This window comes from Paenibacillus mangrovi, from assembly GCF_022898935.1.
Taxonomy (GTDB): domain Bacteria; phylum Bacillota; class Bacilli; order Paenibacillales; family Paenibacillaceae; genus Paenibacillus_AQ; species Paenibacillus_AQ mangrovi.
In genome coordinates this window covers 461,374-519,044 of record NZ_JALIRP010000003.1, presented here as the reverse complement: position 1 = coordinate 519,044, position 57,671 = coordinate 461,374, and the positions used below count along the sequence as shown (strand labels likewise).

Sequence of the window (57,671 nt, the reverse complement as noted above, 5' to 3'; positions counted from 1 at the left end):
CCGCAAAAATCAAAGCCACTATGGATGGGATTGGGGCCCTCGGCTGCTGTGTGCGGGAATTTGGAAGGAAGTCCGGCTTGAGAAGAGTCGCCATGCCAAGCTGGAGCATGTATATGCCCGGACTGCGGAAATCGGTACGGATCAGGCACTTGTCGACGTTTCTTTGGAGATCAAGGCTTGGGACTGCAAGAAAACCTACACCGCCTTTGTGGAGCTCATCGATGAGGAGAAAGGGGAAGCTGTGGCATCCGCGGAATTCAAGGTCGATTTGAGCCAAGGCTTCATGATGGACGGAGCTTCGATTGGAACCCGGATGACAGGCAGTACAAGGCTTGAAGTGGCTCAGCCCAAGCTTTGGTGGACTCATGATCTCGGGACGCCTTTTTTATACAAGCTGCAAATTACGGTGTCTGCTGACGGAGAGGCAATTGACAGCAGAAGTCAGATGTTCGGTGTCAGAAGTCTTGAGCTGAAGCTGCGGGATGATTCGGGCAACCCTACGTTTACTTTTGTGCTGAACGATGTCCCTGTATTCGCTAAAGGAGCCAATTGGATTCCGATTGACAGCTTTATTGCGGCTGTTCCGGACAGCAGATATTCACGGTTGATTCGCATGGCCCAGGGTGGCAACATGAATATGCTAAGAGTATGGGGCGGCGGGATCTATGAAAGAGATATTTTCTATGATGAATGCGACCGTCTGGGGATATTGGTATGGCAGGACTTTATGTTTGCCTGCGCGCTGTATCCGGACTATAACCGCAACTTTATGGACAATGTCCGCCGCGAGATCGAGCATGTAACCAAACGACTTCGCAGCCGGACCTGCTTGGCGCTGTGGTGCGGTAACAATGAGAACGATTGGCTGTACGAAGCGCTTCATTCCAGCGGTCAAATTCCGCATCCGTTTTACGGGGAGAAAATTTACCATGAAATGATGCCGGCTCTGCTGGAGAAGCTGGATCCGTCACGTACGTTCTGGCCGAGCTCGCCTTTTGGAGGGAATGACCACAACTCCCGCGATGAAGGTGATACGCATAATTGGCAGGTCTGGCACGGCAATATCGAACCTCGCGTCTTTGGCGAGCCTCAGCTTCAGGATTACAGCATAGAGGGATTGTCCTTTAAAAAATTTAAAGAAGACCATACGAAATTTGCCAGCGAGTTCGGCATGCACGCCTCATCAACCTTGTATACTCTCAAGCGGAATATCCCTGAATCGGAGCTCGTATGGGGCAGTACCGAAATGATGAACCGGAACAAGGATATCAACCACCTGAAGGGCATTATGCTGATGGAGGGCTATTCAGGGATTCCAAGCAATCTGGAGGAATACGTGAATTTCTCGATGCTTACCCAGGCTGAAGGGTTGAAATACGGCATCGAGCATTACCGCAGAAACAAACCGGAGACGAGCGGAGCGTTGTTCTGGCAGTTCAATGATTGCTGGCCTGGAACGAGCTGGTCGGTCATCGACTACTATGGCCTTCCGAAGGCGGCCTACCATTATGCGCGGAAGTTCTTTCATCCCGTGCTTCTGACAGCGGAGTATACGCCTGGAGACTCCCGTCTGATTCTGTGGGGGCTCAATGATACCCGGCAGACGGCTAAGCGGACTGCGGAAATCAAAGTATATGGCATAGACGGCCGCTGTGTGTATCATCGCTCCTATCCTGTCACCATCGATGCGGTGGGCAAGCAGCGCATCGCAGATATCACTTTGGAGGAACTGCTGCAAGACCTTGATCCGTCTCAGGCGGTATGCGTTATCCGGTGGGAATATGGAACAGGGGAGGACAATTTCTATTACTTCCTGGACCATAAAGATATGAACTTTGAACCAACTCGTCTAAATGTGCAGGTGAATCCGCAGGATAGCACGGTGACGGTTTCAGCGGCAGGTCATTTGGCACGAATGGTTAAGCTCGAGCTGGATGCGGAGTGGATCGAGTGGGAGGATAATTATTTTGATCTGCTTCCTGGGCAAAGCCGCACGTTGCACGTTAAACAGTTGGAGGGTAAGGATATTCCATGGTACACGCTACGTGTATCGGCGTTGAACGGGACCGCCAACTAATAACTAATGCGGAATACAGGAACAGCTTAGTTTTGATTGGATCATGGAGAAAAGGAGAGAGATCAATGAGAGCGGCAGTATTACAGGAACAAGAACAAATGGCATGTAAGGAACTTTCCACCCCGCTGCCCGGACCCGGTGAAGTCGTCATTCGTGTGCGCAACTGCGGTATTTGCGGTACGGACCAACATATCTATCACGGACATCCGGGTTCGGCGGAGGTTCATCCTCCAATTGTGCTTGGTCATGAATTAGCCGGTGAAGTAACCGGTCTTGGTGAAGGTGTCGATACGTTAGCGATTGGGGACCGTGTCACGATCGATCCCAATATTTATTGTGGAAGCTGCGAGTATTGCCGCAGCGGCAGACTTCATCTATGTGACAATCTGCAAGCGGTAGGTGTTACCCGAGATGGGGGCATGGGCGAATTCTGCGCCGTTCCGGCGGAGAATTGCTACCCTATTCCAGATACAATGAGCTTTGAAGAAGCGGCTTTGATTGAACCGCTGGGCTGTGTGCTGCACGGCTTCCGCAAGCTGAAGATCCGGCCTCAGGATCACGTATTGATCGTCGGCGGCGGATTTATCGGCCAGATCTTTTTGCAGCTGGTAAGAGCGGAAGCTGTTTCCCGGATTACGGTAAGCGATCCTGCCGTATTTAAGCATGATACTCTGCGGAAGCTGGGAGCGGACGAAGTGGTTTCTCCTTTGGACCCAGGTACCGTGGATGCGCTGGCTTCAAGTGCAGATGTTGTCATCGAATGCGTAGGGCGGAAGGATTCAGTCGAAATGGCGGTCCGCGCCGCTCGTAAGGGTGGACAGATTCTGCTATTCGGCGTGGCTGCGCCGGATGCGGAAGTTAGCATTCGTCCTTTTGATATTTTCTCCAAAGAGCTCAGCATCATGGGATCCTTCATCAATCCGTTTACTCATGCGGAAGCGATCGCTTTGGTCTCCCAAGGCAGAATTCAATTGGAGCCACTGGTCAGCCACCGCTTCACACTGGACGATTTGCCTCAGGCCATGCGCGATTATCCGAAGCTTGGCGTCAGCAAAGGGATGATCCAATTATAACTTTTAGAGGGCGCTGTTCGCTGTACAAGGACACTGACATGATATGTCGGTGTCTTTTTTTGTCCAATCATGCCAAAAGGGTCTGATTCGGTTTTCAGGACAAACGGCATTTATACTTTTGACGAATGGGAACACAGGCATGGACGGCGTATGGCTTACGTTGGTTGTCTTATTTACCGAGGTATTGTCACAGGACGGCAAAGTCGTGTACACGGATGATGACGAATACTGGGTGAACGGCTTCACTTACCATAATCCGAATGACAAAAGAATTTTTGTGCCGAAACGTGTCGGAATCGGAGATACGGTCAATACAGCGACCTTGGGTGGAAAAATGATCATATGTGGCACTGTTTTTATCGTGGCGGTGATCGTGATCGGGGTTTCCTTTATGCTGATCCGTTCCGAGCTGACGTCGCCCGAGCTTAAGGTACCTTTGACCATAAAATCGAGATCAAATACCCGATGTATTCCTACGATTTTAGCATAGACGACTTCAAGAATTAACGTTGGTTGATAGCGTACCCCGTGTTACTAAAACGAATGGGGAAGCCACAGGCCAGTACGCTCGAGGACATTTTCGCTTGAAGGAATTAGGCAAGTCCAGATTGTATATTTTTAAAAACCCTCCTTACATCCGGATGAAATTAGACGATGTGTATATTTTCTATAATGAAAAGGATCCGCTGCAGACGAAGCAGGTTTTTGAGCAGCTGCAAAAGCAAATGGGGAAATAACAGCTTTTTGCGAAAGGGAAATTCATATTTTCGATGCAAAAATAGTTCCAATCTACTAATATTCGGTAATTGACAACCATAGGTGGTTGGTATATATTGGGTTATATCGATAGTTCCTATATACTACTTGTGGCTATTAACTTATATCAGATATTTAACAAGTGTATCTACCATTAACGACAATTTCATATATTTGGCACACTAATCGAAAGGTTAGGTCGCAAAGCCTAGGAGTCTAACAGTCTTATGACTTATGATCGTCCGGTTGCAATTAACATCGTTAATGCAATCGGGCGTTTTTGCGTTCCGGGGAGGAGCTCATCTGGCCCAATCCTGGAGCAGTCAATCTGACAAAGACGGCTGATCCTGCAGGGCCAGGTCGATGGAAAGTAACGTTGACTGTTGAAGGCAAGAACATCAAGACTACTTCAAAAGGGTATAACTTAGTTTGGATAAAATAATCTAGGGAGGAATAGATTTCCAAATGAACAAACTTTTCGTCGCAAAAATGCTAACAGCATCATCTCTCCTATTGGGTACGATGACCCCATCCGTACTCGCTGCATCCAATGCATTTACTGACATCGACGGCTCCTACGCAAAGGATGCAATCAATAACTTAAAGGAAAAGGGTATCATTGAAGGTATTGATGCAGCTCATTTTAGTCCAAAGTCCGAATTGACTCGCGCTCAATATGTAACAATATTGGTACGGGCTTTGGGGCTTGAAGGAAAAGCGCCAACATCTCATCACTTTACTGACGTGCCTGATTGGGCATCCCAGTACGTGGATCTCGCTTTTGAAGCAGGGATTGTAACGGGCGTAAACGATACGCTGTTTGATCCAAATGGAAAAGTGACTCGTGAAATGGCAGCTACCATGTTAGTACGGGCACTTATGTATGAAGGAATCATTAGCAAAGACGAGGTCGCTACCCTTAACTTTAAGGATGCTGATAGCATTTCTAGTTGGGCGAAACCTTATATTGCATTGGCTCAAAAGTACGAATTGATTTCTGGCTTCCCGGACGGATCGTTCAATCCAAAAGGTATTTCCACACGCGAAATGTCGGCAATTATGGCTGATAATTTATTGAAATTTATCGAAAAGAGTACACCTCCTACTTCCGAGCCGAAACCTGAACCTAAGCCAGAACCAAAACCTGAACCAACTCCTCCAAGCACTAGTGGTGGCGGTGGCGGTGGCGGTTGGACACCACCTACAGATCCATCGGTATCAGTTAAAGGTGTATCCTTGAATAAAACTACATTGAATCTTGTTGAAGGTGGAAACACAGAAACACTAACTGCAACGATCACCCCATCGAATGCAACAAATAAAAATGTAGTCTGGTCTTCCAGCGATACTGCAATTGCAACTGTAGTCAATGGTGTTGTTACTCCTGTTAAAGAAGGAACAGCAACAATTACAGTGAAAACGGTTGACGGAAATTACACTGCAACTTGTCAGGTAGTCGTCAGTGCTAAAACTGTTGCTCCTGTAGAGATTAGCAATGTACATATTTCTTCTAACAACGCCGATCCGAAAATCGCTAAGGTTGGCGACACCATTACGCTGACATTTGAAACAAAAGAATGTGTCGAGAAGTTGAATAACTTCAAAATCAATGGTAGCAACATTGTTTCATTCTCTTCTAATGCTGTTGATCAGAATGGAGACAAATATATTAACGTTGCTACTTATGTTGTTGACGAATCTGATCCTGAAGGTATTGTTACATTCCAAATTAACGTCAAGAATGGAAATGGAATTTACTCGATTACTACTGAAGCCACAACAGACGGTAGTTCCGTTACTGTTGTAAAAGAACCTGTCGTTAATCAACCTGTAGAGATTAGTAACGTGCGCATCTCTTCTAACAATAGCGATCCATCAGTGGCAAAAGTCGGTGACACCGTTACACTGACATTTGACACTAAGGAACACGTTGAAAAACTTAATAACTTCAAGATCAATGGCAGTAACCCAACCACTTTCGATTCTGTGGTAAGTACAGTAAGTAACGATGTGTACGTTAACACTGCTGCTTATGTAATTGAAGAGTCTGACCCAGAAGGTCCTGTGACGTTCCAGATCAATGTTAAGAATGACGCTGGTTACTACTCGATTACTACCGAAGCAACAACTGATGGCAGCTCCGTTACGGTGGTAAAAGAACCGGTAATTGAACAGCCAGTCGAAATCAATAACGTAATTATCAAATCAAGTAACGCTGATGCGACTAAGGCTGTAGTTGGAGACACTATTACGTTGACATTTACAACAAAAGAAGAAGTATTCAAATTGGGTAATTTCAAAATCCATGGAAACAACCCAGATATCTTCTTCTCTACTGACAACGGCAATGAGTGGATTAACACTGCTACTTATGTTGTGCAAGACTCCGATCAAGAAGGATCTGTAAACTTCCAGATCAATGTTAAGAACGCGGCGGGAATTTATTCGATTACTACTGAAGCAACTAGCGATAATAGCTCGGTCACTATTGTAAAAGAGCCTGTAGTTGAAAACCCTGTGGAGATCAGTGACGTAAGTATTGTTTCTAGCAACGACGACCCTTCATTGGCTAAAGTAGGCGACACTATCACGCTCACCTTTACAACCAAAGAAGAAGTGTTCAAACTTGGAAACTTTAAAATCAACGGCAGTAATCCAACTGACTTCACTTCAGTCGATGACGGTAATGGCGGATGGAAGAACGCGGCAACATACGTAGTGGAAGAGTCCGATCCAGAGGGTAAGGTTAACTTCCAGATCAATGTTAAAAATGACGCAGGAATTTACTCTGTCACAACAGAGTCCACAACAGATGGAAGCTCTGTAACTGTAGTTAAAACAGCTCCTGTTATTAGCAAAGTAAGTATTAAGTCAAGTAATAAAAATTCATCCTTCGCTATGACTGGTGACTTGATTACATTAACTTTTAAGTCTAACCAAGAAGTATCTAAGCTTAGCAACTTCAAGATCAATGGCAGCAACCCAAAAGCATTCCAATCTGTTAAGTATGATGGAGATAAGTTGTGGTCAAACACTGCTACTTATGTCGTTGACGAGTCCGACAAAGAAGGATTGGTTAACTTCCAGATTAACGTTAAAAATAAAGCAGGTCTGTACTCGATCACAACTGAAGCCACATCTGATAATAGTTCCGTTACAGTGGTTAATCCAATAAAATCACAAGATTTTGCTTATTGGGTCGATGCCACTCCTGAAAGTGCAGGTTATAATGTAGGATTCCAAATTAACCTGAACATGCTACCGTATGAAAATATCTACAAGATCGAAGTATCTCTAGAAGATGCTAACGAAAATACAATTGCGAAGCGTACTGCTACTGGTTCTCAGATTTACAAACTGAAATCAGATGATGAAACCTATGGCGATCTTGATGGTCAATTGAGTGCATCGTTTATTAAACGCAGTGAAGCATCTTCAAATGAATATTGGGATAGTTCAGCATACGACTTTTCTACCCCTGCAAAAGCAGTAATCACAATAACAGACAATAAAGGTCGCGTATACAAAAACGAGAATAACAATCTATCTGGAACGTCTGGTGAAGTCTCTAATCCCCAAGACTTTTTGCAAGCTCAAGATTTTGCATATTGGTTTGACGCTACTTCCAGTGGTGCAGGGTACAACGTAGGATTTAAGATCGATCTTAACAAGCTTCCATACGATAAGATCAAACAAATCCAAGTTTCACTCGAAGACGGTAGCGGAAACATACTTGCAACACGTACAGCTACTGGAGATAAAATTGTAAAGCTGCAAGCAGACGATGCGCTTTATGGTGAAGGCGAAAATAAACTTGATGGTCAACTGAGCGCGGCATTCATCTATCGTAATAGTGAAGCTTCAAATGAATATTGGGACAGTTCAGCTTATGATTTCACTACTCCTTCGAAAGCAGTAATTACTATCATGGATGACACGAACCGCATTTATAAAGTTGTTAATAATAACTTGACTGGTGAAGTATCAGGAGAAGTTCCTAATCCACTGGACTACGTACAACCACAAGACTTTGGATTTTGGCCTGGCGCTGACCCAGAATTAGGTAATGCATACAATGTAGGCTTTAAAATTGTTGATCTTACCAATCTTCCATATGAAATGATTAAGAGCATTGAAGTGTCTCTATTGGACGAAATCGGAAATGTAATAGCTACAAACACAGCTACTACTAATGTTACCGTTGGTGATGCTACTTATAATCAAATCGAAGAGTTGCAGAAGATAGATGATGAGTATGGCGGTGTAGATGGACAACTTAGTACCCCATTTTTCAACCGTGATAGTGTTGTAAATAGCAAGATGTGGACTTTTGGTGAGTATGATATCACAAAAACCCCTGCAAAAGTAGTAATCACGATAACTGACAAATCAAACCGCGTCTTTAAGGTTGAAAAAATCAACCTTGTACGTTAAATCTCTAACTCGAGTCCGGTAATTTGGACTTAAATAAAACAAAACCGCCAGCCTATACAGGTACTGGCGGTTCTTTATTTTTGTGAGACTATATACACAAAAAGATATTGTATTTTGGAAAATAAGCTGTGATTGCAGTTCCTCATAACCGGTATTTTTGCTAGAAAAAAATAATATATTTAGTTCCAGTGATGCAAACTCGTTCGATTTAAAACAGGCCATCTGTAGGAAATTACAATCATGTCCATCCGAAAAGGAGCTGATTAACGAAATGAATGCAAGATCATGGACCGCGCAGTGGATCTGGGGAGGCGACGAGGAAAGTCCCCGTAATGAATGGCGCTGCTTCCGGAAAGCTTTTGAACTACCTGCGGAAGCGTTAGAGGTGGCTTGGCTGCACTTGGCCGCGGATTCCCGCTATATTCTCTACGTTAACGGAGAACGGGTTGGCCGGGGGCCGGTACGCTCTTGGGGCGAAGAACTGTTTTACGACTCTTATGAAGTAGGACATCTCCTGCGTGCAGGAGAACAGAATGTCATCGCGGTTCATGTGCTGCATTTCGGTTTAACGAACTTCTATTATATTCGGGGCAGAGGCGGGCTGTTGGCTGAGCTCGAATGCTTCTATCAATCAGGCGCTGCGGCTGCTCCAGTAGACAAAGCAATGCTAATCTGCAGCGACGATACATGGTCAACCTCGAGGCTCCTTGCGCAGGGTCCCTACTCACCGCGCATGTCCTGTCAGCAGGGCTTTGCCGAAATATATGATGCAAGAGCATGGGATGAGCGATGGGTGCCGATCGATTATCAGGAAGAAGGACCGGATTCAACATGGGAAAAGGCCAAATGCATCGGGCCGGCAGGTATGGATCCTTGGAAGCGGCTTAAGCCAAGAGACATTCCCTTTTTGACAGAGGAGAAAATATATCCTTCCCGCCTTGTGTCGCTTCGCCGTGTAAAGGCTCCGTCCTGGACGGCAGCGATGGATCTGAGGGCAGCTATGATGCCAGACAGTATAGAGCATGCCAATCCGGTAAGCTATGTCGGCTATCTGGCAGGGGAGCTTATCTTGAAGCAATCCGGCAAGGTAACCCTGGGATTTCCGGGCGGCTGGCGGACAGAGAAGGTGTGGGTGAACGGCAAGCTATGCACGGATTGGTTTGGGGACACGCCCGAACGATATTGTTCTTTGGATCTGGATGCGGGAGAATATTTCGTGCTGATCGACGTTACGTCATGGGATCACGGAGGAAGCTTTCATCTCGCTGTGGATGCGGGTGTACCACTGCAATGGAAGAAATCTGCAGAGAAAATGGAAGAGCCAGAGACGCCGTTTGTGCTGATTGGACCTTTTGATACCGCGGTTCATATCGATCATCAGGACCCACAGCAGCTGAGGCTGGATCATCCGGAATATTTGAAAGCTGCCGGAGCCGCTAATAGGAAGGAGCTTCAGGATCTGAGCAGATGGATACATCCATTGCCGGGTGCCCTGTACTGTGAAGATGATGTGTTTGGTGCCAGCGTATGGACGGTAGAGGCGCAGCTCTACAGTATACCGTCCCAGCTGGAGCGTGCGATTATGCCAACGCCGGAGCCTGCGGTCATTCCCTGGGTGGAAAATAGTACGGATGATTATGAAATCGTTATTGATGTAGGCCGGGAAACGACGGGGTTCATCGGCTTCGAGGTTGAGGCTGGGGCAGGCACGGTCATAGATATTTGTGGTATTGAGTATATACGCGACGAATTCAGGCAGCACACCTACGGATTGGACAATACGATCCGGTATGTATGCCGCGCGGGCAGGCAGCGCTATTTGTCACCGATCCGCCGAGGTTTCCGTTATATGGTGCTGACGGTGCGAGACGCTGCTGCACCTGTGAAGCTGTATGAGGTGTATGTCCACCAAAGTACGTATCCGGTGACGAATGCAGGGGCTTTTCAATGCTCTGACCCGCTGCTCAATGAAATATGGAATATCAGCCGCCACACGACCAGGTTGTGCATGGAGGATACGTTCGTGGATTGCCCTTCGTATGAGCAGGTATTTTGGGTGGGAGACAGCCGGAATGAGGCCCTGGTCAACTATTATGTTTTTGGCTCGCTGGATATCGTGAAAAGATGCCTTCATCTCGTTCCGGGCTCCAAAGATATGTCCCCGCTCTATATCGATCAGGTGCCAAGCGGTTGGAGCAGCGTCATTCCGAACTGGACGTTTTTCTGGTCTATCGCCTGTTTGGAGTATGTAGAGCATTCCAATGATGTTGGTTTTGCCGTAGATATTTGGCCAGCTGTACGATATACACTGGAGCATTACCTGCAGAAGCTGAATGCGGAAGGGCTGCTCGATATGCGGGGATGGAACCTGCTGGACTGGGCCCCGATCGATCAACCGAATGAAGGAGTTGTGACACATCAAAATTTGCTGCTTGTACTCGCGCTGAGGAAGGCTGCTGAGCTTGCACGGATCGCAGGCAAAGATGCAGAAGCTGCAGAGCTATTTCTTCAAGCGGCAGATAAACTGTCATCGGCAATTAATGCCCATCTGTGGGAAAAACAGCAGCAGGCGTATCTAGACTGCATCCATTCGGATGGAAGACGTTCGGATATCTTCAGTATGCAGACGCAGGTGCTGGCTTACCTTACCGGAGTGGCATCCGGTAGACGCAAAGAGATTATCGGTTCGTATCTGCTTAATCCTCCTACGGCTTTCGTCCAGATCGGTAGTCCTTTCATGTCTTTCTTTTATTATGAGGCGCTGGCTGAAGCCGGGCGGTATGAGCAGATGCTAAGCGATATTCGGTCCAATTATGGACAGATGCTGCGCTATGATGCCACGACCTGCTGGGAGATGTACCCGAATTTTTCGGAAAACCGGGCAAGCAAGGATCTCTTGACCCGAAGCCACTGCCACGCCTGGTCGGCGGCACCCGGATATTTTCTGGGTCAGAGCATTCTAGGCGTGAAGCGTGCCGATCCTGGTTGGACCCGCATCCTCATTGAGCCTCAGCCATGCGATCTTACCTGGGCTAGAGGCAGCGTGCCTTTGCCGCAGGGCGGCAGGATTGATGTAAGCTGGGGCGTGGATGGCGACACGATGGACATCAGCGTATCTGCGCCTGGCAGTGTAGAGGTAGAGGTACGCGTACCACAAGGAATGCAGAAGCAAATAAGAATGGTGGAAAGCAAATAAGGATACCGCTGAGTGATTACCGTACCGCTTCAAGTGTATATATGTTCTCCATACCGTCAGTGCACTGGCGGTATTTTTTTATTTTTCCAGAGTTTTTAAATGCATTTCTTTTTTTGAAGTTTTGGTATTTTTCCTATTGCAATATACAGTTAAACTATATATAGTATAACTATACAGTTACACGATATAAAGCAACACTGAACAGAAGGGGGAATTTATTTTGAAAAGAGACAAAAATCTACCGCTGACCGAAACGGTTTATTATATACTCCTCGCTTTGCTTGAACCTGCGCATGGATACTTGATTATGCAAAAGGTAGAGGAGCTCAGCGCGGGCCAGGTACACATGGCTGCCGGCACGCTTTACGGGGCGGTGGATAATCTGCTCAAGCAGAAATTGATCCAGCCCGTTCAAAGTGAGGACAGCCGCCGCAAGGTATACGTCATCACAGACAGAGGACGGGAGATCCTGCGCCAGGATTATGGCCGCATGCACCACATGATTGAAATGACGAATAAGATAATGGGATAAGGGATGGGGACCGTCATGAAGAAAATGAAATTTTTTACGAATTTTGACCGTGAAGAACAGTGGCTGAATGAGATGGCCCGGCAGGGTAATGTATTGATCAGAAGAAAACCATTCGGTTACGAATTTGCACAGGTTCCACCGGAGAACGCGAACTTCCGGATGGATTACCGCACCTTTAAAAGCCGGCAGGATTTTGAAGATTACAAAGCATTGTTCGAGGATAGCGGCTGGACTCATGTTGCCGGAACCAAGAGCTCGGGTTCGCAATATTTCAAGCAAACCAGAGCCGAGGGAAGCGAGGATATCTTTTCCGATGTGGATTCCAAGGCTGCACGGTATAAACGGTTTTCCGATATGTGGTTTTCGCTGGCCTGCTGCTTTGTACCGCTGTTTGCGGCGCTCATCGCAACGGATGCGATTAAGCTATCGGCTTTTCTGAATCCTAAAGAGCTGTATTATACGCCTGGATTATGGGATATGAGCGGTGGAGAGTTTTGGAGAGCCCTTCTTTTTGAAACGCCGTTTGCGTTTTTCCGGGGCTTTAGCTGGCTGGTCATCCCGGTGATGATTGTGGCATATAGCGTATTTGCGTACAAGGCCAAAAAGCAGTATGCAAAGACGCAGCAGGGCCGGTAACAGTGATTTTTCAATAAAAACAGCGGGATGCAGCTTAGACTGCGGCCGCTGTTTTTTTGTGATGATATCATAAGAAATGGAAAAAAAGTTCGTTATAACGATTGACGATAAAGCGTTTTCATAATAATATGAGATCAGTTTTCCCAATGACTAACTTGGCAACTGCACAGCGGAGAAAGGAGGAGGGCATTTCTGTTTGTGCAAACGTTTGCTCATCTGTGATAAAACTCGAAGTTCATTTTTGAGGAGGCCTTATATGAGTTCTGTGAAGAAAAAGCAGCTTCGCATGTATTCCCTGTTTACGGCCATTCTTATGACGGTACAGCTCATTGCAGGTTCGTTCAGTCCTATTTTTGCTGATACTGCAACTGAAGGGGCGGACAGAGTGATACCGGTCCTGGAGCCTGACACGCAGCCTAAGGCGGCGGCCAATGAAGCGGCGAACGGTGCTGCTGGACTTAAGCCTGATGAACTTATCGAGCAGCCAGGAGGCACTTCCAAATGGTACGTGGCCGGCAGTTTCCAAGGCTGGAACAATACTTCCGAAGATACAAGGCTAAAGCATCTGACTGGTGATTTCTATGAATATTCCGCCGTGCTGGAAGCGGGCCATCATGAATTCAAGATCGTTAAGAACGGAACCTGGGACGGATTTTCCAATAACGGGAACAATTTCGCCTTCGATCTTGGCGAGGCTGCGAGAGTCAATTTTTACGTGAATGAGAAACTGGGCCAGGCTCGAATCAATATCCCGAATGTACAGGGCCTGCCTCAGTATGCACCGAAACTGCCAGAGGAGCAGTGGCCAAGACTGGTGGGTAACATTCAGCCGGTATTTGGCGAAGGAGAATGGGCTCCTGCCGAGGCGAAGCAGATGTTTGTCGATACGAAGTTCGACGGCTCGGTCTACGAGCTTCAGCGCTCTGTGCCGGCAGGCAATTATGCCATGAAAGTGGTGCTGGGAAACACTCGGGACGGTACCAAGAATTACGGGAATAGCAGCGGCGACGATTTTATCCTGAATACCCTCGATCCGGCCGATGTCATATTCTCCATTGATTTGAGCCGGGAAAAGCCGGAGCTGAGCACCAATTACAAGCCGGCGGACGCTTCCTATGACGGAAAAATCAATAAGAGCAAGCTTTACTTCGATTCGCGCTCGATCACGTACAAGAAGCCTTTTGGAGCCGTTAAAGAGACAACGGAGGATCTGACCCTCCGCATCGCTGCAGAAGCCGGTGATGTGCAGGCGGCCCGGGTGGAACTGACGAATCCGGGAGGACTTTCCACAGCCTATGACATGCACCTCGCAACCTCCTTCGGTGGCCAGGATTATTGGGAGATTACGATCCCCAAGACAGCATTTCAAGGCATAGGCGTATGGAATTATAAATTCATTCTGATCGACGGGATGACCAAGGTGGAATATGGGGATGACGCTACGCGCGGAGGCATAGGGACAACAGCAGATGATGGCGTCCTTCCTTACGATCTGACCGTATACAAGAGTGATTTCGTGACCCCGGACTGGATGAAAAATGCCGTGGTCTATCAAATTTTCCCAGACCGTTTCCTCGACGGCAATCCTGCGAACAACCGGGCTAAAATCGTGGATGGTTACCGCGGGGGAGCTCTCCCGGGAGAAACCATGACCGTCAAAAACGGGCATAAGCTGCAATTCTTCGATGGCGGCGTAGCCAATGATCCTGCTCCGGAGGATGTGGCTGGGACATGGAAAGACGTTCCGGAGAATCCGGACCGTGTGCTTCCAGAGAACAAACCTTATTATCCGGACGCCAAGAGTGACGGAATCTGGACCAACGAGTTCTACGGCGGCGATATTCAGGGAGTGGGCCAAAAGCTGGATTACCTGAAATCGCTCGGTGTGAACGTTATTTACTTCAATCCCGTCGCATGGGCAGCCTCCAACCATAAATACGATGCCACCGATTACAAGCATCTGGATCCGATGTTTGGGCAGCCGGTATACAACATCCCGGGCGATCCTACCTCGGGCCTGAATTATGAGCAGACTAGAGCCGCTTCCGACCGGGTATTCACCGAGTTTGCGAAGCAGGCACGGGCGAAGGGCATCCGGCTGATTGTGGACGGTGTCTTTAATCACGTAGGGGACGACTCTATTTATTTTGACCGGTATGAGAAGTATCCGGAGATCGGCGCTTATGAATTTTGGTCCAAGGTCTATGACAAAATGAATGCCGATGCAAGTGTAACCCGTGATAAGGCGGAGCAGGAGACAATCGCTTCCTTTACCTCGAAGGTAAATCCGGCTACGAGCAAAAATTATGTATATCCGGACGACTTCGACTTTACGAAATGGTTTAAGGTCACGAATGAAAAGGTCGACGGGCACTACAAATACGAAGGCTGGTGGGGGTTTGATTCCCTTCCTGTCATTGATGCACCTGAGCCTGCAGCCGGTGATTCCGCTGGACTTCCGGGCAATCATGAATGGAACGTGCAGGGATACCGCGATCAAGTCATCGGACATGATCTGACTGGTTTATTGGATGATCAGGCTGGCAAGCAGATGCAGGAAGCCAATTCCCAGCGCTGGGAGTGGCTCGGAGCCCGCGGGTGGCGGCTGGACGTCGCTCCAGATGTATCCTCGGGAACCTGGGAACAGTTCAGAAAGGCGGTCAAGTCGACAGCAGGCCGTTCGGACAGCAACGGAGAAACGATTGATGATCCGATTATTTTAGGCGAAGAGTGGGGCGTTGCGACCAAGTTCCTCTTGGGGGATCAGTTCGACTCGGTCATGAATTATCGCTTCCGCAACGCTTTGCAAACGTTTGTCCTGAACGGAAACGCCGCCCAGTTCAACGACGCGCTGGAGTCCATTCGCGAGGATTATCCCCAGGAAGCGTGGGAGGTTATGCTGAATCTGGTCGATTCGCATGACACCATTCGGTCGATTACGAAATATCAGAATCCGACTTGGGAGGAGGAGCATCTGAAGATTGCTCCAAGCCCAACAAATCAGGCGATGAGCATGCAGGCGCTTACGGCTATTTTCCAAATGAGCTACCCAGGAGCGCCGACCATCTACTATGGCGATGAAGTCGGGCTTGAGGGCACCAAGGATCCCGATTCCCGTCGTACCTTCCCTTGGGATCGCGTCAGCGAATCGGGTGGCAATTATACCGGTACTGGAGATTACGCGAATTTATTCGCGACCTATCAAAAGGCAGCAGAAATCCGTAATGAGAACGAGGCCTTCCGAACAGGCAGCTTGAAAGTGGCGTACGACAAGGGCGACGTCATTGCTTATGCTCGGAAAACGGATGCCCAGGCAGGATTGGTCGTTATTAACCGTGGAAACAGTGACGTTACGGTGAGCCTTGATGCAGCGGGATTTCTGCCTTCGGTTATCGGTTTTACCGATCTGTTGGGAAGCGGCACGAAGGTCCAATTTGTGGATGGCAAAGCCAATTTGACGGTCAAAGCAATGACTGGCTTGATGATGACTTCGGATGGAGCGCTGGAGATTGTCCCTTCAGTGACCCATGTCAAGGCGACCGCAGGCAATCTCTCTGTTAGCCTGGAGTGGGACGCTGTCCAGGGAGCCGATGCATATCACATATACCGTTCGCCGATTGAGGGAGGCTCACTGGAGCAAGTAGGAATCGTCAGCGGTACGACCTGGACCGATACAAGCGTTCAGAACGGAATGAAATATTATTACACGGTCACAGCCGTTAAAGGCCAGGGAGAAAGCAGTTTGAGCGAATTCGCGACGGCTACGCCTTTCTATTCCATACATTCGGTAGAGATTACACAGCCATCTACCCCTGTGACCTTGGGCGCCGGTCATACGACCTCGCAAATTCAAGTCACCCTGGATATTCCGGGATTATCTGATGAATCTGCCTATACCGGAAAAGAAATGCCGGGCGTTACTGCCAAGTTGGCATTTTATAAGGAAGGTACGGACGAATCGGATGCGGCTGAAGTGAAGCTGCGTTACCTACAGGATACCTCGGACGGGAAAAAAGTGTACTGGGCGGTATTCGAACCGACAGAGGCGGGAGCCTATCACTACTTTGCTAAGGTGTCTACCAATCATGGGGAGACCTATACCGAATCGGCGAAGTCTTCTGTTGATGTGTACGCTGATCCGAATGACATGACGCCGCCGGGCAAGCCTGTCCTGGCTCCGATCAACACGGAATCCAACCGGGCTCAGCTTGCGTGGACGGCGGAAGGCGACGACATCTACAAGTTCGAAATCTATCGGAAACAGGACGGGGGCAATTTCAAAAAGCTTGCCGTTCTTGACGGGGCAGCCCGTTCGTACACCGATTTTACGGTAAGCAACGATACGACTTACATTTACAAGGTCGCAGCAGTGGATTCATCTTATAACCGTTCAAACTCCGATGAGCAGAGCGTTACGCCTAAGCTTGTCATGGTTGACGTCAAACTTCGTCTCCATCTGCCGAGCTACACGCCGGTTCAGGACGATATTTACATTGCCGGAGATTTTAACGGATGGAATCAGGCCGGAGGCAAGCTGAATGTCCCGAGCGGAGCGACCACTCGTGACGTCGTGGAGTACAGCTTCAAAATGATGGCCGGAAAAGCGATTCAATACAAGTATACACGGGGAACTTGGGTGACAGAGGCGTTGACCTCTCACGCCCGTCTGGCTGACGATACAGCCGATATGAGTAATTATGCGTATTCTTCAGAGGATACCAACATGAAGCTGACTATCCAGAACCAAGGCGGCAACCGGATGACCATCGATGATTACGTTCTCCGCTGGGTGGATATGCCGATGATCATCACGCTGCCCCGGACCTCCTATGGGGATGCGATAGCTTATGAAACGGACGCCGAGCAATTTACTTTGAAGGCCAACGTACCTTACGGTTCGAATGTGACGATTAACGGACAGCCGATTCCGGCAGATACGATGGATGATAGAGGAAACGTAGAGGTAACGGGAATTCCACTGGCGCCAGGGCTTAACCGTTTCAGCGTACATGCCGAGCCAAGCGCAGAAACGCTAAATTTGCCTTGGTATAAGGACCAGGGGCGTGCTGGCAAGGCAACCAAAACGATTGAACTTTCCATTACCCGCACGGGTGGGGGAGGAGAGCCGAAACCGGTACGCGTAACGGGCGTGACGCTCACTCCAGGTACGCTGAATTTGACGGCTGGCGGAGCTTCCGGTCAATTGATCGCAGCCGTGCTGCCTGACCAGGCATCGGATAAATCGGTTACGTTCACGTCAAGCGACGATTCCATTGCCAAGGTGGATAGAGCCGGAGCTGTAACACCGCTTAAGGCAGGGACGGCAATCATTACAGTGACGACTCATGATGGTCAATATCAAGCGAAAAGCACTGTCGTTGTGTCCAAAAAAGACGGGAATACCGGAAATGGCGGGCAAGAAGGCAGCGACGGCAATACGAGTGGAGGAAGCAGTTCGCAGGGCAATCAAGGCAGCGGTACGGCGAATCCAGGCCATGGTCAAAGCGGCAAGGATGCCAAGACTGTCGTTTTCACCGCAGAACAGATCAAAGCAGCGGTCAGCAGCCAGGGAGGCAGTGTGGTTACACTGGATGCGGGAAGCGCCGGGAAGGTGCTTCTGCCTGTGCTGACAGCCGGTATGCTGCAAGGGAAAGCGCTGCAGTTGAAGCATAGAAGCGACCTACTCACCATTCCGGCAGCGGTGCTCGAGCAGTTTTCGGCCTCTGGCTCAGCCCAGGCGGCAGGTCTGCAAATTGCTCTGAATATGGAAACGGTCGGCAAGGATGCAGCCGGGGAACTGTTATCAAAGGCAGGCAGCGCAGCCCATGCCAATCTGGTGCAAGCCTCTGAAATCTATGATTTCAAGCTGTGCTTGATCGATGGAAACGGCAAGGTTGTGAAGGAAATCAAGGAATTTAACAAGCCCTTGCTGCTGGACCTAAAGGTAGACAGTCATGCGAACCAGGAACGCATTGCCGTTTATGATCTAACAGATGACGGCAAGATTAAGTTTATCGGTGGAAAGCTGAATACGGACGGAACCATGACGACGGAGCTTCAGCATTTTTCGAAATATGGCGTACTGGAGTTCAATAAGAGCTTTAAGGATTTGGCAGCCGATCATTGGGCATCAGGTGCGGTATCTTATTTGGCAGCCAAACAGATTCTTACGGGCACGACGGCTGATCTGTTCGATCCTAAACGCAGCATTACACGGGCCGAATTTGCCGCGCTGATCGCGCGAGCTTTGGAATTAAAAGCGGAGCACCCGGCCAAATTCGCGGATGTGCCTGCAGATCAGTGGTATTCGGCATCCGTTGCGGCTGTTAATGAGGCGGGTATTGTGCAAGGCCGTTCACAGACGGCATTTGAACCAAGCGCCTTGATTACACGTGAAGAGATGGCCGTTATGCTGATCCGGGCTTATGAAGCGAAGAATCATACCCAGCTTGACGGTACGGGAGCAGGAGCAGCTCTTCCATTTACAGATTCGGCCGGAATCAGCGATTGGGCGAAGGATACCGTTCAAATGGCGGCGAAGCTGAAACTGCTGACTGGTGACGGAAACCATCAATTTATGCCTCAGGGCAAAGCCACCCGCGCGGAAAGCGCACAGGTGATTTATAAGCTACTAACCGCAAGATAAGAGTGCAATTATGATTTAATAAAAACAGCAGCTTCGGTCCTTATATTTTCGGACCGGGCTGCTGTTTTACGTTTATCAGAAGTGGGCTACTCCAGCAACAAAGAGATGTATATAAATGCCGCATATAAGAGAACGGGAATGCAGAGGCCAATGATTACGGATACGTAGAACCATGGTGACCGCACCGTGTCGTTCAAGCCTAATTCCTGGCTTAACTCTTTGAGGGAGTGTTTGTTTATATGCTCGCGCTTAATCTGGCTGGAGAAGCTGTTCAGCAGGTGCTCGGCCTCATCCTCATTCATCACCGATATTTCATTCCACAGCTCCGAGTGTTTCCTACGGAGCTCCTCAATCCGTCCATTCTCCTGTGGTGTCTCCGTCATAAGCTCACTTCCATTCCTTATATATTTCCACGTGAATGCGAATGCATCGTTTATATACATAACATGATTGATATCAAAAAGTTACAGATTATAGTATATTTCCCTTGTAGTATAACCAACCCGTTTTTATTTACAAAAATAATTTGAAACTTTTTCACGCTCTCCTCAGTCTAACGGGCATAACAGCATTCAAGAACTTAGGGTGAAGCCATACGATAAGTGCTTTTCAGCCGCCAGGGGGTGAAGAAACTGAAAGGAAACGCGAAATTAACCGAGCAGGAGTTTAGCGAACGGATCGAATCCTGTAAAGAGAAGCTATACCGTTTTGCTTATTGTTATGTAAAAAATGAACAGGAGGCTTTGGAGATCGTATCGGAAGCAACGTACAAAGCCTATCTTTCTTTTAAAAACATGAACAATCCGGAGTACTTTGAGACATGGATCAGCCGGATTGTAATCAACTGCGCATTGGATTATATGAGGAAAAATAAAAGGTACACCTACATGGAGGACAGCGCGGTCGAATTTTCCACCATGGAAGGGCCGGTGTCTTTGGAAGAGAAGTGGGATCTATACGAGGCGCTGGATCAGCTTCAGCCGGAAGATAAGGCATTTATTATTCTAAAATATTTTGAGGACAAGCGCTTCAAGGATATGGCGGAAGTGTTATCCCTCCCGGAAAACACCGTCAAGACCAAGGTTTACCGAATCCTGGCCAAGCTCAAAAAACATTTAATCAAGGAAGGGGTGGATATGACATGACAGGAAAAGATCGCTACGAAAATATAGAAATTCCATCCCACCTCTCCGAGGTAATTCATGAAGCCACGCAGCGGGGACGCATGCACAAGCGGAAAATGAGATGGCTTCGCGGATCGTCCGTTCTTGTTGCCGCTTGCGCAGCTCTGATGACCACCGTTAATGTACCTGGTGTTGCCATGGCTTTATCCGATGTACCCGTCGTCGGGTCGATCGTCAAGGTGCTGCAAGTTGGCGGCGGTGGTGAACGTACGGACGGCGTTGCCGTGACAACGACGGTGCAGGAGAATACGCTGAATATCCACTTTACGATTGGCGGCGAACAAACCACGAGTGCTCCGGCCTACACGGTCGAACACAAGGAAGCGCCAAACCGTCTGATCTTCACCTTTAACGGCGTACGGAATCTGGATGGCGAGAAATTGAAACAGGATATCGGTGCTCTATCGAATGTAAAGGATGTCTACAACAATATCATTTTGGATGATTCGATGGTCCGGTTTGTGGTGGAGCTCAAGGATAACGTCGATTATTCCGTGTCGGAGTACCAGAAGCCCGGGTATATCCAGCTGAAGCTGTTTGGTGCAGAGAAAAAGGAAAAGGCTCATGAGGTCTTCTATGTGCGGAGCCAGGGGATGGAGCTTGGCGAGACGCTGGGATTTCTTGACGAGCAGTATACCCAGGACGGCAGCAGCGTCATCAAAACAAAAGACGGCAAGTATATCGTGGCGTTGGGCGGTTTTGCTACCCGCAGCGAAGCGGAGGAGCTTCTTCAGAAGCTGTCCGCACGCGAGGATTACAACGAACCGCTTTATGTCGACAGCTGGATGAGCAATGAAAATCCGAAGTAGACCTTAACGAGATCGATTGGATCATGAAAAGGGGTTCCTTGGGCCATGGATGGCGCCGGGGGACCCTTTTTTGGCATGCCACTAAGCATGCTTGGCTCCCATAGCCTCCGCCTGATCGAGCCAGCGCTTGCGCTTTTCCGTGGATAACAACTTCACGGTATTCACTTCGGTAATACGCACCGGGTTAATGCCGCTGAACTTCAGGATGCCGCGCTTCATGATCGTATGTCCAGCCCGTTTGAGAACGAGGCGGTAATACCAGGATGGTGAATCCATCGTGACCAGCAATCTAGCGGTTTTTCCTACGAGCAGCTTCTTGGCAATCAAGGTGTCCGGCGCGGAGGTAAACGCAAACCCCGGCAGGAATACCCGGTCGATGAAGCCTTTCATAATGGCAGGCATGGTGCCCCACCAGGTTGGATATATCCATACGAGATGATCTGCCCAGAGAATGACTTCCCGGGCTGCGACCAGATCGGGTTCAAGCTCGGTCCGCTTGCGGTATCCGTACTGTAAAATAGGACTAAAATCCATAGCGGCGAGATCGAGTATGCGGACGCTTGCTCCGCTGCCTTCGGCTCCCCGGATGTAGGCCTGTGCGAGCGCGTGACAGTAGCTTTGGGTATCGGAATGGCCGATAATGACCACGATTTTTTTCATAAAGGATTTCCTCCTCAGATGGCATGATTGTGCTTCGTTTTCACGCAGCGGCTGATTGCCGTGTTAAAATAAAGCCAAGATCATCATAAACGGGAACGCATCACCAGTGACATGACTAAACGCGCGAATAACATGATCATTTGCGTCAGCGGAGGGGAAGACAAGTTGAAAAAGGAAGATGTATCGGTATCCATGCTGTGGCCTATTCGAAAATTGATCGTGATGAAGGGTTATGACTGGGATGCTTTTTGCATAGAAGCGGGTATCGATGGCGGGCTGTTCAGCCAGACTGAGGCGAGGATCGAAGCAGGGGAACTCGAACGTATCGTGCAAGCGGCTGCCGATTTTACGGGGGATCAGGCCTTTGGGCTTCATCAGGGACAGTCCATGAACATCTCCGACCTAGGAGTGCTGGGATATGTCATGTTCCATTCGAAAACCATTGGCGAGGCACTTGTGGCGTATCAAAAATACAATTACGTCGTTTGCAGCCAGTACAATATCGAGCTCGAACATGCAGGAGCAAACATCACCCTTCGTCTGTTCCTGAATTATTCGGTCCATGGCTTCAGTCGTCACTGCATTGAGGATATGGCCGTTTCCCTGATTCAAATCATGCTGCAGCTCAGCGGCAGGCCGATTAAGCCTCTTGGAGCTGGTTTCTCGCATGAACGGTGCGCTCCGGAGGAGGAATATATGGCGGCTTTAGGGATAGCGCCGCTGTTCGGGCAAGAGGAGAATACACTCACGTTTACGAGGGACATGCTTGATTTTCCCGTAATAGGAGCGGATACGCGCCTGCTAGGCGTTTTTGAAACGATTGCGGAGGAAGTGCGGGTGAAGCTGGCGCAAGGCTCGGTCCTGTCATCCCGCCTGCGGGAGTGGATTTTATCGTGCATGCCGTCCTTTTTCCCCACACTGCAGGACGCGGCCCGGGAGATGAAGCTGAGCGCAAGAACACTGCAGGCCCGGTTAAAAGAGGAGCAGACGACGTATAACCGGCTGGCCAATGAGGTCCGAAGGGAACTGGCGATCCGCCATCTGGCGCAGCCGGAGCACACGATCGCCGAAATCGCCTATCTGCTCCATTTTTCCGAGCCAAGCTCGTTCCAGGCTGCCTTTAAAAAATGGACGGGAACAGCGCCGGGTGAATACCGGCAGCAGCTATTTGCTTAGCTGACGTAAAAAGCAGCACCAAGAAGCGAGAGAACGAACCCATTCCAGAGAGGGCAGCTTGGCGAGGCGCGATTCGTTGGATGAAGCTCCTTTCGTTAACAAAAAAAGGAGTGTCCCATGTCAACGGACCTTTGGGACACTCCTTTTGCAAGTTGGATATATAGCATAATAAATACAGTAGGAAAAGCAATAAACAATGATTTATCCTAACTCGGCATGGTCCTGCAGGGTTATCGCAGTATTTTGGCAATGATGAAGTTCAAACATGATGATTTCATTGATTCCGGCCTTCAAGAACGGGGCAGGAATATAAAGGGTTTTCTGCGGGCCAATTTCCCAGTATCGTCCAAGATTATGTCCATTAACGAAAGCTACGCCTTTGGTCCAGCCTTCAAAATTCAGGAACGTATCCGCAGCATGCTCCACATGAAAGGTCCCTTTATAGAATGCGGAAGTTCCTTTGTCAGGACCCTGCATCCCGCGAGTTGCCGCAGCTGTTTCTTCCGCTTCCTGCGTCACGTGAGCAGCTTTTGCAGCTTCTTCTGCGAAGTTCAATTGTTCAACATTGTTTAGTGGGAGGGGATGAATCGTCCAGCCGTACAGAAACTGGTACCCTAGCCGCACGCCTTCCGTAATTCCCTTCGGATCTTTCATGAGAGGTCCATAATTGGTCCGGCCCATATTCTCGACCAGAATTTGCAGCTTGGCGCCTTCCGGAGGAATGGTCAACTTGATCGGCTGTGTATGGTTCATCCGGTCGATTACGCCTTGGTATTCACCGTTTACGAAGATCAGCGCGCGGTCGCGAACCTCCTGCAGCACAAGCTCACTTTCTGCTCGTGGACCGGTAACCTCTGTTGTGTAGAGTATGAATCCGTAATCCTGATCCAACTCTTCCATTGTCAGAGGAACGCTACTCTCTACTGAAGCCGCGAGGCTGGATAAAGCGTCGAAAAGCGACACCCGTTCCGTCAGCTCAACCTGTCCATAGCCTTTTTTTGCAATCGGCTCCGGCAGCTCCAGCTCCGGAAGATCCACGTACTCCGACAGCGTCTCCCGGAATGCATAGAATTTGTCCGTCAGATCGCCGCATTCGCTGATCGCAGCATCATAGTCATAGCTTGTCGTGGTAGGGCCATAGCCTTCTTCACCACAGTTGGCGCCGTTATAGAAGCCGAAGTTGGTCCCGCCATGGAACATGTAGAAGTTAACCGATGCTCCGGCCTCAAGCATGTGCCCGAATACTTCGGCCGCTTCCGCTGCATCGCGTGTATGATGCGACTTGCCCCAGTGATCGAACCAGCCGTTCCAGAATTCCATGCACATATCCGGATGATCCTGCTGATATTCGCCCAGCTTGGCAAAGGCTTCCGTCACCCTTGATCCGAAGTTGACCGTTTCAAGAACCCCCGGAACCATTCCGCCCTGCAGCATAAAGTCTCCGGGACCGTCCGAGGTGAAGAGCAGCACGTCGATTCCGCGGGAAGTCATCGCTTCCTTCAGATGGTTTAGATACTTCTTGTCATTTCCGTAGCTTCCATATTCATTCTCGATTTGCATGGCGATGATCGGTCCACCGTTCGAGTGTTGAAGAGGGGCAAGCTTGGGCAGCAACACATCATAGTATGCATCTACATGATCCAGGAATGGCTTATAGTCGCAGCGGAGCCTCATGCTCGGGTCTTTAAGCAGCCACGCCGGCAATCCGCCAAACTCCCATTCCGCACAGATGTAAGGACTTGGCCGGACGATCACATATAGCCCAAGCTCACCCGCGATTTTGATAAAGCGGACGAGATCGGCGATACCCTCGAATACAAACTCGCCTTTTCTAGGCTCATGGATATTCCAGGCGACATATGTTTCCACCGTATTGAAGCCGCATGCCTTTAATTTTTGAAGCCGGTCTGCCCAGTACTCGGGCACAACCCTGAAATAGTGGATTGCTCCCGAGATGATGCGGACAGGTTCTCCGTCAATGACAAACTCTTTTCCTCTGATTTCTAGCCCTTTCACTTAAGGTCCCCTCTTTTCCTCGGCTGCCGTAATTTCCGACAGCATCAGTCGATTTTTATTTCGTAAAGACTTACTGTTACTGGCTGCTCATTTTTTTGTGATAGGCCTCAGTCATTTCATCCGCCACCTGCTTGAGGGTTGGATCATTGCGCAGCTGTTCGATGAGCGTGTCATAGCTTTCAATCGTATCTTTGCCGATGATGACCTTCGTACGCATGTCCGTCACTTTTTTCTTAATCTCAGGGAAGTACTTGTTATAGGCTTCGGAATACAGCTCGTTGCCAGGGTTCGGCGTCTGGATTGTTTTGCGCTCATTCACGATTTCAATGTTACGGTTATAGACATCATCCGGCATGCCGACGGCACCGATCGACATATCATCGCTAATGAGGTGGATCAGGTTGTTCATATTGCCATCGCCCAAATGGTCTTTTTCGCTTTGAGGCGTCGGGATTTTACGACCGTTCTCGACATTGTAGTGCACGCCTTCGATACCATAGGTAGCCAGCTCATTGCCTTCTTTACCGTATGCATAGTCGAAAAACTCCAGAATTTTCTTCACTTTTGCCTCAGGAACCTTTTTAGGAATCAGGTAAACGCCATAATACGGTACTCCGGATGGTGTATATTTCTCTCCAGCGGCGTTTTCCAGATAAGTAATTGGCATATAGTCGGCTGTAGGAACAACGTCACGGATTTTCGAGCCTGTTACCCAGGCATGGTTCATGGATTGGGAAGTACCACCTGCGTTACCCCCACGAATCAGGTCAACGGTTTGAGAGTATTTCATGATGGCAAAGTCTTTCGGGAACAGGCCCGCATCAAATGCTTTTTTGAGCCAGAGAACGGCATCGCGGGACGCATCCTCGGTAATGACCGGAACGAGCTTGTCGTCCTTCAGCTTCCACTCTCCCTGAGTTCCGTTGAACACGCCGTAAACGAAGTTCATCGTATCAGGGTTGGCCGCATACGCAATTTCATCCGCTTGTCCATTTCCGTTCGGGTCTTTCTCCTTGAATGCTTTCAGGACATCGAAAAATTGATCCATATTCGTTGGTGTCTGCATTCCCAGCTTATCCATCCAGTCCTTACGAAGGATCGGGAATGCGCCACCGCCATAGCTCGGATAATAACGCGGAATAACGTAGTTTTTGCCATTCACTTTGGAGTCGTTCCACATTTCTTCCAGGTTCGGTGCGCTGAGGTTCTTATAGTCCTTGATGTAAGGGGACAGATCCCAGAAAACGCCCTGCTGGATCATCTTCTGCAGCTGGGGATTGATCAGGGATTCAACGAACGTTACTTCAGGCAGATCGCCGGAAGCGAGCATGACGTTGATTTTTTCCTCGGACGTCGATGGCGACAGCCAGGTGATATCCAGCTTGGTGTTGGTGCGTTTCTCGAATTCTTTCCAAATCACATTTGTATTGTCAATAAATTCAGTAGCGTAGTTCAGCGTCTGCATCTGGATCGGCGTTGGGCCGGATGAATCGCTTGATGCACCCTTGGAACCACCGCATGCCGTCAGCAGAACGCTAGCGCCCAGCATGACCAGCATGGATTTCATCATCAATGATTTCTTTTCCTGTTTTCTTGGTGGATTCATTTTCTATAACCTCCTTTTAAATGGGCAATACCTGTATATTCATCATTCCTTCACAGAGCCGACCATGGCGCCTGTCGCAAAATGCTTCTGAAGGAACGGATACACCAACATGATAGGAATGGTTGCAATGACGACTGCAGCCATTTTCAAGGTTTCGGTCGGCAGCTGACGGTTCATTTGCAGGGACACAGCCTGACTGCCGCCTCCGCCGCCCATGGTAGTCGGGTCGACCAGCATGTTTTGCAAAAGCACCTGCAGCGGCCACTTCGACTGCTCGTTTATGAACATAATGCCATTAAAATAGGTATTCCAGTAGCCCACGGCAAAAAAGAGTCCGAAGGCGACGATCGCCGGAAGCGAAAGCGGAATAATGATCCGCCAGAACACACTGAGTTCAGTACACCCGTCAATGCGGGCGGCTTCATCAAGACTGACAGGGATGCTGTCAAAAAAGCCTTTCATCAAAAGCACGTACCATCCGCTCGTAAGCGACGGGAGAATGAGGGACCAGACGCTGTCGATCAATCCCAGGTTTCTCACGACCATATACAAGGGGACAAGCCCTGGAGTAAACAAGAAGGTTAGCAGGATCATGAACATCATCGTTTTGCGGAAACGAAGCCGCCGGCAGGAAATGGCGTATGCCAGTCCTCCCGTGACAATCAGGCTGAGTGCCGTTCCAACCGTAGCCAGAAAAATGCTGACCATCAAGGAATCCACAAACATGCCGTTTGCCAGCAGGTATTTATAGGCATCCAGTGACCAATTCTGTGGCCACAGGATCAAATCGCGGGTGTAATATTCCGTTGGATCGGTAAATGAAAGCACGATGGTGTAGTAAATCGGGAAGACCATCGCCAAGCTGATCAGGATCAGAAGTCCGGTGTTGGTTACGTTAAACAAGCGGTCCTTCCAGGACGTATTGAGTTCCATTAGATGACTCTCCTTTCTGCTGCCTTTAATATAAGCTCTCTTGGCCGAAGCGTTTGGCAGCCTTGTTCGCGCCGATGACCAGCGTTAGGCCTACAATGGATTTGAACAGACCGATCGCGGTGCTGTAGCTGAATTCACCCTGACGGATACCAACGCGGTACACATAAGTATCGAATACTTCGGCCACATCGGTAACTGCTGCGTTCATCATCAGGTAGACCTGCTCAAAGCCCGTATCCATAATGGTGCCGAGACGGAGAATGAACAGAATCATAATGACGTTCCGCATGGCAGGCAGCGTGACATGCCACATTCTGCGGAAGCGTCCGGCTCCATCGAGAACGGCTGCTTCATATAGCTGTGGATCGACGCCGGCGATGGCTGCGAGGAAGATGATTGTGCCCCAGCCCACTTCTTTCCAGATCGACTGCGCGGTCAGCATGCCCCAGAAGTAACTCGGATTGGATAAAATATCGATCGTGTTCTTATCCATCGCGGTGAGCAGCTTATTGAACAAGCCCTCGGACTGGGAAAACATCAGGTAGGTGAGACCGTAAATGAGCACCCAGGACAGAAAATGGGGGATATAGATCAGCGACTGCATGGTTCGTTTCAAGAACATGTTTCGGACTTCATTCAACATAAGCGCAAGAATAATCGGCGCTGGGAAAAAGAAAACCAGATTCATGAGGCTGATACCCAGCGTATTGCGCAGCAGCATCCAGAAATCGGGATTTGAGAAAAACCGGGTGAAATGCTCAAATCCTACCCACTCACTTCCGGCAATTCCAAGGTACGGGGAGTAATTCTGGAAAGCGATGACCAAATTGGTGATCGGAATATATTTGAAGATGATAAAAAACAAAATGCCTGGCAGAGCCAGCAGGTACAGGTACTTATCTCGTTTTAGGTCCGGCCATATCGGTCGTTTGGGTTGTCGCAGTTTGGCTTTCGGCTTCGATGCTAGCATCTGGCTACCTCTCTTTCTTTGGGTCAAAAGTTAACGTATAACCAAAATGTAAAGGCTTACAACATTTTCGGCAATTCGACTTTATTTCAAGTGTGCCAAAAGGCTTGATAGGCTGTTGTTACAAGCATTTTCTGGATTTCATTTCAAGCGATTGCACTTTTTTGACAATGTATTTTTTGGAGATTTTTGCCGAATAATCGCGTTTTTTCTTGTTGAAAGCCTTTCCATGTCACCTTCATTTCGATATGATGGATTAAACATGATCACGAATCATCAGAGTTCATCCGAATGGGATACTGTCAGGAGTGAGAGGTTTGGTTAAAGAGTGGACGAGGAGACTCGCATCAAAAGGAATCATGTACTGGAAAACCATTGCGCTTGCCATATTGCTCACATGCGTTCCGATTTCCATTGTGAGCTTCATCAGCTGGCATTTCGGCAATCAATACCTCATCAGGCAGCATCAGCAGAACAATGAAGAGCTGGTGAAGAACACCGCGCGGCAGATCGACGAGCAGTTTTCCCAGCTGGCTCAATATGCCCTGCACATGATTTCCAATCCCATATTAAAGACTTCCCTTGCCGATACGAACTTTGTGGATCAATTTGAAAAGACGCAGGAATTAAGCGATACGCTGTATTTTATCGAGAACGGGGATCCGATGATTGACCAGGCTTACCTGTATGTGGAGAAGCAGAATATGATCATGCAGCCCATGCTTGGTCTGCGCCCGCTGGATGACCCGGCGGATTCGGCTTCCTGGAAGAACATCATGCGTTCCGAGAAAGGCATTCTCTGGACGAATCATTTGGCCAGGCCTTTTCATCAGGGGGGCTCGTCGCATGCGATCGTGATGAAGTTGCCTTTTAACAGTCAGCAGCCGTACGGTGCACTTGTTATATACGTTAATCCTGCGAAGGTGAATCTGAATGCCAATTCCGAGCAGGTGGCCTTTGTTCTGGACGGGGAAGATACTCTGGTCGCCCAGTCCGATGCGAGCAAGCAGTATCCGGAGGTCATTCCCGATATTCAGGAGGTGCTGAGCACGACAAAGCGTTCTTACAACACCCAGACGCATTTCCAGCTGCCGGTGGAGAATGACAAATTGCTGGTGAGTTCGGTATCTTTCGAGAAAATGGGCGGTATCTGGACCTTTGTCTCCGGTACTCCTTCCTCAGCCATTACGGCCCCTACAGGGACTTACAAGCATGTCGTGCTCACTTACTGGGGTGTTTCCCTGCTGCTGGCGCTTGCCCTGAGCTGGTTCGCTTCTAAAAGCATGTACAGACCGATCCGCCGGATGGTGGATTTATTCAAAGAGGGCAAATCCGAGATGACGACGGAAAACAACGAACTGAAATATATCGAGGAAAAATGGCGGCAGTACCGCTCCGTGAACGAAACGCTGCAAAGCAATCTGAACCAGTCCATCCCGAAGGTTCGTGAGGCGCTGATTAACCAATTTCTATCAGGCCAAGCGGCGCATCTGACGGAATCCGAGATTGCCGAGAAGCTGCAGGGCCTCAAGCTGGATATTACGCAGCAGCATTTTTTCATCATTGTGTGCCAGATCCATCCCCTCAGCGAGGACCGCGGCCAGCTTTCGCCAAAGGATCACCAGCTGCTCACGTACGCGGCAGTCAATCTGCTGCATGAAATGTCCGTGCGCCTGGCCTCCTATGTGCATACCATCGATTTTATGGACGGCTCTTTTGCCGTCATCGGGTTTGTACCGGTAGCTTCGCCTGTTGAAGATCTGAAGCCGCCATTGATGGAATTGAGCGCAGACATGATAGATACGCTTCGGGATGTGCTGAATATGCCGGCAACCATCGTTGTAAACGGCCCTGCGGGGGTCTGGACGGATGTTCCTTACCTGCTGGAGCAAGCAAGAAGAGCACTGAGCTACCGCAGCTTTACGTCGGACAGTCAGCTGCTGGAAGCTGCCGTGGCACTGGAACAGGCGAAACAGGAGGTTGAATTCCCTTTCGAGCTGGAACAGGAGTTTACGCATACGCTGAACCTTGGTCTTGAGAATGAAGCTGTGGACATCCTGATCCGGTTCGTTACGGCACTTCAAAATGACGGGGCGCCGGAGTGGGTCGTGCATCAAGGTCTGATGCGTCTGAAGAACAGCTTGTACCGTTCGATGCTGCAGTCCAACCATAATCCGTATGCGCTGTATGATGGGGTGAAATTACAGAAGGAGCTTGAAGCGCTGCGGGATTCTCATGCCTGCATTGAGTGGTTTCGCGCCAGCATTATCAAGCCGTATATCGAAGTACTGAACAAAAGCTATCATCAGTCTATTAAACATGTGGTGGATCAAATCATACAGACAATTAACGAAAACTATATGAGCGATCTGTCGCTTGAAACCTTTGCCATGGAAGCGGGCGTGAGTGTGTCACAGCTGAGCAAGGCGTTCAGGCAGATGACGGGCTCGAATTATATCGATTACTTGACTGCGATCAAAATAAACCATTGCAAAAAGCTGCTCGTGACCACCGATATGAAGATCAGTGAAATTGCCAAAGCGGTCAGCTATCAGCCTCCGTATTTTAACCGGATGTTCAAGAAATTGGAGGGGATGACGCCAGGCCAGTATCGTGAGCAGTTCAATCCCGTACATGAGAATAAGAAGCAGGCGTAGTATTCGGAAGCTCTATCGATGGATCAAACGGAAGCTAAACAAGCGAAAACCCACCGTGTAAGGTTGGTCGCCTAACGGTGGGTTTCGCTGATGTTATTATTCACAAAATCATGACGATGCTTCTCGTTGGTACTCTTTTAAATTTACAGTTATATTTTTAACCTCTGACATATTCCCCATGTAATCTTCCAATGTAATACCTATGATGGATCCCTCTTTAGGTACAGGAAGTCCATTCAAATCATGATATCCCCTAATAAAGTAATCGGTTGTCTCGTCATTATACTCTTTCGTAGGTTTTACTGCCTCGCCATTGATTGTAATGTACATATGCCACCAATCTTTTGAAGAAGGTACATCGATCCCTAATGTATTCTCATCGATATAGTAGCTGCCATCGAATGCTTCGGAATATATATCTTTCATTTTACCTGCATAACTGACGGTATCTATGGCTTTACCTGTCGAATCCAAGGTGGATATTTTTAAGAGGTACCGATCATCGTCTTTCACGGGGACTTCAAATTTGGTAGAAGCCAATTCTTTATCTACGGTCTTGGTGTATGTATCTTTTCTACCATCGGTAAAACATAAGTCGAATCGAATCTTGCTGCATTCGTTTTCTTTTCCCCAGCTAATATCAAATCCTTCAGTGTCTTCATTAACCATCACATTGGATATGAAGTTCTTACTGTTAAGAGATATAATAGCTGGTTTACTTTCCGTATGATCGGAGCCAACAGCAGTCAATATAAGGGCCACGACATGTTTATCTAGGTTTTTCACATAAAAATTGTCGCCGTATATGCCGCCCAAAAATTCCTCGTTGCCATGAATAAGCTGTGCATAGAGATGGTATTGTTGTACCGTGCTATAATCTTCACGATCCCATACGACATTGATCTCATTGGTATGAAACCTATTTTTAATTTCAAATCCTTTAGGTGTACTTGGTGTGTAATCTTGTCCATCTGTGATTTTAAGTTCACCAATATTAACTTGATATCCTTGAACAGCCTTTCCCTTTGGATCAAAGACAAGTCCCAAGGCAGCAATTTCACGATTTGCATAAACGCTTAAATCCAATTCTGCTGTTACATATCCTTTTGTTTTCTCCCCGCTACCAGGTACAGTAATATATTCAACTTGATTGGGAGCATCTTTGAAGATAACCCCAAACTGAATCTCAGAATGATCTTTAACTGACGTTTTGTTATACGTAATCGAAGCTTTTGTTGTACTCTTTACGTCCAGATCCGTTTTATAAAGGCGCAGGAAGTTCTTTGAATCTAGAGTTCCGTTCACGACAAGTGAGCTTCCGCCTTTGTAGCCGCCAATCCGTTGATAGGTGAATTTATCCCCGTTCTCCACGGAGCCCCCATAATCAAAATCCGCTTGCAGCTTGGTTCCTTCTGTATCGATCCACCACTGCCACGTTGGAAGAATATCCTGTAAATTGATGTTTGACCACTCTTCGTTATTCGATACTTTACCATTCACATAGTATTTCATGCCGTGCCCAGTATTAAAGTTCGTCACAAAGGTACTTCCATTGATGACCGAACGTTCTGAGATGTATCTCGATATCCCTGTCCATTCTGAGGCATCTTTCAAGCCAACATCCGGCCTTGCGTACCCTTTCTGCTCCTCCGTATCGGTCGGATCAATCTTAACGCCGGTATACCACATACGCTCACGCTCGGCGATCATCCACTGATGATCGTCATCTCCTTGAAGATTCTTGCTTGGATCGCCTAGATTCTCGTCAAGCGCAGACTGAACAAAGTTCCCTCCCAATGTTGCAATCGATGTCAATGGATTCCCTGTTTCTAGATCTAGAATAACATCCAAATTTCGAGTCGAGTTATGAGTTCCCCCGAAGCCCCCCATTCCTGCCTCTACACCGGAAAAGACTGTTTTTAGAGGATCAATGCCTCTTCGTTTTGCTTCTTCAACGGTATTCTTAATATAGGATTGATCCGTGCTATCTCCATTATTCCAACCATCCGGCGAGTTCCAGTTATAGTTCATAAAGATGGAGTTATTAATGGTGGCGCCCATTTCGTCATCATGAATGAAAGAGCTGTGGGAAGGAATAAGTGAAGGCTGATAGGTCAGTTTTCCCTCTTTATCGTCCACCGTGTCATACCATTGTGTATATAAACCGGCATCTACCAACGTTTTCGTGAATGCCTTATATTTCTTAATATCTTCAGGCTTGATCGAGGTTTCCTGGTTGATGAAATACCCGTCAAAGCCGAAATATTCCTTCATTTCAATGAGCTTTTCGGCTACTGGGAATGTCCCGTCTTCTCGTTGTTTGAGCAAAAGATCATAAGGCTGTCCTTCGCGTGGGATAAAAATACAACCGACGGATTTCACGCCATTTTTATGCGCCGCATTCGTATAAGCCGGATTAGGCAAATCTACGATGCCATATTCAAATACTCTTTTTTCCCCCGATTCCGTAGGGTCATATATACTGGATGGCACATCCTCTGTTGCTGTCCCATGCCAGCCGCCATAATAATCTGTATACTGCCAGAAATTAAATAAATAGTTCGAAAACTCGTTATTGTAAGGCGTTGCGCCAAGGAAATAAGAGTCATAATCCCCAGTCAAGTTAAAAAACTCGGTTTCTGGACTAAGATTCGGATTCGCTTGTGTTGCAGCAAACGCCTGATTTCTTTTTTGTAAAGGCACAAAGGCTCTTAATCGATCCGCATTCGGATCTGTCTCTGGAGACCAATGCTCAATGTCCACAGCTCTATATCCGTGTGTTATCGGTTGATTCTTCCCAAAGGAATTTCTATTATTCACTGATCGTTCCTCCTATTTTGTAATGTAGTTTCTTTACATTTAGAAAGGTGTTTTACTTGTTGTTTAACAGTTAGATACATTTTGGTCTCGCCTTACTTTACACCTGAATTATACCATATTTTAGTAGTTTATACTGCAATGTGATGATTTTAGTAGAAAATGAGGTGAGTGGTCGTTGTTCGGTTTAAGCGGCTATTCGATTCGCTTCAGAAAGGCTCGGACGAAGCTTAGCAGTAGAGCGACATGCAGCGCGAGCCCGATCATGAAGGCAGCGGTGGAGACGACCGGATCACCTGAGATATCTGCCAAATATGCTTTGGCAGGCCAGAATGTAGGAATCAACGCTGCAGCGTACTGCCAGGGCACCGGAACGAACGCCGTGATGACGGGGCCGGCGAATAATAGTCCGCATAGTTTGGAGAGTGCAAGCCCCTCTACTTTATTCGCAGCGAAGGCTGCAAGGAATAACGTAATACATGGGGCCTCAAGCGTGAGTAAGAGTAGGGCGTACACACTTCCTAGCTCTTTGTCAGCGATTCCTGAGAAAAGATAGTAAAGCGCGGTCAGCGCGAATGACAGCAGACTAGGCAGAAATAATCGATAGACGAAATAGCCTTTGCGGGCAAGCGGTGTTACCGCATAGTAAGCGATCATATTCTCATCTCGCTCATCAAGCATCAGTAGGCCTGCCATCGTACCGGGCAACAGAGGAATAGTAATCACCAAGAACGCCGCGATGAACTCGGTATAGTCGGCCAAGCGAAAAGCATAGTGCTGTTCAATCCAATCCGACAGCGGTTGAAAGGCAAACCGTGTGAACAAGATGACAAATAGCGGTCCGAGCAGACTGGCCATCAGCATCGGGTCTTTCAACGTCTGTCTGGCATCTTGAATAAGGAGCGGACGGTAATTCCTCATTGTTGTTCCCTTCTTTCGTCTATTCTCAGCAAAATCCGACGTTCGAATGATCGGTGCGCCCAGATAAATGCTGCTGCATTCCACAATAGGAGAATGGTGAGGGCATAGATTATCTCACGCCATGTTAGATGCCGTACTGTGGATTGAAGCAGGAGGAGTGAGCCATGGGTCGGAAATATCAAGTACAAGCCCTCGCGGCCAATGCCGAAGAAATAGAGCAGGGGCAATGAAAATGGCAGAGAATAGAGCTGTGAGAGAAGAATAAACCCGTTAATCGAATGAGAGCGAGCGACCACACCGATCGATAAGAACGTAAAGAAGCTCGAAGTTAGCAGAATACCAAGTGTGAAAAGGATCGGTGATACAGGAATTCCTGCCGAGAAACCGTGAATCACCCATGCGGCAGCAGTGGAAAGAACCGATATCGATAGAGCCTTCGCCAGTAAATATTCCTGTAGCCGCAGCGGCGTTGCGAATAGATGATTGTGTATACCTTGGTCTTTCTCGAGCAAGATGATCCCTCCCGCGAGAATCAAACCGATCGCACTCGGATCTAAGAAGGTCAGCAGTATGATTACGGAATCTTGATAGTCCGCTCGGACGAAATGCAGTAGCAATAGGTAGAGAAGGCACACAATAACGTAAACCGCGTAGAACCCGTGCCGCCACTGGAATCGAATGTCATGCGATATTGTACTTGTCAATCTCATACCAGTGTTCTCCCCGTCACATCGATGAAGATTTGATCCAGCGTACCTTCTAAGGAGTGAAGCGTCTCAATAGGGTGTTGTCGTATCAGTTGCAAGAATCTTGTGTTCTCTCCAAGGTTGTGCATAGGGAATTCTTCGATATGCTTCTCATTCGATAGGGTATATTCGAGTCGTACCCGCTTCTGTCCATGATGGAGCTTCAATGCTCGCGGGGAGTCGATTAGAGAAATCTGCCCATCGACGATAAAAGCGACACGGTCGCACAGCTCTTCGGCTGCATGCATGTTATGCGTTGTGATAAGTACCGTCGTCCCGGCAGACTTTTGCTCTAGAATCAAGTCTTTCATGATCTTCGCATTGAGCGGATCGAGCCCCGAAGTGGGTTCGTCTAGGAATAGAATATCGGGGTGATGAAGGATCGCCCGGCAGAAATTTAGCCGCATTTTCATTCCTTTCGAAAATTGAGACACCTTCATATTCGCAGCCTGCTCCAGCCCGACTTTACGCAATATATCCATCGGATTGTCTTTCGATTTCTTGTAAAGGGACTGGAACATCTTCAAATTCTCAAGCGCCGTAAATTTACTGTAGAAATTCGGGAACTCAAAAGCGACACCGATCTTCTCGTAGTAATCAGGGCCAAGATCGCGTATTTCTTGACCCTGAACCTGCACGCTTCCTGTATAGTTTCGTAGTGCGCCGATTAATATTTTTTGGGTCGTGCTCTTGCCGGCTCCCGAAGGGCCAAGAAATCCGAAAACTTCACCGCGGGCAATCGAGAAGTCGATTCCCTGCAAGGTTCTCTTGTTAGCTCCCGGATAACGGTAACTTAATTGTTCGACGTTAATCATCCGAAAGATCCGTCCTTTCGCTTGCTTTTTGCAATCATTCCCTCTGCGAGCATATCCACAAGCAATTCGATGGTGGCTGTATAGCTGTGCTCACCAATCTCCTTCTTGTGCAGGGATAGAAGAACAATCGCCCGGAACATGCTGACGATCAGTTCTGGCGGGGCGTCACTTAAAATGCCGCTATTCTGCCATTTCTGGGCGACTGGCATCATCGCATCTTGATCATCACGGTAGTTCTGTTCGAGCAGCTCACTAGGCAGCTTACGGATCAGATATTCAAATTCCCCTTCCAGATACATTTGACGAATGAGCGGGTTCTCGCTCATGAGGCGTAAGCCGTCTAACATAAAGTCGCGAATGCTCTCTTTCGTGACAGCGTCATTCGAAGAAATGGACTGAAGCATGCTCTCCCGGATGGAAGCTTCTTCGTTCAATAGAATTTCATAGCAAAGCTCTTCCTTGGACTTGTAAAACATATAGAAAGACCCTTGCGCAATGCCGACTGCTTTTGTTAAGTCTTCAATACTGGTTTTTTTGAGGCCTAAGGTTTCGAAGCTTTTTTGGCCAACCTCGAGCAGTTTCTGGCGGATTTGTTCTTTCTCTTGATCATTGAATTTTCTAGGCATGGATCCCGTTTCACCTCAATTTATGATTTTATGAATAATTTTATTTTGTATTCATAAAAAGATCATAGATTGATTGGATGGAATTGTCAATCCCTTTTATAGCCCCATATAAATAGCCCCCGGCGCATGAATTGCGCTCGGGGGCCGCTCGATGTTCTGATCGCTGGCTGCGTTCAGGCCGCTGCCTAGTAATCGGACCAATCACGGTCGCCTGACAGGAATTTTTCGGTCAGAATCGACAGGAGCTGAATACCGACCTCGTTTTCCCCGCCTTCGGGAATAATCAGATCGGCGTATTTTTTGGAAGGCTCAATAAATGCCTCGTGCATCGGTTTGACCGTAGTCAGGTACTGCTGGTAAACCGATTGGATCGAACGGCCGCGTTCCTCGATGTCACGAACGACGCGGCGCAGAATGCGGACATCGGGATCAGTGTCGACGAACACCTTGATATCCAGCATTTCGCGAAGCTTTTCGTCGGACAGGACATGCAGTCCTTCGATAATGACGATATTGTTCGGTTTTAGTTCGAGTGTTTCCGTTGTGGAGCGGGCATGGACCGTAAAATCATATACCGGTGCGAACGCTGCCTCTCCTGCCCGCAGCTGGGCAAGATGCTCAATCAGCAGCTCATTATCAAAGGCGAAGGGATGATCGTAATTAATCAGTGCCCGTTCATCCATAGTAAGATGTTTGTGATCTTTATAATAGTTATCCTGGGATATAAACGTAACTTTTCCCGTACCAAGACGGTCAATGACGGAGCGGGCTACTGTCGTTTTGCCGGAGCCTGTTCCGCCTGCGATACCAATAATGAGCATGGCTTGTATATTAACCTCCCTGATCGATTTGCCGGTGCAATTCCAGTATTGTAGCACAGCATGCAATTTTTTTCACCTTGGATTCACACACCATGGAAGAATGTGAAAAAGTTGCTCTTTTACCGGGCGTGGGCTATCGTTGGAAGTGTATAAGATAACCTGAGGACGGAAGGGATGAATTGGAATGCAAAATAAAGTGATTTTTCTAACCACGGACAGCATGGGCAACGGAGAACGGGAGCTCGGGACGCAGATTTTAGAGACGTTCTTTACCCTCCTGAAGCAGAGAGAGCAGCTGCCTGCGGCAATTTTTTGCGCTAATCGGGGCGTACTTGCCCTTACGGAACAGTCTCTGGCCTCTGTACATCTGAAAGAGCTGGCGGATCAAGGCGTGCCGGTACTGGCTTGCGCGACCTGTGTAGACTACTATGGTGTTCGCGAACAGCTGACGGCAGGCGGGATTTCGAGTATGGGTTATTTTATGGAGCTGGCTGAGAAATATGAAGTCATGACACTCGCTTAAGGTCGGCGAACCATTGGAAAAAGCTCCGCATCTGAAGATGCAGAGCTTTTTTTGTTACTACCGCAAAAAGCGGACTGTCTTTATGTAGGTTGAAAATTATAGCTCAATAAATCGGGCAATCTACAGTAAGGCCGCAATTTTATATGTACAAAAATACATATTTTTTGCATTGTAATCGCTAACAAAAAGACCTATTAGCAGCGATTAGTCATTAGTACCATTTCTCAGCCCATTCCTCCACAGCTCGCAGAGCTCTCCCAAGTTCCGTTCCTTTTCTGGTTAAGGAGTACTCTGTACGAATGGGGCGGTCCGTAATGACGTTGCGAATCACAATTCCGCTATCCTCCAGCTCCTTGATCCGTTCATTAAGCATGCGCTTGCTTAGGTCGGGAATATAGGCCTGAATCTCGCTAAAGCGTTTGGGCTCCTCCATCAAGGTATGAATAATGAGATTAACCCACTTTTTCCCTGTAATCTGGTAGGCCAATTCTACCTTTTGACATAACGGATTGTCGTGTTTTTCACCAGTCATTATCATTCACTCCTCCACTTTCGTGGTTACTAAACATTATTAAGTTACCAATTAAGCTAAAATGGCGAAATACGGATAGCTCCATAACGATTATACAACATAATATCACGGAAAGCGTTGCCATTAAAGGTCAAAAGTCGCTGTTCATAATTTGGACAAGAACTGTTTGACAGAGCGGAAAAATGGGTTTAATATTGGCCATGTTAAGTAATCGGGTTATTTTAAGTAACCATTATTGTATAAGAGACCGCTGCTGGTCTCCTTATGCGTTGTGGTGGAATGGAGGAATGAAGTATGGACAATATGACATTTGTCTTGTTTGGCGGGACCGGAGATTTGGCAAGAAGAAAAATCTATCCTGCTTTATTCAATCTGTATATAGATCACAAAATGCCTGAATCGTTTTCGATTATCGCGATGGGCAGAAAAGAGCAGTCACATGCTGATTTTCAGCAAATTGTAGCGAAATCGCTGCAGACTTTTTCGAGAAGAGGCGCAAACGATCCGGCTGTTATGGACGCTTTCCTACAATCCATTCGTTACTCTTCCCTCAATGTGAATAATGTGGAGGATTACAGTAAACTGCGGGGTCTTGTAGAGTCACGGGAAAAGGAGCTTAACATCTCGGGAAATCGCATTTTTTATCTCTCTGTGGCGCCGGAGTTTTTTGAAACAATTGCTTCGAACATCAAGGAAAGCGGTCTTGATTCGATAAGTGGCTGGAAACGTCTGATTATCGAGAAACCGTTTGGACGCGATTTGGAATCGGCACGTCACCTGAATGAGGAACTCAGCAAGGTGTTTGAGGAAGAAGAAATCTACCGCATTGACCATTACCTCGGCAAACCGATGGTGCAAAATCTTGAAATTCTCGAATCCTCCAACCCTATTCTTAAGGCCCTTTGGTCCAATCACCATATTGCCAACGTGCAAATCACCGCGAGCGAAATCGTGGGCGTTGAAGAAAGAGCCGGATACTATGACAATTCAGGAGCCATCCGCGACATGGTGCAAAACCATATGCTGCAGCTTCTCATGATGATTAGTATGCGTCTTCCGCGCAAGAGCGATGCGAGCGAAGTCCGTATGAAGAAGAAAAACGTCATGAAATCCCTGCGTCCACTGCAAATGGAAGACATCGCGAAGAACGTAATCCGCGGACAGTACACAGCAGGTAGAATTCAAGGCAAGCCTGTGGCAGGTTATACCGATGAGCCGAACGTTCCGAAATCCTCGAACAACGATACCCTTATTGCTCTCCGTTTATGGATTGATAATTACTTCTGGAGCGAAGTTCCTTTCTACATTCGTACAGGAAAACGTATGGCGGAAAAATCTACGCGGATCGTCATTGAATTTAAAGAGCCTTTAAAAGGACAAACTACCACGAGCGACCCTAATCTCCTGGTCATCGAAATTAATCCAAACGAAGGCATCTTTATTCAATTAAACAAAAAAGACCCAATGAACACCGAAAAGCTGGAGCCGATGCGCATTAACTTCTTCTCCAATGGAAAGGAACAGCCGGAAGCTTACGAAAATCTGATTTTCGATGCTGTCCGCGGCGATTCCACCTTTTTCGCTCACTGGGATGAAGTTGAGCTTTCTTGGGAGTATGTGCAGCCGATTTTGGATGCGTTCGAGCAGGATCTAATTCCGTTATCTTACTATCCTGCAGGCTCCAACGGCCCTGAGGCTTCCGATCAATTGCTTGAGGCGGACGGATTCAAATGGTGGCTGGATAAAGACCCGGCTGCAGAAAAAGCGGAAGATAAGGAACTGGTGTCTCAGTCCTAATCGCAAAGAAATCATACTGGTCAGTATTAGAGATAAAAAAATTAAATCAAATAGTGGACTACAACAAGCGTTGGAACGTAGGGGACGGATTCGTTCTGGAGAAGCGGCAGCGTTCGCCTTTGTCTCCGGATTTCTCCCTTAGAAAAGGGATATAATCAGGAAATCTGGAGACAACAGCGATCGGAAGAATGAACCGTTACCGGTGGTCACCACGCTTGAAAAGCTATTTGAGTTAATAGAAAAAACAGCATGGTGTGGAGGTAATATAATGAAAGTCGGATTAGTTGGATTAGGAAAAATGGGTTTGAACCTGGGACAAAATCTTTTGGATCATAACCATAACGTGGTAGCTTTTGACTTGAATACAGCTGCGGTTGAGGAACTGAAAAGCAAAGGCGCCGAAGGCGCTGCAAGCTTGAAAGAGCTTGTTGCCGCGATGGAATCTCCAAGAATCGTTTGGATCATGGTTCCACATTCGGTTGTTGATTCAGTTCTAGACGAATTGTCGCCGCTTCTGTCGAAGGGCGATATTGTCATCGAAGCAGGAAACTCCCATTATAAAGAATCGATCGCCAGATACAACAAGCTGAAGGAAATCGGCGTGAGCTTCCTTGATGTAGGTACTTCCGGCGGTATGGAAGGCGCTCGTAACGGCGCATGTTATATGATCGGCGGAGATCAGGAAGCTTGGAACATCGCTGAGCCGATCTTTAAAGATACTGCGGTTGAGAATGGATACCTTTATGCAGGTAAATCCGGCAGCGGACATTTCCTGAAAATGGTCCACAACGGTGTGGAATACGGTATGATGGCTGCGATCGGCGAAGGCTTTGAAGTACTGGAGAAAAGTGAATTTGATTTTGACTACGAGAAAGTGGCACGCGTATGGAATAACGGCTCTGTCATCCGCTCTTGGCTCATGGAATTGACTGAGCAAGCTTTCTCCAAGGACGCGAAGCTGGATGGCATCAAAGGCGTTATGCAGTCTTCTGGTGAAGGCAAATGGACCGTGGAGACCGCTTTGGATCTGCAAACCGCAACTCCAGTTATTGCATTGTCCCTCCTGATGCGTTATCGTTCTCTTGAGAACGATACGTTTACCGGCAAGGTTGTTGCCGCACTTCGTAACGAATTCGGCGGCCACGCTGTAGTCAAGAACTAAACAAAACTCGAAATCAATGGAGGTAAGTGAATCATGAAATTTTTCATCGATACTGCGAATCTTGAGGACATCAAAAAAGCGTATAAAGTCGGCGTATTGTCTGGCGTAACGACAAACCCTTCCCTGGTTGCCAAAGAAGGAGTGAAGTTCGAAGACCGCATTGCTGAAATTTTGCAAGCCGTACCTGAAGTGGAATCGGTATCTGCCGAAGTAACTCCGGATGCTGAAACAGCAGCAGAGATGATCGCACAAGCTGAAGAGCTGATCAAGATCAACGGCGGCGACAAAAATATCACGATCAAACTTCCTATGACACTCGATGGTCTTGAAGCATGCCGCTACCTGACCCAAAAAGGCGTGAAAACAAACGTTACCCTGATTTTCACAGTGAACCAGGCTTTGCTGGCTGCACGTGCAGGCGCAACGTATGTTTCCCCATTTCTGGGCCGCCTCGACGATATTTCGGAAGACGGCGTACTGCTGGTAACCAAAATTGCTGAGTTGTTCCGTGTGCATAACCTGAATGCGCAAATCATTGCAGCTTCGGTTCGCCACCCGGATCATGTAACCCGTGTTGCCTTGGCTGGTGCTCATATCGCAACCGTTCCGTTCAGCGTCATTGCTCAGCTTGCCAAGCATCCTTTGACGGATCAAGGCATCGAGAAATTCGCAGCTGATTGGAAAAACGCTATAAAATAATATTCGCTTCAATAAGCTTATAAAGTAAAGCATTGAAGCTGAAGGCCCGCAAGAAAAGATCACTTGCTCACAAGTGCTCTTCTTGTGGGTTTTTTGCTGTATCAAAATCCTGCAATGGAAAGAAAGGGAAAAGTTGGCTATAATCTTTGCTGTAAGCGCTGCCGCGAAATACAAAAAGACCAGCGGAAGCCGGGGGACATGAGAGAGATGAAGGGAGGATGTAAGAATGACGCAGAAGTTCGAAACCCGTATTGTCCATTCTTTGGTGAAGATTTTTCCTGATCAGGAACTGGCGGAGACCGCCGCGGCTTCGGGCGCCGCGCTTTTGAACGAGGTTTTTTCCTATCAAGTAGCCTATCGTTCGAAGCATCTGATGCCTGAGGTCAAGGTAACCGCGGAGTCCGGTATTGGCGATCGGATTACGCTGCGCAGCGTCGGCCTGGTGCCATCGGAGTATCCTGTGCAGCACGATCATGACGATAACATGCTCCGGACCACGCCCGGCCTGTACCCGGATCCGCTGCTGCCGCTGAACGGCGATGGCGTGCTGCGTGCGTATCCGGGGCAATGGCGTTCGATTTGGATCACGGTGAATCCGCAAAATGAGGTGAAGCCCGGTCTGTATCCAATCGTGATTCGTTTTGAGTCGGCATCCGGTGACAAGCTGGCGGAGGAGCGCTTCGAGCTGGAGATCATCGGCGCCTCGCTGCCGAAGCAGCAGCTGCTCCATACGGAGTGGTTCCATACGGACTGCCTGACCACCCATTACCATACGGAAGCTTTCGACGAAAAGCATTGGGGCCTGCTTAGAAAGTACATACAAACCGCCGTTGAGCATGGCGTCAACATGCTGCTAACCCCTCTGTTCACGCCGCCGCTCGATACGGAGGTCGGGGGCGAGCGTCCGACGGTGCAGCTGGTGGACGTCGAGGTGACGGGCGAGGATGGATACCGTTTCGGATTCGACCGCCTGAAGCGCTGGACGGATCTATGCGATGCCTGCGGCATCGAGTATTTCGAATTCTCGCATCTGTTCACACAGTGGGGCGCGCAGCACGCGCCGAAAATCATGGCAACCGTTGATGGCGAAACGAAGCGCATCTTCGGTTGGGAGACCGACGCTTCGGGCGAAGCTTATCGTGCTTTCCTGAACCAGTTCCTGCCGCAGCTGGTGGACTGGATTCGGGAGAATGGGCTGGAAAGCCGTAGCTATTTCCATATTTCCGATGAGCCGACGCTGGATCACCTGGGCTCTTACGGAAGCGCCCGCAATATCGTCAAGGACCTGCTCGAGGGATTCCCGATCATCGATGCGCTGTCGGATTACGATTTTTATGAAAAGGGTTTGGTGGAGAATCCGATCCCGGCCAACAATCACATCGATCCTTTCCTGGAGCACGGGGTAACGCCGCTGTGGACGTATTACTGCGTCTCGCAGTACAAGAAGGTATCCAATCGCTTCTTCAGCATGCCGTCCGCGCGCAACCGGATTTTGGGCTACCAGCTATATAAATACGATGTGGCGGGATTTTTGCATTGGGGCTTCAATTTCTGGTATACGCAGTATTCCAAGCGGGTGATTGATCCGTTCCGTGTGACGGACGCAGGCGGCGCTTTCCCTTCCGGCGATGCTTTTCTGGTATATCCGGGCGAGGAAGGTCCGATTGAATCAATCCGGATGGAAGTGCTTCGTGAAGCTTTACAGGACTTGCGTGCGCTGCGCCTGCTGGAGAGCATTCTGGGCCGGGAGGCTGTACTTGAAGCTCTGGACGAGGGCTTGGAAGAACCGATCACGTTCAGTAGCTTCCCAAGGGATGCCGACTGGCTTCTATCCAAACGGGAGTGGATGAACGGCAAGATTAAAGAGCATATCCATAAGAGTGCGGTTTCCTCATAAAATTATATTTACCAAGGACTTCATTCAAGGTAAGGTTGCCTATTTTGCAGCCATGCTCGGATGAAGTCTTTTTTCATTACAGGGCACTGTTTTCGTGTTGACCCCGCTTAATTTTTTGGAAAATTGAACCATTACCACCTTTGATTCGTATTATTAGTATCTCTATGACAAAAGGAGGAACATTCATGAAAAAAAGGCTGTTATGGGTGCTTGCCGCTGCCATGGCGTTGACGCCGCTTGTGCCTGCAGGAGCGAGTGCTGCAAGTGAGGTTTCGGTTTCCGATCAGGCTTCCAAAACGTACAACCTCGAACAATTGGCTGCGGAGAAGGCAGCACTGCTCACCAAGGATTACGGCACGACCAGCGTCCAGTACGCATTGATTGACAAGGGCAGGATCACGCTATCGGGACAGACAGGCAAAAACGATGCGCAAGGCAAGGTCCCCTTGACTAGGGAAACGATGTACGGCATCGGCTCGACGAGCAAAATGTTCACGACCGCAGCCGTCATGAAGTTGGTGGATGAGGGGAAAGTGAATTTGGATACCCCTTTGGTGAAATACATACCCGACTTCAAAATGAAAGACGAACGTTACAAGCAAATCACTCCGCGCATGCTGCTGAACCACTCTTCCGGCCTACAGGGCTCGAGTTTGGGGAATGCTTTTTTGTTCAATGACAATGATTCGTATGCGCATGATACACTGCTAACGCATCTGGCATCCCAAAGCCTCAAGGCGGACCCGGGTGCCTTTTCCGTATACTGCAACGACGGGTTCACGCTTGCCGAAATTTTGGTCGAAAGGGTTAGCGGCGTGGATTTTACCGCATTCATCCATGATAATTTTATGAAGCCGCTAGGCATGGACCACACCAAGACATCGCAGGAAGTATTGGAACCCGGCAAGCTCGCGGGACTGTATTATCCGGCTTATCCTGGACAGCTTCCGAACGAAACGGTGAACGTTATCGGCACCGGTGGCATTTATTCGACGGCCGAGGATTTGGTGCGGTTCTCGCAAATGTTCACGGGGCAAAATGAAGGCCTTCTTTCTAGTTCATCGGTCCGCGCCATGGAGCAAGCGGAATACAAGAAAGGCTTGTGGCCTAAGGATACCGACAACTCGCTTGACTTCGGTCTTGGCTGGGACAGCGTCAGATTGTTTCCTTTTAACGATTATGGAATGACGGGCCTCGTCAAAGGTGGAGACACGATCTTGTATCATGCCTCCCTGGTGGTGCTCCCCGAGCAAAATTTGGCGGCGGCCGTGCTTTCTTCCGGTGGCTCCAGCTCGACGAACCAGCTGCTCGCAAGCGAGCTGCTCCTGCAGGCGCTTAAGGAGAAAGGCGTCATCAAGGAGATCAAGCCGGCAAAATCTTTCGGCAAGCCGGTGAAAGCCGACATGCCAAACGAAGTAGCGGAGCATGCGGGTTACTATGGTTCCATCGGCCAACAGATCAAGATATCCATTCAAAAAGGTGAACTGACCCTCTCGGTTCCGACCATACCGGGATATCCGGAGGAGAAGTTCGTATACACTTCGGACGGAACGTTCGTGAACGAAGACGGCAGCTCGAAGCTTAGCTTTGTGACGGAGAAAAACGGACACACGTACCTGTGGTCAAGACAATACACGAACGTACCGGGGCTGGGGCAGATGGCTTTATCCCACTATCTGGCCGAGAAGCTGGAGGAACATCCCGTCACTCCAGAGACAGCCACCGCATGGGCAAAGCGGGATGGAAAGACATTCTATCCTGTAAGCGAAAAATACAGCTCGATCATGTATATGATCAAGCCGACCCTTGATGTTACCCTAACGAAGGATATGCCGGGCTATCTCGGGGATAAAGCCATCACGGGGCCGGATACCGCGGCGGGACAACTTCAAATCCCAGCCATGGGAGGCCGCGATTCGGCGGAATACCACTTTTTCTTGAAAGATGGCGTAGAGTACCTAGAGGCAGCAGGAAGCCTGTATATCGGCGAGGATGGGGTAAAGACGCTTTATCCCGGAAAACAATCGAACGTTACAGTGCAGCCGAGCGGTGATGCCAAGTGGTACAGTGTGCCCGCGTCGGCTGCCGGTAAGACGATGAAAGTCGATATGCCTACTCGAGGCTCGTTTGCGGTGTATGACGCGGCGGGCAGCTGCGTGAATTATTCGGTGCTTAGCGGCAGCTATGAAGCCGTGCTCCCGGATAAAGGCACGATCGTGTTTGCCGGCGACCCGGGCTCGGCATTCCGCATCACATTGAAACAGTCGAAATAATTGCATCGTGGTCCCACCGTCAGGCGACAGCCTGCGGTGGGATTTTTCTGCTGGACAAAACGCTAATAAACGGATATTCATTTTTCAATACGATTGTGAATTTATGAACAAATTTTGAAAATTAACCTTTAACCCCTTGCAATGTGAAAAAAATCACAGTATATTATAAATGTGAAATAAATCACAAAAAGGTTATACATTATCAAACGGTTGTCTACCATCGCATATCGTTCACGATCAATACAAACCATTGGCAATAAATCGGTTCATACAAAAATCAGTTCAACTAGGAGGAATTCATTATGAAAATCGCAGTCATCGGATGTACACACGCAGGAACCGCAGCAGTGGTCAATGCCGCGAAGCTTTACCCTGATGCACAGATTACCGTATATGAGCGTAACGATAACATATCCTTTTTGTCCTGCGGGATTGCTTTATATGTGGGGGGCGTCGTGAAGGATCCGCAAGGGCTTTTCTATTCCTCGCCGCAGCAGCTGGCTGATTTGGGGGTCGTCACCCACATGCGCCATGAGGTTCTGTCGGTCGACACCGACGCCAAAACGCTGCAGGTCCGCAATATCGCGACTGGCGAGGCTTTCCAGGATACCTTTGACAAACTCATCGTTACCACAGGCTCTTGGCCAATTATTCCGAAGCTTGATGGGATGGAGCTTGGCAATATTCTGCTCTGCAAAAACTATGACCATTCCAATACCATCATTGAAAAAGCAAAAGACGCGAATCACATTACGGTCGTCGGCGCAGGCTACATCGGCGTGGAGCTAGTGGAAGCTTTCCAGCAAAGCGGCAAGCAGGTTACGCTGATTGATAGCGCAGACCGGATTCTGAACCGGTATTTGGATTCGGAATTCAGCAGCCGGATTGAGGAATCGTTCCGCAGCAAGGGCGTTGAGCTTGCTTTGGGGCAGACAGTGCAGGCTTTCGAAGGCGAAGACGGCAAGGTGAGCCGCGTCATTACGAGCAAAGGCTGGGTCGAGACCGATTTGGTCATTCTCTGCATTGGCTTCCGTCCGAATACGGAGCTGCTGAGAGGGCAGGTGGATATGCTGCCGAATGGTTCAATCATCGTCGATGAATATATGCAGACCAGCAAGCAGGACGTCTTCGCCGCAGGCGACAGCTGCGCAGTGCATTACAATCCTACCGGCAAGGCGGCCTACATTCCACTGGCAACCAATGCGGTGCGCATGGGGATGCTGGTGGCCCGCAATTTGGTACGCCAAACGACCAAGTACCTGGGCACGCAGGGAACATCGGGCCTGAAAATATATGATCTGAACCTGGCTTCGACCGGACTTACCGAAGGTGCTTGTGCAGACGAGAAGCTGGACGTAGAAGCCGTTACGATTGCCGATGCCTACCGGCCGGAATTTATGCCTACGGCGGAGACGGTGACTCTGAAGGTCGTCTATGAAAAAGTAAGCCGCCGCCTCCTGGGCGCGCAGATCATGTCCAAAGTTGATCTGACGCAGGCGATGAACACGCTGTCGGTATGCATTCAGAACGGAATGACGGTTGATGAGCTGGCTTTTGTGGACTTCTTCTTCCAGCCGCACTACAACAAGCCATGGAACTTCCTGAACTCGGCCGGCATCGCAGCGCTGCCTGAGATCAAGACAGAGAAGCTTCAGCATGCTTGATCGAAACTAGCGAGTTTTATACTCTATAAATACCAAAAGGGGATGTCCCAGAAGTCCGTAATGACTTTGACCTGGGATGTCCCCTTCGTTTGTTATGGGGCACCCTGTGATCCGCAAGAGGGAAATATAATTGCCCCATTACAGGAAACGGTGTAAACTGGGTGCCGTACTATCATTTATGAAACAGGGTGTGGTTGACATCTCAAGATTGCGCCATTTTTATTTAAAGTATCTGAAGCGAAAAATGTTTAATAAAATCATTTTGCTCTATTCGGCCGTAACGATTGTGCTGTCTGGCATCACCGCAATGCTGGTATATCAATACCAAGCCCAGCGCATCCTTCAGGAGCAGACCGATGCTAATCTCCAATCGGCGCAAGCGCTGAACAGCTACCTCAGCCGGCAGTATGAGAGCATTCAGAATGTGATTCAGCAGATTTACGGTGACGCTACGTTAAGCGATGATCTGATCTATTACCTGAACCATGATTATGAGAGCTATTTGAATTATCGTCTGGATTTGTTCACCAGTACCGGTGAGCAGCGTTTGAGGTCTTTCAATACCCTGCTGAAAAATTATTTGGAGCGGGAGCAAAGTTCTGCAAGCGTTTCCATATACAGCTATCCGAACAACTCTTATATGCATATCACCAGGTACAGTCAGCAGCTTATGAATGAATCCGGTTCCAATAGCCAGTGGGAAGCCTGGTTTGCCCGCAGGGAGCAGCAAAGCTGGGATGCCATGCCAAAGAATGAGGGCTCGCCAATAGAGAGCTCCGTTCCGGAATCATATTCCTATTCAAGGGAGCTGCGAGACCCGTGGACTCTAAAAAGGGTCGGACTGATCAATGTGGAATTTGACGGCCGGGAGGTCGACAAATTTCTGGACAGCCGCACATCGCTCAAGGGCAGAATTCTTGTTCTGAATGCCCAGGGAACCGTTATTTACGACTCCGAAGGGGAGTATTATGGTCAGGCTTATCCGTACCGGGTCCGTCTGGAGCAAGGGAATCCCAGGGACTGGGTGCACCTGGATGAGCCCTCCAAGGTGAATGTACTGAATGTCGGAAATACGGGACTGTCGGTTGTAGGCATTGTGCCCAAGTCTCTGATCCGTGAGAGCACGGAGAGTCTAAGGAATACGCTGATTCTCGTCACGCTGCTGTTTATGGCGGTCAGCTTTGCGATTACCTTTACCATCATTCGCAAATATTCCAAACAGGTTCAGCGGATTATCTGCTCCATGAACCGGATTGGCGAGGGGGACTTGTCCACGCGCATCCAGCTTAGCGGAGAGGATGAGCTTCAGCAGATTGCCCGCCGGTTTAACGACATGGGCGACCGTCTGGAACAGTATATCGATAAGATGTATACCTCTGAAATCAAGCAGAAGAACGCGGAGCTGGTGGCGCTGCAGTCCCAGATCAACCCACACTTTCTGTACAATACGCTGGAATCGATACGGATGAAAGCGTATTTTATGGGGGCGAAGGAAGTGGGACAGATGATATACAGCCTCTCGGTCATGTTCAAGAACATGGTGAAGAAAAGCACGATCGTGACCGTCGAGGAGGAAATTGACATATGCTCAGTCTATCTCGATCTGTTCCGGATTCGTTTTGAAGGTAAGCTGGAGGCAGACATCTGGGTGGACCCGGAAATCAAGGACTGCAGCATGATCAAGCTGCTTATTCAGCCTGTAGTTGAAAATTACATTATTCACGGGTTCCGTCCACTGGAGGAAGACAACAGGATTGTTGTGAGTGCAGAAGGGGATCGTGACCGGGTTATCATTATCGTATCCGATAACGGAACGGGAATCTCGGCAGAGAAGCTGGATGAAATCAGACAGACGCTGGAAAAGACCCTGCAGCCGCCCGACAAGGGCTACCGCTCTATCGGTTTGATGAATGTGCACGAGCGAATCGTTTTGAATTACGGGGGCGATTACGGTGTCACTATCAATAGCACGGAAGGGCAGGGGACGGAGGTCCGCATGCAAATACCGAAGCTTCGCAAGGGGGAAACAGGATGAGAAAGGTATTGTTTGTTGACGATGAACCGCTGATCGCAAAGGGACTTGCTGCCATCATGGATTGGAAGAACTATGATCTCCAGGTTGCTGGCTCGGCCAACGATGGGGTACAAGCCTTGGAAAAGTTAAGGGAGGAGCCGGTGGATCTGCTCTTTACGGATATTACAATGCCGAGAATGGACGGGCTGGAATTGATCAAGAAGGTGAAGGAGATGCATCCGAGGACCAAATTTGTTGTGCTGAGCGGCTATGATGAGTTTGAGTATGTGAAGAAAGGGATAATGCTCGGCATTGAAAACTATATCCTGAAGCCGATCAATATCGATGAGCTGGAGTCGACCATCAAGCATATCCGGGGTGACTGGGAACGGGAGGAGCTGAATCGCTTTCGCTCCGAGGAGGATTGGAAAATTCTTCGCAGCAACATTTTGCAGCGATGGGTTAACGGGGAGATTGAAAGCTCTGAACTCAAGCAGCGGGCTGAATTGCTGGGGATCCCTCTGAATTATGAATCCTTTCAGGTGCATGTCGTGCGCCTCATATCGGACGATCGTCCGGTATCCCAGCTGTATCGCCTGACCAGTCTCGCAGACGAAATGTGTCGGGCGATTACGGAGGAACTTGGGGAGGGGCATGGGGTCATTTGCTTCCCTGATGCGGATGACGATATTGTCATCCTGTCCGGCCAGGCCGGGGAGCGCGATTTGTCCTGGGAGAGCATGAGAACTGCGATGGACAAGCTGCATAGGCTGACGGGGCTTCGTTTGTGGTGCTCGAAGGGAATCGCCGGGATCCGTGATCTCCGGCTGATCCAGGGCAGCTACAGCACGGCCAAGGAGCATTTCCGCACCTCTCTGGTCGCCGGCGATGACGGGATTTTGTACGGTCCTATTTCCGAGGGGGAGTCATCCGAGACGTCGCTGTGCTGCTTCGGTACCGACGATTTTATTAAGCTGCTGGTTGAAGGCGACGCTTCGGCGCTGAAGGGGTATATCGACTCCGTCTTAAACGCTGGCGGCCAGGAGGCGACGGTTCCCCGGGAACCATACGTCAACGCGGCCGTACAGCTGATGGTGGCCGCGAAGGATCTGGAGAAGAACCCCGATTACAGTGGGATCTTTGCGCCCATCCATCAAATCCATACGCTCCGGGGCCTAAGGGGTCATGTCCTGGCGATCGCGGAGCGCTGTCTGGAGCGGCAGCAGGAAGGGGATCAGGGCTACAGCCCGCATGTCTCCTTCCTGGTAGAGCAGGTGCAGCACCACTTCCCGGAAGAGCTGTCGCTCAAAACATTAAGCCAGCGCCTGCAATTGCATCCGAATTACCTCGGGCAGCTCTTCCAGCAGGAGGTAGGCGCCAGCTTTTCCGATTATCTGAACCAGTACCGGATCGAGAAGGCAACCCAGCTGCTGCTGTATACGGACCGGAAGACTGCCGATATCGCCAGCAGCGTCGGATATACGGACAGCTCGTATTTTTACAAGCAATTCAAAAAATACACCGGTGTATCGCCAACGGAAACGAGATCGATGTATTCCAATCTGAAATAGAATGTGAACGATTGGTGACAGGCTCTGGTCAATCCCTCCGGAGTCTGTCCTTTTTTGTCTCTAAACGGCGGATTCTTTAATTTTTCCATCCCATTCTTGGTTTTTTCAACTTGAGAAAGATAGCGCTTACTTGGCACAATGGAAATAGTTAAGGGCGAGTGATACATAAATGAACGGCTTGCCGAAAGCTTCTCGCTCGGCAGGATCATAGGGGATCTTGTGGCAGCGGTTTCATCACTTGGATTTAACAAGGAAAGAGGAGGAGTGCATATGTCGGCGTTCATCAAGAAGGTTATCCGAAATCGATTTATGTTGTTGATGATCCTGCCCGGAACCATCTGGTTTCTCATTTTTGCTTACTTGCCCATGTTTGGCACGGTTCTCGCTTTTAAGGATTTCCGGATCAGTCCGGACGGCTTTTTCGCCAGCGTGATGAACAGTGAATGGGTAGGATTCAAGAACTTCGAATATTTGTTTTCGACAAACGATGCTTATATCATTACGCGAAATACCATTCTGTACAACCTGATCTTTATTGTTCTGGGCCTGATCATTGCCGTCGGCTTTGCCATCATGCTGAATGAGCTGGTTAATAAGCGCACGGCCAAAGTTTATCAGACCGGCATGTTTTTGCCGCATTTTCTGTCTTGGGTCATCATCAGTTACTTTGCCTTCACCTTTCTGAGTGTGGACAAGGGAGTGCTGAACCAAATCATTACCTTCTTCGGGGGCGATCCCGTCAGCTGGTATTCCGAACCGAAGTATTGGCCCTTCATCATCGTATTTGTCGGCATCTGGAAAGGCGTAGGCTACAACAGCGTCATCTATCTGGCGGCCATTACAGGGATCGACAAGTCTTATTATGAAGCGGCTGTTATTGATGGAGCCAGCAAATGGAAGCAGGCGCGGTATATTACGATTCCGCTCCTGAAGCCGATTATGATCATTCTGACTATACTTGCCATCGGCGGCATCTTCCGCTCCGACTTCGGTCTGTTCTATCAGCTTCCGAAGGATTCAGGCGCGTTGTATCCGGTAACGAATGTTATCGACACCTTCGTCTATCGCGGACTAATCAATATGGGTGACGTCGGTATGAGTACCGCTGCCGGATTGTATCAATCTATCGTAGGGCTGGTTCTGATTCTGATCGCCAACTATATCGTTCGAAAAATAGAAAAAGACAACGCGATCTTTTAATCCAGGGGGTGTGTACCATGACACAGCATTCTGTACAAGCCGCTGGCCGGCGGCCCAAACGTGCGAGAAAGAGAGACTACAACGCAGTTTCTCCCGTGTGGAATACGATTTTTAATATTGTGATCGGCCTGTTCGCCTTTTCCTGTGTCTTTCCGTTTCTATTTGTTATCATTATTTCTTTGACGGATGAGCAGACACTGGCGATGGAAGGGTTCAGACTGTTTCCGAGCGAGTTTAGCTTTGCAGCGTATGAGTATATTTTCCAATCGGGAACCGAGCTGCTGCATTCATTTGGGCTTACGCTGCTGGTTACCGTGCTGGGAACGCTGATCAGTCTGACACTGGTGACGACATATGCGTATGCCTTGTCCCGGCGAAATTTCGAATTCAGAGGATTTTTCAGTTTCCTGGCGTTTTTTACGATGCTGTTCTCGGGCGGCATGGTTCCCGGCTATATCGTCATGACCCAGTTTTTGCATCTGCAGAACACGATCTGGTCGCTAATCTTTCCGCTGTCTCTGAGTGCGTTCTCCATTATCGTCATGAGAACCTTCTACCAGACGACGATTCCGGACGAAATCATTGAGTCAGCCAGGATTGACGGCGCAAGCGAATTTCGGACCTTTGTCAAAATCGTGCTCCCCATCTCGCTGCCGGGGATTGCAACGATCGGTCTATTCAGTTCACTCGGTTATTGGAATGACTGGTTTAACGCCTTGATGTACTACAACGATCCGCAATCAACAGTACCGCTGCAGTATTTGCTTATGAAAATCGAAAAGAACATGGACTTCCTGACCCAAAATGCACAGCACCTCGGTTCCTTCGATGCGGCAGCTAGCTTACCGACCGAAACCGTGCGAATGGCGATGGTGGTATTGGCCACGTTGCCGATTGTAATGGCGTATCCGTTCTTTCAGCGGTATTTTGTCCAGGGCCTGACGGTTGGCTCGGTCAAAGGTTAATCTCATATGGTTGAACCCGCAAACCCACACCCTGCCGGAGCAATCCGGGCACTAAAGTGGAAGCGGTATCAATATAGCAATAAAATAAGCGATACAGGGGGAAAACACATGTTTAAGAAAAAGGCTTCTCTATTATCCCTTACTCTGGTGCTTGCGCTGAGTTTCGTTTTGTCGGCCTGCGGCAGCAAAAACGAAGAAAAGTCGGCGAGTGAACCGGCGAAAGAGGAATCAGCCATTCAAAGCGACGGCACGATTGATGCTTCCAAGCTGGATCCGGTAAAGCTGAAAATGTACATGATTGGACCTTCCCAAAAGGATCTTCCTATAGTACAAGAGGAGATCAACAAATATCTGACGGAGAAAATCAACGCAACGATTGAACTGAGCATGATTGACTGGGGCGATTACAGCCAGCGGATGCAGGTAATCACCAGCTCCGGCGAGAACTACGACATCGCTTTTACCAGCTCGTGGGCTTTTGAATATCTTCCGAATGCTGCTAAAGGTGCCTTCATGCCACTGAATGACCTGCTAGACAAGTATGGTAAGGGCATCAAGGAAGAGCTTGATCCCCGTTTCCTGGAGGGAACGAAGGTTAAAGGCGTGAACTATGCCGTACCGACTAATAAGGAATTGGCGCAGCAATATGTATGGCGCTTTAATAAAAAGTATGTGGATAAATACAATCTGGACATTTCCAAAGTAACGACTCTGGAGGATCTGGAGCCGCTGCTTAAGACAATCAAGGAGAACGAGCCGGCGGAAATCACGCCGCTTGCGGTGCCAAAGGGCTTCAAGCCGTATATGCCGTTCGACTACCCGCTCGGAGATGAAATCCCGATTGGTATGTATCTGGACACCGAGGACTACAAGTTTGTAAACGTGCTGGAAACGCCTGAATTGAAATCGGCTCTGACGACGATGCGTAAATACTATAAGGCAGGCTATGTACGCGAGGACATCGCTACCTTGGACGGCATCGACAACATGAAGACTGGCAAATGGCTCGTTGACCGCGAAATTACGCAACCGTATGCCGAATTGGGTTGGTCCAGAAGTGCAGGTTATGACATTGTAACGAGACCGATGCATGACCCGGTTATTTACACCAGCTCCGCAGCAGGCTCGATGATGGCGATTTCATCGTATTCCAAAAATCCGGAGCGGGCGATGATGTTCCTGAACCTGCTCAATACCGATCCTAAGCTGCGCAACATGATTCAATATGGTCTGGAAGGAACGCACTATAAGAAGCTTGAAGATCCATACATCGAGGACCTGCCTAGGATGCAGGAAAGTTACGCTATGCCTGGTTTTGCGCTCGGTAATATGTACCTGACGTATCTTCATAAAGACGAGCCTAAGGATAAGTGGGATGCGTTTGAGAAGTTCAACAGTTCTGCAAAAGTGGCGCCGACCTTCGGCTTCAACTTTGACACTGCACCTGTAAAAACCGAAGTGGCCTCGATCACGAACGTTGCTAAGGAATTTATTCCTGCGCTTTATACCGGTTCGGTTGATCCTGAGGAGTACCTGCCGAAGGCGCAGCAGAAATTCAAGGATGCCGGCATCGACAAAGTTATTGCCGAAGCGCAAAAGCAGTTTGATGCCTGGAAAGCTGAAAACAACAAGTAATTTGAAATGTGATCAAAGTGGTGAAACGGTCGGGGGGTGTACCGCCGTTTCGCCCATTAATCTCTTTTTTTCATCATATGTTCTCACTACAGATACAGGAGGTTATTCTATGAAACGAGTCAAACCAAGTTATTTCAGCAGAACACAGTGGAAGCGCAGAACGGTCATGTGGATGAGCACGGCGTTGCTGGGAGCAGCCCTAACAGGATTTGCAGGGGAAGCGGAAGCAGCACAACCGCATTCGTCGTATTGGTATCCAAATACGCTGCTGGAATGGTCGCCGTCCACAGATAAGGATGCGGAGTTTAACCGGGGAACGGTCAAGCTTGAACAGAACCGCATTCAAGGCGTAAAGACAAACCCTAATGCCAAGGAAGAGGTCAAGGTGATGGCCATCGCTTCGATGTATCCGAGCACGAGCGGCGCTCCTTCCCAGGGATCGGAGAAATTCCATACCTATACTTTCAGCAACTGGCAGTATATCGACAAGCTCGTTATGTGGGGTGGCTCGGCTGGTGAGGGCCTGATTGTACCTCCAAGCTCGGATGTGATCGATGCGGCTCACAAAAATGGCGTCCCCGTTTTTGGAACCGTATTCTTGCCCCAGAAGGAGCATGGCGGGAAAATCCAGTGGATGCGCGATCTGCTGCAGCAGCGGGAAGACGGATCCTTCCCGGTGGCAGACAAGCTGATCGAGGTTGCAAAGTATTACGGGTTTGACGGATGGTTCATCAACCAGGAAACCCAGGGCGGAACACCTGAAGATGCAGCCCAAATGACTGAGTTTTTAACTTATCTGCAGAAGAAGAAGCCGCAAGGAATGGAGATTATCTGGTACGATTCCATGATCGAGGACGGGCCGGTGAAGTGGCAGGGGGCCTTGACGGACAAGAACGACGGATTCTACCAAGCGGGAAATCAGCGCGTGTCCGACAACATGTTTATCGATTTCCGCTGGCAGTACAAGGACGATAAGAACGGTAAATACGATTATGTAACCCCGTTCCTGAATTCTCCGGCGAAAGCGGCGGAGCTGGGGCGCAGTCCGTATGACCTTTACGCCGGCATCGACGTTGAGGCCAAGGGCTACGACAGCCGGATCAATTGGCCAGTGCTGTTCCCGGAGGGAAAGCCTGCAACGACTTCCCTTGGCATTTACCGTCCGGACTGGACGTTTAACAGCTCCGAGACGCATGAGGAATTTCTGAAGAAGGAACAGAACTTCTGGGTGGGGACCGCCATGAATCCGGCGAAGTTACCTCCGGAGAGCGGGGATCCGATGGCCTGGAGAGGCATCGCGAATGACGTTGTTGAGAAAAGCGTACTGACCGATTCTGAATTCATCACTCACTTCAATACGGGTAACGGCCACATGTTTGCCGTGGATGGCAAAGTAATGCGAAACCGCGACTGGAGCAATCGGAGCCTGCAGGATGTTTTGCCGACCTGGCGCTGGATTGCGGAGTCAAACGGCATAGGCGAGCCGCTTCAGCCGAGCTTTGATTTCAGCAAGTCCTTCTACGGAGGCAGCTCGCTTCAGGTTGCGGGTCCTGTAAACAAGGGCTCTTCCACCCATGTCAAGCTGTACAAGGCAAACATTCCGGTGGAGGAGACGACGGAAGTATCGGTGGTGTA

39 protein-coding genes and 1 riboswitch (2 of these 40 only partly in view) are annotated in these 57,671 nt (G+C 48.8%); of the genes, 26 read left to right on the top strand and 13 right to left on the bottom strand.

Features of this window, described 5'->3' with window-relative positions; genetic code table 11:
- The 9 genes from MUG84_RS10420 to MUG84_RS10380 all read left to right on the top strand — a co-directional run.
- A protein-coding gene (locus MUG84_RS10420; RefSeq protein WP_244724820.1) for a beta-mannosidase crosses the window boundary here: on the top strand, nucleotides 1-2,077 show its 3' portion. It extends 491 nt beyond the left edge of the window; 2,077 of the gene's 2,568 nt are visible here — the last part of the coding sequence; its start codon lies off the left edge, out of view; it ends in the stop codon at nucleotides 2,075-2,077.
- A 65-nt stretch (nucleotides 2,078-2,142) separates the two neighbouring features.
- Nucleotides 2,143-3,150 (top strand): zinc-dependent alcohol dehydrogenase family protein, encoded by a 1,008-nt coding sequence (locus MUG84_RS10415; protein WP_244724813.1) that lies wholly within the window; start codon nucleotides 2,143-2,145, stop codon nucleotides 3,148-3,150.
- A 139-nt stretch (nucleotides 3,151-3,289) separates the two neighbouring features.
- A complete protein-coding gene (locus MUG84_RS10410) occupies nucleotides 3,290-3,640 on the top strand; it encodes a DUF5808 domain-containing protein (protein ID WP_244724811.1) in 351 nt (116 codons plus the stop codon).
- Between the two features lie 94 nt (nucleotides 3,641-3,734).
- The gene (locus MUG84_RS10405; protein ID WP_244724809.1) at nucleotides 3,735-3,887 is read left to right on the top strand and encodes a hypothetical protein; all 153 of its coding nucleotides are present in this window, start codon (nucleotides 3,735-3,737) and stop codon (nucleotides 3,885-3,887) included.
- Nucleotides 3,888-4,072: 185 nt separating this feature from the next.
- A riboswitch (cyclic di-GMP riboswitch) is annotated at nucleotides 4,073-4,160 on the top strand.
- A 211-nt stretch (nucleotides 4,161-4,371) separates the two neighbouring features.
- Nucleotides 4,372-8,340: an S-layer homology domain-containing protein gene (locus tag MUG84_RS10400; RefSeq protein WP_244724806.1), complete on the top strand. Its 3,969-nt coding sequence runs from the start codon at nucleotides 4,372-4,374 to the stop codon at nucleotides 8,338-8,340.
- Nucleotides 8,341-8,611: 271 nt separating this feature from the next.
- Nucleotides 8,612-11,536, top strand: a complete 2,925-nt coding sequence (locus tag MUG84_RS10395; protein WP_244724804.1) for a family 78 glycoside hydrolase catalytic domain — start codon at nucleotides 8,612-8,614, stop codon at nucleotides 11,534-11,536.
- A 220-nt stretch (nucleotides 11,537-11,756) separates the two neighbouring features.
- Nucleotides 11,757-12,068 (top strand): PadR family transcriptional regulator, encoded by a 312-nt coding sequence (locus MUG84_RS10390; RefSeq protein WP_244724803.1) that lies wholly within the window; start codon nucleotides 11,757-11,759, stop codon nucleotides 12,066-12,068.
- A 15-nt stretch (nucleotides 12,069-12,083) separates the two neighbouring features.
- Complete coding sequence (locus MUG84_RS10385; RefSeq protein ID WP_244724802.1) at nucleotides 12,084-12,704, top strand: DUF2812 domain-containing protein; 621 nt, start codon at nucleotides 12,084-12,086, stop codon at nucleotides 12,702-12,704.
- 256 nt (nucleotides 12,705-12,960) lie between these two features.
- On the top strand, nucleotides 12,961-19,350 hold the full coding sequence (locus MUG84_RS10380) for an alpha-amylase family glycosyl hydrolase (RefSeq protein ID WP_244724800.1): 6,390 nt from the start codon (nucleotides 12,961-12,963) through the stop codon (nucleotides 19,348-19,350).
- A gap of 86 nt (nucleotides 19,351-19,436) precedes the next feature.
- Here MUG84_RS10380 and MUG84_RS10375 read toward each other — a convergent pair whose 3' ends face one another.
- Entirely contained in the window at nucleotides 19,437-19,733 is a 297-nt protein-coding gene (locus tag MUG84_RS10375; RefSeq protein ID WP_244724792.1) for a hypothetical protein, read from the bottom strand.
- Between the two features lie 219 nt (nucleotides 19,734-19,952).
- On the opposite strand from MUG84_RS10375, the gene MUG84_RS10370 reads away from it, so the two are divergent.
- Both MUG84_RS10370 and MUG84_RS10365 read left to right on the top strand, forming a co-directional pair.
- Nucleotides 19,953-20,495 (top strand): sigma-70 family RNA polymerase sigma factor, encoded by a 543-nt coding sequence (locus tag MUG84_RS10370; protein ID WP_244724787.1) that lies wholly within the window; start codon nucleotides 19,953-19,955, stop codon nucleotides 20,493-20,495.
- On the top strand, nucleotides 20,492-21,343 hold the full coding sequence (locus tag MUG84_RS10365; RefSeq protein WP_244724784.1) for an SPOR domain-containing protein: 852 nt from the start codon (nucleotides 20,492-20,494) through the stop codon (nucleotides 21,341-21,343). The genes MUG84_RS10370 and MUG84_RS10365 overlap by 4 nt, the downstream gene beginning before the upstream one ends.
- Nucleotides 21,344-21,424: 81 nt before the next feature.
- On the opposite strand, the gene MUG84_RS10360 is transcribed toward MUG84_RS10365, so the two are convergent.
- Complete coding sequence (locus MUG84_RS10360; RefSeq protein ID WP_244724775.1) at nucleotides 21,425-22,003, bottom strand: NAD(P)H-dependent oxidoreductase; 579 nt, start codon at nucleotides 22,001-22,003, stop codon at nucleotides 21,425-21,427.
- A gap of 165 nt (nucleotides 22,004-22,168) precedes the next feature.
- Here MUG84_RS10360 and MUG84_RS10355 point away from each other — a divergent pair, with 165 nt between their 5' ends.
- Nucleotides 22,169-23,179, top strand: a complete 1,011-nt coding sequence (locus MUG84_RS10355) for an AraC family transcriptional regulator (RefSeq protein WP_244724772.1) — start codon at nucleotides 22,169-22,171, stop codon at nucleotides 23,177-23,179.
- Between the two features lie 201 nt (nucleotides 23,180-23,380).
- Here the strand turns inward: MUG84_RS10355 and MUG84_RS10350 are convergent, their stop codons facing one another.
- The 4 genes from MUG84_RS10350 to MUG84_RS10335 all read right to left on the bottom strand — a co-directional run bounded on the left by MUG84_RS10350 (nucleotide 23,381) and on the right by MUG84_RS10335 (nucleotide 28,704).
- Nucleotides 23,381-25,195 carry a glycoside hydrolase family 35 protein gene (locus MUG84_RS10350; protein ID WP_244724770.1) on the bottom strand — a complete coding sequence of 605 codons (1,815 nt, stop codon included), beginning with the start codon at nucleotides 25,193-25,195 and terminating at the stop codon, nucleotides 23,381-23,383.
- Between the two features lie 76 nt (nucleotides 25,196-25,271).
- Nucleotides 25,272-26,801 carry an extracellular solute-binding protein gene (locus tag MUG84_RS10345; protein ID WP_244724768.1) on the bottom strand — a complete coding sequence of 510 codons (1,530 nt, stop codon included), beginning with the start codon at nucleotides 26,799-26,801 and terminating at the stop codon, nucleotides 25,272-25,274.
- Between the two features lie 42 nt (nucleotides 26,802-26,843).
- Entirely contained in the window at nucleotides 26,844-27,734 is an 891-nt protein-coding gene (locus tag MUG84_RS10340) for a carbohydrate ABC transporter permease (protein ID WP_244724766.1), read from the bottom strand.
- Nucleotides 27,735-27,759: 25 nt separating this feature from the next.
- Nucleotides 27,760-28,704 (bottom strand): ABC transporter permease, encoded by a 945-nt coding sequence (locus MUG84_RS10335; protein WP_244724763.1) that lies wholly within the window; start codon nucleotides 28,702-28,704, stop codon nucleotides 27,760-27,762.
- 314 nt (nucleotides 28,705-29,018) lie between these two features.
- Here MUG84_RS10335 and MUG84_RS10330 point away from each other — a divergent pair, with 314 nt between their 5' ends.
- Nucleotides 29,019-31,358, top strand: coding sequence for an AraC family transcriptional regulator (locus tag MUG84_RS10330; RefSeq protein WP_244724762.1), 2,340 nt, complete (start codon nucleotides 29,019-29,021; stop codon nucleotides 31,356-31,358).
- Nucleotides 31,359-31,466: 108 nt separating this feature from the next.
- On the opposite strand, the gene MUG84_RS10325 is transcribed toward MUG84_RS10330, so the two are convergent.
- From MUG84_RS10325 to udk, 6 genes are all read right to left on the bottom strand, one after another.
- Nucleotides 31,467-34,178 (bottom strand): endo-beta-N-acetylglucosaminidase, encoded by a 2,712-nt coding sequence (locus MUG84_RS10325; protein WP_244724761.1) that lies wholly within the window; start codon nucleotides 34,176-34,178, stop codon nucleotides 31,467-31,469.
- A 192-nt stretch (nucleotides 34,179-34,370) separates the two neighbouring features.
- Nucleotides 34,371-35,096: an ABC transporter permease gene (locus MUG84_RS10320; RefSeq protein WP_244724760.1), complete on the bottom strand. Its 726-nt coding sequence runs from the start codon at nucleotides 35,094-35,096 to the stop codon at nucleotides 34,371-34,373.
- Entirely contained in the window at nucleotides 35,093-35,806 is a 714-nt protein-coding gene (locus tag MUG84_RS10315) for a fluoroquinolone export ABC transporter permease subunit (protein ID WP_244724759.1), read from the bottom strand. Before MUG84_RS10315 ends, MUG84_RS10320 begins: the two co-directional genes overlap by 4 nt.
- Nucleotides 35,803-36,657: an ABC transporter ATP-binding protein gene (locus MUG84_RS10310; protein WP_244724757.1), complete on the bottom strand. Its 855-nt coding sequence runs from the start codon at nucleotides 36,655-36,657 to the stop codon at nucleotides 35,803-35,805. Before MUG84_RS10310 ends, MUG84_RS10315 begins: the two co-directional genes overlap by 4 nt.
- Nucleotides 36,654-37,283, bottom strand: coding sequence for a TetR/AcrR family transcriptional regulator (locus tag MUG84_RS10305; protein ID WP_244724755.1), 630 nt, complete (start codon nucleotides 37,281-37,283; stop codon nucleotides 36,654-36,656). The genes MUG84_RS10310 and MUG84_RS10305 overlap by 4 nt, the downstream gene beginning before the upstream one ends.
- A gap of 185 nt (nucleotides 37,284-37,468) precedes the next feature.
- Nucleotides 37,469-38,104, bottom strand: coding sequence for a uridine kinase (udk, locus tag MUG84_RS10300; protein ID WP_244724967.1), 636 nt, complete (start codon nucleotides 38,102-38,104; stop codon nucleotides 37,469-37,471).
- 184 nt (nucleotides 38,105-38,288) lie between these two features.
- Between udk and MUG84_RS10295 the strand changes: the two genes are divergently transcribed.
- The gene (locus tag MUG84_RS10295; protein ID WP_244724753.1) at nucleotides 38,289-38,627 is read left to right on the top strand and encodes a DsrE family protein; all 339 of its coding nucleotides are present in this window, start codon (nucleotides 38,289-38,291) and stop codon (nucleotides 38,625-38,627) included.
- Between the two features lie 211 nt (nucleotides 38,628-38,838).
- On the opposite strand, the gene MUG84_RS10290 is transcribed toward MUG84_RS10295, so the two are convergent.
- Nucleotides 38,839-39,159, bottom strand: coding sequence for a winged helix-turn-helix transcriptional regulator (locus MUG84_RS10290; protein ID WP_244724750.1), 321 nt, complete (start codon nucleotides 39,157-39,159; stop codon nucleotides 38,839-38,841).
- 294 nt (nucleotides 39,160-39,453) lie between these two features.
- Here MUG84_RS10290 and zwf point away from each other — a divergent pair, with 294 nt between their 5' ends.
- The 12 genes from zwf to MUG84_RS10230 form a co-directional block, all read left to right on the top strand.
- Complete coding sequence (zwf, locus tag MUG84_RS10285; protein ID WP_244724748.1) at nucleotides 39,454-40,956, top strand: glucose-6-phosphate dehydrogenase; 1,503 nt, start codon at nucleotides 39,454-39,456, stop codon at nucleotides 40,954-40,956.
- Nucleotides 40,957-41,224: 268 nt separating this feature from the next.
- Nucleotides 41,225-42,118 (top strand): phosphogluconate dehydrogenase (NAD(+)-dependent, decarboxylating), encoded by an 894-nt coding sequence (gene gnd / locus MUG84_RS10280; RefSeq protein WP_244724746.1) that lies wholly within the window; start codon nucleotides 41,225-41,227, stop codon nucleotides 42,116-42,118.
- A gap of 33 nt (nucleotides 42,119-42,151) precedes the next feature.
- Nucleotides 42,152-42,817, top strand: coding sequence for a fructose-6-phosphate aldolase (gene fsa / locus MUG84_RS10275; RefSeq protein WP_244724743.1), 666 nt, complete (start codon nucleotides 42,152-42,154; stop codon nucleotides 42,815-42,817).
- Nucleotides 42,818-43,043: 226 nt separating this feature from the next.
- On the top strand, nucleotides 43,044-44,714 hold the full coding sequence (locus MUG84_RS10270; protein WP_244724741.1) for a DUF4091 domain-containing protein: 1,671 nt from the start codon (nucleotides 43,044-43,046) through the stop codon (nucleotides 44,712-44,714).
- Nucleotides 44,715-44,899: 185 nt separating this feature from the next.
- On the top strand, nucleotides 44,900-46,987 hold the full coding sequence (locus MUG84_RS10265) for a serine hydrolase domain-containing protein (protein WP_244724739.1): 2,088 nt from the start codon (nucleotides 44,900-44,902) through the stop codon (nucleotides 46,985-46,987).
- Between the two features lie 302 nt (nucleotides 46,988-47,289).
- The gene (locus MUG84_RS10260; protein ID WP_244724737.1) at nucleotides 47,290-48,651 is read left to right on the top strand and encodes an FAD-dependent oxidoreductase; all 1,362 of its coding nucleotides are present in this window, start codon (nucleotides 47,290-47,292) and stop codon (nucleotides 48,649-48,651) included.
- Between the two features lie 178 nt (nucleotides 48,652-48,829).
- The gene (locus MUG84_RS10255) at nucleotides 48,830-50,686 is read left to right on the top strand and encodes a sensor histidine kinase (protein WP_244724735.1); all 1,857 of its coding nucleotides are present in this window, start codon (nucleotides 48,830-48,832) and stop codon (nucleotides 50,684-50,686) included.
- Nucleotides 50,683-52,236 (top strand): response regulator transcription factor, encoded by a 1,554-nt coding sequence (locus MUG84_RS10250; protein ID WP_244724733.1) that lies wholly within the window; start codon nucleotides 50,683-50,685, stop codon nucleotides 52,234-52,236. The genes MUG84_RS10255 and MUG84_RS10250 overlap by 4 nt, the downstream gene beginning before the upstream one ends.
- A gap of 270 nt (nucleotides 52,237-52,506) precedes the next feature.
- Nucleotides 52,507-53,436: an ABC transporter permease gene (locus MUG84_RS10245; protein ID WP_244724730.1), complete on the top strand. Its 930-nt coding sequence runs from the start codon at nucleotides 52,507-52,509 to the stop codon at nucleotides 53,434-53,436.
- A 17-nt stretch (nucleotides 53,437-53,453) separates the two neighbouring features.
- Nucleotides 53,454-54,401: a carbohydrate ABC transporter permease gene (locus MUG84_RS10240; protein ID WP_244724725.1), complete on the top strand. Its 948-nt coding sequence runs from the start codon at nucleotides 53,454-53,456 to the stop codon at nucleotides 54,399-54,401.
- A gap of 108 nt (nucleotides 54,402-54,509) precedes the next feature.
- Nucleotides 54,510-56,036, top strand: a complete 1,527-nt coding sequence (locus MUG84_RS10235) for an ABC transporter substrate-binding protein (RefSeq protein ID WP_244724723.1) — start codon at nucleotides 54,510-54,512, stop codon at nucleotides 56,034-56,036.
- 109 nt (nucleotides 56,037-56,145) lie between these two features.
- On the top strand, nucleotides 56,146-57,671 hold the 5' portion of the coding sequence (locus tag MUG84_RS10230) for an endo-beta-N-acetylglucosaminidase (protein WP_244724721.1). 1,261 nt of this gene lie beyond the right edge of the window; only the first 1,526 of its 2,787 coding nucleotides appear in the window; the start codon lies at nucleotides 56,146-56,148; its stop codon lies off the right edge, out of view.

Excerpts from the sequence above, each read along its gene's own strand:
- MUG84_RS10415 (WP_244724813.1), top strand. The coding sequence starts at position 2,143 with ATGAGAGCGGCAGTATTACAGGAACAAGAACAAATGGCATGTAAGGAA.
- MUG84_RS10410 (WP_244724811.1), top strand. The coding sequence starts at position 3,290 with ATGGACGGCGTATGGCTTACGTTGGTTGTCTTATTTACCGAGGTATTG.
- MUG84_RS10400 (WP_244724806.1), top strand. The coding sequence starts at position 4,372 with ATGAACAAACTTTTCGTCGCAAAAATGCTAACAGCATCATCTCTCCTA.
- MUG84_RS10395 (WP_244724804.1), top strand. The coding sequence starts at position 8,612 with ATGAATGCAAGATCATGGACCGCGCAGTGGATCTGGGGAGGCGACGAG.
- MUG84_RS10385 (WP_244724802.1), top strand. The coding sequence starts at position 12,084 with ATGAAGAAAATGAAATTTTTTACGAATTTTGACCGTGAAGAACAGTGG.
- MUG84_RS10380 (WP_244724800.1), top strand. The coding sequence starts at position 12,961 with ATGAGTTCTGTGAAGAAAAAGCAGCTTCGCATGTATTCCCTGTTTACG.
- MUG84_RS10375 (WP_244724792.1), bottom strand. The coding sequence starts at position 19,733 with ATGACGGAGACACCACAGGAGAATGGACGGATTGAGGAGCTCCGTAGG.
- MUG84_RS10365 (WP_244724784.1), top strand. The coding sequence starts at position 20,492 with ATGACAGGAAAAGATCGCTACGAAAATATAGAAATTCCATCCCACCTC.
- MUG84_RS10360 (WP_244724775.1), bottom strand. The coding sequence starts at position 22,003 with ATGAAAAAAATCGTGGTCATTATCGGCCATTCCGATACCCAAAGCTAC.
- MUG84_RS10345 (WP_244724768.1), bottom strand. The coding sequence starts at position 26,801 with ATGAATCCACCAAGAAAACAGGAAAAGAAATCATTGATGATGAAATCC.
- MUG84_RS10340 (WP_244724766.1), bottom strand. The coding sequence starts at position 27,734 with ATGGAACTCAATACGTCCTGGAAGGACCGCTTGTTTAACGTAACCAAC.
- MUG84_RS10335 (WP_244724763.1), bottom strand. The coding sequence starts at position 28,704 with ATGCTAGCATCGAAGCCGAAAGCCAAACTGCGACAACCCAAACGACCG.
- MUG84_RS10320 (WP_244724760.1), bottom strand. The coding sequence starts at position 35,096 with ATGAGGAATTACCGTCCGCTCCTTATTCAAGATGCCAGACAGACGTTG.
- MUG84_RS10315 (WP_244724759.1), bottom strand. The coding sequence starts at position 35,806 with ATGAGATTGACAAGTACAATATCGCATGACATTCGATTCCAGTGGCGG.
- MUG84_RS10310 (WP_244724757.1), bottom strand. The coding sequence starts at position 36,657 with ATGATTAACGTCGAACAATTAAGTTACCGTTATCCGGGAGCTAACAAG.
- MUG84_RS10305 (WP_244724755.1), bottom strand. The coding sequence starts at position 37,283 with ATGCCTAGAAAATTCAATGATCAAGAGAAAGAACAAATCCGCCAGAAA.
- udk (WP_244724967.1), bottom strand. The coding sequence starts at position 38,104 with ATGCTCATTATTGGTATCGCAGGCGGAACAGGCTCCGGCAAAACGACA.
- MUG84_RS10295 (WP_244724753.1), top strand. The coding sequence starts at position 38,289 with ATGCAAAATAAAGTGATTTTTCTAACCACGGACAGCATGGGCAACGGA.
- MUG84_RS10290 (WP_244724750.1), bottom strand. The coding sequence starts at position 39,159 with ATGACTGGTGAAAAACACGACAATCCGTTATGTCAAAAGGTAGAATTG.
- zwf (WP_244724748.1), top strand. The coding sequence starts at position 39,454 with ATGGACAATATGACATTTGTCTTGTTTGGCGGGACCGGAGATTTGGCA.
- gnd (WP_244724746.1), top strand. The coding sequence starts at position 41,225 with ATGAAAGTCGGATTAGTTGGATTAGGAAAAATGGGTTTGAACCTGGGA.
- fsa (WP_244724743.1), top strand. The coding sequence starts at position 42,152 with ATGAAATTTTTCATCGATACTGCGAATCTTGAGGACATCAAAAAAGCG.
- MUG84_RS10270 (WP_244724741.1), top strand. The coding sequence starts at position 43,044 with ATGACGCAGAAGTTCGAAACCCGTATTGTCCATTCTTTGGTGAAGATT.
- MUG84_RS10265 (WP_244724739.1), top strand. The coding sequence starts at position 44,900 with ATGAAAAAAAGGCTGTTATGGGTGCTTGCCGCTGCCATGGCGTTGACG.
- MUG84_RS10260 (WP_244724737.1), top strand. The coding sequence starts at position 47,290 with ATGAAAATCGCAGTCATCGGATGTACACACGCAGGAACCGCAGCAGTG.
- MUG84_RS10255 (WP_244724735.1), top strand. The coding sequence starts at position 48,830 with ATGAAACAGGGTGTGGTTGACATCTCAAGATTGCGCCATTTTTATTTA.
- MUG84_RS10250 (WP_244724733.1), top strand. The coding sequence starts at position 50,683 with ATGAGAAAGGTATTGTTTGTTGACGATGAACCGCTGATCGCAAAGGGA.
- MUG84_RS10245 (WP_244724730.1), top strand. The coding sequence starts at position 52,507 with ATGTCGGCGTTCATCAAGAAGGTTATCCGAAATCGATTTATGTTGTTG.
- MUG84_RS10240 (WP_244724725.1), top strand. The coding sequence starts at position 53,454 with ATGACACAGCATTCTGTACAAGCCGCTGGCCGGCGGCCCAAACGTGCG.
- MUG84_RS10235 (WP_244724723.1), top strand. The coding sequence starts at position 54,510 with ATGTTTAAGAAAAAGGCTTCTCTATTATCCCTTACTCTGGTGCTTGCG.